Below are 57,671 nucleotides of genomic sequence, written 5' to 3'. Positions count from 1 at the left end.
GTCTTAGATGCTGTGAGTGTAGCTTCTGCTTATCGTAGTCAAGGTATTGGTAAAACGATGATTCGCACTGCCTTAAAATTGAGTGCAGAAGCCGGATGCTACAAAGTAACGCTTTCTTCTAATCTCAGTCGAGATCGCGCCCATACGTTCTATAAATCCCTCGGTTTTGAACAGCATGGTTGGAGTTTTAGCTTAAAAGTTGTACCCGAAATTTAGCTTTTAAGGTAATCTAGATTAAGACAATCACTGTTTCTCATCACCTCACATCCTATTAATCTCAATTTACAATGAAAATTCTGAGTAATCTAATCGCAAAAGCCACTTCTCCTCAACCTCCCCGGATTAAAAAGAAGCGTCGAGGAATTCATATTAAGTCGCCTCAAGAAATTGAAATTATGCGACAATCTAGCAAAATTGTAGCAACAATTCTCAAAGAAATTGCGGCGATGGTGCAACCCGGAATGACTACCGCAGATTTAGATGCTTATGCCGAAAAACGAATTCGAGAAATGGGTGCAACCCCCAGTTTTAAAGGGTATTATGGCTTTCCAGGTTCGATATGTTCCTCGATTAATAATGAAGTCGTTCATGGAATTCCCAATCGTCGTAAAGTGATTCGGGCTGGAGATGTTTTAAAAGTTGATACTGGGGCTTATTATCAAGGATTTCATGGAGATTCTTGCATTACAATTCCCGTGGATGAAGTTACCCCTGAAGCAGCTAAATTAATTCGAGTCGCCGAAGAAACGCTTTATAAAGGCATCGAACAAGTGAAAGCAGGTGCTTCTTTACTCGATATTGCCGGGGCTATTCAAGATCACGCAGAAGCCAATGGGTTTCGTATTGTTGAAGAATTTACAGGTCATGGCGTTGGAGAAAACTTACACGAAGAACCTTCTGTTTTTAATACTCGCACTTATGATTTACCGAATGTGAAATTAAAAGCCGGGATGACGTTAGCCATTGAACCGATTTTAAATGCAGGTTCTCGGTTTACTCGCATTTTGTCTGATAAATGGACGGCTGTTACCGTTGATAATGCGCTTTCCGCTCAGTTTGAACATACTGTATTAGTGACAGAAACGGGTTATGAAATTCTGACAGATCGCTCAAAAGTTTAAAGTTTAATACTCTAAAATATTTCTCTCCCTTCTGATAATATTGGGGAGAGATATCTAGATTAAGAGGAGAAACAATGAGCGATTTAGAGATTATAATTGTTGATTATACGAAAGCAATAACTGAAATTAGAACCATCCGACATCAAGTTTTTAGCGTTGAACAAGGTGTTGAATCAACACTTGAATTTGATGGCAAAGATGACACCGCCCAACATTTACTGGCTTACTTCAATTCTCAACCTGTAGGCACGGCGAGAATTCGGTATTTATCTCCTCAAACGGCTAAAATTGAACGGTTAGCCGTACTTTCGACAGCCCGAGGACGAGGAATTGGTCGGAAACTTATGGAGGTAGCATTAGAGACAATTGCATCAAAACAAGTTGAAGAAACGATAATTCATGCTCAAGAATATATCAAAAATTTATATCTAAATCTGGGATTTGAGCAAGTTGGAGAAAAGTTTGACGAAGCGGGAATTTCTCATGTTAAAATGATTAAAAAAATGTCTGTTTAGAAAAAAGACTTGCAGATGAACCACCGCCTATCTTTCGCAACTCGACGCCGATTTATTCAAGCTGCTGCCACTTTAGTTGGTGTCAGTCTCGCTAAAACGACCTACTCCTCAACAGCGACAGAAAAACAAATCTATTATATTTCTCCCTCGGGAAACGATGCCAATCCCGGGACTCTTGAACAACCTTGGGCGACGATTCAAAAAGCCGCAGACACCTTAACAGCAGGAGATACAGTTTATCTCCGTGAGGGAACTTATCTCATTTCTCAACAAATTAATCCGCGAAATTCAGGAACAGAAAATCAGTGGATTATTTACGCCGGATATCCCCGTGAAACCGCGATTATTGATGCGGATAATATCTATGTTGGCCCGCCTGTGGGTCAAGCCCCTTTTCCTCACGATCAAGGTGCATTTCAGATTGAAGGAAAACATCATATTCTGATCAAAAACTTAACCCTAAAAAATTCCCATAACGGTGGATTTGTGGTTCGAGATAGTCATCATATCGACTTCTATAATAACACAACGATCAACACATTTTCATCAGGAATTTTTATCGGTAGAGGATGCTATCAGCACAAAGTTTTGGGGAATACGGTAATTAATGCCAATACCAATGAGATGAGAATTGAACATCCCGGCTATCCCTACCAGAAAAGTGTCGGCCCCCACGAAGGGATTACTATCGGAAGTGTTGAAGATTTTGAAGTCGCTTACAATCAAGTTTGTTACTGTGCAAAAGAAGGAATAGACTGCAAAGGAACGCCCAAGAGAGGAAAAATTCATCATAATTATACCCATCACTGTCGGCGTCAGGGTCTTTATGCGGACTCTTGGCGGGATGTATTGGAAGATCTAGAATTCTATGAAAATGTCGTCCACGACTGCGAAACGGGAATCGCAATTTCTGCCGAAGACGGCCCGAAAATTAATAATATTAAAATTCATCATAACTTGGTTTTTAATAATCGGGCAACCGGAATTTTTATTTCTCGTTGGGGGAAAGATAGACTGAAAACTAATATTCAAATTTATAACAATACCATTCATCATAATGGCTATGGTTTGAAAAATACGCCTGACCCTTATTGGTTAACAGGTGGACTCTATTTTTATAGCACAAACCTAGAAAATGTGGTTGTCAGAGATAACATTTTCAGCGATAACGCCTGGTTTCAAATTGGTTACAGCAGTGACTTTGAACCCGATGCTTTTCGGACGAAAAATATTAAAATTGAATCGAATTTATTTTTTGATAACAATACGGTGACTTATCCTGTTAATCTCGATGAATGGGCAAATGATCGAGTTTATGCAACCAAAGGAGAGGATTTTATCGAAGCTGATCCTTTATTTGAAAATACAATGAATGTTAACTTTTATTTACAAGCTTCTTCTCCCGCAGCCCAGAAAAATTTTGGGGCTTTTCCGCCGAATGCGACTCAAAACTTTTGGTGGAGTGTTAACTTTCCACCTCAGTTTGTTCATCCCTCAGAAGAAAGTTTCAGTTGAAGGCATTCTTTCGACGGTTTAATCAAAGAACGTAAGAGGTGAAAATTACTGGGCATTCGTTGTAGTATATGCCGACTCAGCCAGATTACTAAAATTGAAAGGAAAAGAATCTGTTGTCGATTTTAACTCTTGCGAACCAAAAGTTTTAAGAACGTTGTTTTCAATACTAGAACTGTACTCTTCACATTCCCACCCTCTGTTGAGGCTACAGTTGTAACCGATGACAAAGTTGGCAAAAGAATATAAGTTTGGTCGCTCTCCCGAATGTTGAGTTTCGGGATCGAACTTTTGGAGAAAGGCATCAGAACGATTATTTTTGTAAACATAACTAATCCCACCCAAAATCACCCAATCAGCCTGGTTTTCGCGATTTTGATTTAAACAAGCAACGGTTAAATTATAAAAAGTAGAGTGCATATTCGAGCCAGTAACCAAAAATTCTACTCCTTTGCCATTACAGTTCATGGGTTCCCCGCTTTCCCATTCAATTCTAGTCATTGCTCGCTGTTCCCATCCCACACCTGCTAATACTATTTTGGTGGTTGTGGTTAAATTAAGAATCAACCCAATAATTAAGGTTAAAGAAAAACTCAATGTTTTAATTGATAATTGGAAGTTTTTAGTAATCTGCATTTTAGCCTCCTTTGAGTAAAAAATTTTTATTTTCTTGATTTAACTCAACTTTAAGTAAATCTATTGTACTCCATTAATATCAAAAATCAAAGTCGTAGCTTTTCTGATATAATCTCTAACGCTATTGCCAACTTTTCATCTTCTAATGGTTGATTGATTAAGGTTTTCAGTCGTTGATTCGCTAAAGGTTTATTATCCGTTTTGATCGCCTGATACACTTCATCCCAAACCGATTTAATCTCGGGTTGAATGGGTAGAATATTGGTCTGAATATAAGCCGCCAATTCCACTAAACTCATGGCTTCAAAGCGGGATTCATCCAAGTTTAACAGCCAGTTATCTGTCCGAAACGGAAACGCTGGAAGTTCGGCTGAGTTGTAAAGATTTCCAATCGGATTATTTGCCCAACCATAACGAACCGCTACGGGCTGTTTAACGGCTTCACTGGTTAAAATTACCCGATTTCCTTCTATCTTTCCATCCGCCCAAAAAAAGCGATGATTACTTCCCGCCACAGCAAATCCTTTTAACTGATCTCCCTTAATTTTTAATCCTTTTCCCGCAGAATCAAAGGTTACAATCGCTTGATTTTCTTTAAATTCAACCGACTGATAAACAGGCCCACTCCAAACTAAATCTTTCTGACCATAAACTGTTGCCATTGCTGCTAAAAATAGCCGCTTTCCGGCTAACTGTTTGTTGGGGGGATGAATATTATTAAAATTATTATTTTCATCTAAAATATCAATAGTAGAAATCATCGCCGTATTGGGCAACTTTAACGCCTCTTTTTGGGCTGATCGCAATCTCGGCCAGGGATCATCTTCGGAGGGATAGGTTTGTTTTTCCAGAAAATTAGCAAGTTCAACAAATAAAAAAGGAGCGTTATCATTTCCCCACAAACTTCGCCATTCTTGAATTAAACTCGGAAATAAAGTTCTATACTGCATCGCCTCTTTTGCATTAGATTCTCCTTGCCACCAAATAAACCCTCTGGGTGTATAGGGAATCGCCGGATAAACCATACCGTTAAATAACTGGGCGGGTCTGGTTTTAGAGTCTTTTTGTAGCCGCCAAAAGGCTAGAGTTTCGGGAAAATTTGCCGCGAGTAACGGTTGAGATAAAAAGGTTTCAATTTCTCGGTTGGGAACCGCCAGATGTACAATTCCTATCGGAACGTTTAACTTTTGATGCAGTTCTTTGGCAAAAAAATAAGCCGTTGCGGGGAAATTTTTAACGGTTTTTGGCGTTGTTAATTCCCACTTTGCCGGAATGGTTTTTTGAGGTGTATTTGCAGGCCACCCATTTTCTTGAGGTGAAGTATTCGCATCCCAAACCCGAATATGTGGAAAGTTAGCCTGAGAAATTTCTTGTTGAGAATTATCACTGCGACTGACAAACCACCACATATTACTTTGCCCACCCGCAACCCAAACTTCCCCAACTAACACATCTTTTAAGGTAATCAGTTGTGAACCTTGAATCGTTAAATTAAACGGCCCTCCTGCCTTACCACTGGGGATTTTAACCTGCCATTTCCCATCCACTTCAACGGTCGTTTTGACTTCGTGATCTCTAAATTGAACTGTTACAGTATTACCCGGTTTATCCCATCCCCAAATCGCCACATTTGTTTGTTGCTGAAGTATCATGTGATCGGCGATAATCGAAGGGAGGTGTAAGCTTTCGGTTGAGCTTGAGTTTACCTCAATATTTAAGCTCAATAAAAACAACACCATTAGCCCGAAACAGGCAAAAATAATACTCTCTCTTTTCATGGTTAATTGGGGGGTGATTATCCGTTCATTCACCCTGGAGATGAAAACCTTTAATTCTCTTACCTGGTTATCTTGTGCATTTTGTCAAGAGGGTGATTTTGGATGCTTGGGGATCTTTCAAAAACTCGTGCATTACCCCTTGCCAAACTTTGTCAGGAAATGCTGAACGTTAACGCAATCATCAGGGTTTTAGCCTCTATTTTGACCTCAAGATACTAGAAGCCCTTGGGGGATGTTTTCATAAGCATACCAGAACCCTCATTCTGTCGTCAATAGTTGGGAAGATTTTGAGTCAAAAAATATGAGAATTTGGGATTAAGTTTTGATTATTCAAACAGTTGTGACAAAACCTATTTTGAATACTTATCAGTTTGGGACTTTTTTGGGGTGGGGGGGGTTGACAACTTTGGCGAAAATCGGGTATTATTCTCTCATAATGGAAATCTGTACCAAAATTTTATTTTTGCAAACACCCCATTATATAACTTACCTATAATCCTATCAAAAAGCCTCGGATAAATCAACCCCCTTCCCAATACTGAAATAAAACCTCACCCGCTTCTTGTAAACTCTCCCCAAAAGTTAATACACCCTCTTCATGTCCAGCCATCGCCAGTATTTTTAGATCACCTAAATCCTCCTGTTCAAATAAACGAAACATTTCCTCTACCATCTGGGGTGTACCATAAGGAACCTCTGGGCGAGTCGTCGGAATATGAAATAATAAATTTTGCCAAAATTCGGCATGATGAATATGAATAATGGCTTTAATATTAGATTGAAAACTATAAATAGCGGCATGAGTTAGAGACTCAGAAGAAGCTTTAATCGGCCCTCGACAAGTGAGGGAATTTTCGGTGAGATTAAACTCAGTGACTCGGGTATAATATTCAGGTTTGAGATGAGGGAAATGTCCGGTTTGAGTCCCAGAAACAACAAATTCTAAAGAATCTTGTAACCGAATGCTAATATTCCCAAATCCAATCCCATTGTCATAAACGCCAATTAAACCTAACGAATAAAGATGATCACGCCACTGCATCAACTCTTGAATCACTTTAGTCTCAACAGGTTCATCCTTTAACCAGTGACAGTGATATTTAATAACGCCTTCATCCATTTTAAATCCTCAAACTCAACACCAAAAAAGGCGAACCGTAATCAAAGTCCGCCTGATGATTCTAGATCAAACATCCATTAAAGCTTAGTCCCACATTCTGGACAAAAATGATTGCTCGCGACATTCTTAGTCCCACAATTGCTGCAATACATTAATTCTGCCGCTTGTTCCAACTTTTTGCGTTCGGGTAGCCCCAACATTTGAGCATTACTCTTACCCGGTGCCACCATCGGATAACAGTTCTCATCTCGACGTACCCGCACATCCATCAATACTGCGCCATCATAAGCCAGCATTTCGGTGAGCGCCTCATGCAATTCATCGGGATGTTTAACCAACATTCCCTTAACCCCATAAGCCTCAGCCAACTTGACAAAATCGGGCATTCCCAATTCCATATTCGACGAAGAATAGCGCTCTCCAAAGAAAGTTTGCTGCCACTGGCGCACCATTCCCTGCCAACCATTATTAATAATCACAGTTTTGGCATAAATACCATACTGCGCTAAGGTTCCCAACTCCTGAATATTCATCTGTATACTGGCATCCCCGGCAATACAAATCACTTGATGATCGGGGAGGGCAACTTTTGCGCCCATCGCTGCCGGGAGTCCAAAGCCCATCGTCCCTAAACCCGCGCTGGAAATCCACTGACGCGGCCCATTTTTGAGATATTGAGCAGCCCACATCTGATGTTGACCCACATCAGTCGTATAGTAAGCATCCGGCGCCATTTTTGCTAGTTCAGAAATCACCTTTTGAGGAGAAAGACTATCGGGATATTCAGGAACTTCTAGGGGATAATCTTCACGCCAACGGTTAATCCGGTTTAACCAAGCTTCAGTTTGAGTTTGGGGTGCAGGTTCTTCTGTTTCCCGACATCGACGCAACAAATCAATCAACACCTGGCGGACATCTCCGACAATCGGAACTTGAGGGGTGCGATTTTTCCCAACTTCTGCCGGATCAATGTCAATATGAATCACTTCTGCGCGCGAGGCAAATTCTTCGAGTTTACCTGTCACCCGATCATCAAATCTTGCCCCAACTGCGATCAACAAATCACATTCACTGACGGCAAAATTGGCATAAGCGGTGCCGTGCATTCCCAACATTCCCACCGCTAGGGGGTGATTTTCATTAAATGCACCTTTCCCCATTAACGTCGTGGTGACGGGAATTTGGAACAATTCGGCGAGTTCGTGAATTTCACCGTGAGCGTTAGCAGAAATCGCGCCTCCGCCAATATACAACAAAGGACGTTCAGCTTTACGAATCAAAGTGATCGCTTGGTTAATTTGGCGCATATTGCCTTTAACCGTGGGTCGATATCCGGTGAGAGAGACTTCTCCAGGGTTAACGGGAATATAATCAAATTCTTCTAAGCCGACATCTTTGGGAACATCAATTAATACAGGTCCCGGTCTTCCGGTACTGGCGACATGAAAGGCTTCGGCTACAATGGTTGCCATATCTTTAGGGTCACGCACCAAATAAGAATGCTTGACAATCGGTAGGGTAATCCCAAAGATATCTGTTTCTTGAAACGCATCCGTTCCAATCGCTTTACGAGCAACCTGTCCGGTGACCACCACTAACGGAATTGAATCCATGTGAGCAGTCGCAATCCCTGTGACCAAATTCGTCGCTCCCGGGCCAGAGGTACCAAAACATACCCCGACTCGACCTGTTGCCCGAGCATAAGCATCCGCCGCATGAGCCGCACCTTGCTCGTGTCTGACTAAAATATGCTTGAGAGCGCCTGTGGCCTCAACCCGATAGAGTTCATCATATATCGGCAGAATAGCTCCACCCGGATAACCAAATATATGCTCGACTCCGTGACGGGTTAAGCTGTCCATCAGAGCAAAGGCACCCGTTGCACGTTTTGCTGCTACTTGAGTTCTTAGTTGCACAGAATTTCCTCTATGTAAGTTTTAATTTCGAGATAAAGTTACTATTTTAATACTAATAAGGTTTCTCTTTTTTTAAGTGTGCTTTTTTTAACAACATTTTACACAGACTTTCGGTATTTTTGATTAAGACAAAGTTCCCCTCAATCTCCTATTAATTTTAGAAGATGTTTGATCAATTGCTCAGTTTGTTCAATCTATTTTTAGATCCTTTGCCGAAGTTCGGCCTCAATCTGAGTGATTCTGTTGAGAGTGTGTCACTATTCATTTGTCCATTTTCTTGACGATTGAGATGAGTATCCTCAAAATCTCTCAGGTGTCGTACTATGGATACTAGATTACAGCATATAGTGTATCATATGTTACTAATTTTTTTGATGACGCGGTGATATCAAGCTTATGTCACGCGAAATCAGCCAGAAAACATTAGGAGTGAAGAACCTTGAAAAAGATAGAAGCGATTATTCGGCCATTTAAGCTCGATGAAGTCAAAATTGCCCTCGTCAATGCGGGGATCGTCGGGATGACGGTCTCTGAAGTTAGAGGGTTTGGACGACAAAAAGGCCAGACCGAACGTTATCGGGGTTCGGAGTATACCGTTGAGTTCCTGCAAAAACTCAAAGTCGAGATCGTGGTCGAAAACGATCAAGTTGATATGGTTGTTGATAAAATCATCGCCGCTTCCCGCACAGGTGAAATTGGGGATGGTAAAATCTTCATCTCTCCTGTTGAACAAATTGTTCGGATTCGGACTGGAGAAAAGAACCAAGAAGCGATTTAACAAGAAGTGGAAAGATAGGGAATGGGGAGATATTGCATGAATGCCTGCTCCCTGTTCACTATCAAGCTTGTTTTATAAGTTGTTGCAGTTGGGGAAGCAAGACCTTAAATGCTTGGCCTCGATGGGAAATGACTTGCTTCTGTTCCGCTGACATCTGAGCAAAAGTCTTTTGTTCGGCAGGAACATAAAAAATTGGATCGTATCCAAAGCCACCATTACCCTGGGGAGTTGTCAGAATTTCTCCGGGACAGACCGCTTCTAGCTTTAAGGCGATCAAACCATCGGGACGGGCGATCGCAACGGCACAAACAAAGGCGGCTTTGCGGTTTGTAGAGTCGCCGAGTTCACGCAAAACTCGATCTATGCGATCGCGATCAGTCGTTCCATAGCGGGCAGAATAGACTCCAGGCGCACCATTGAGGGCATCAACGGTTAAACCGGAGTCATCTGCGATCGCCCATTTTCCGGTGGCTTTGGCAACTTCTGATGCTTTTAAGCAAGCATTTTCGATAAAGGTTTCTCCAGTTTCCTCAACTTCTATTTCCTCGGGTTTGAGTTGTAATTCTAGATTCAATGCCAACAGATAAGCTTTCATTTCTTCCAATTTACCTGGATTACCTGTTGCTACGACTAAAGTTTTTATCATCGGTTTGATCTTACTATTGTTTAAATTTTTATTCTAAGATCGAGAGTCAACTCTATTTTAAATTTTAATGGTTCTCTCTGCTCAACAAATTTCTCTTAATTGACGAGTTTCTAAGTTAAGGTAAACTAGATTTTGACAAAGACTCGGTAATTGTGCTGCGTGAATGACTTGATAACCTCCTTGTTTAAAATCAAAACCGACAATCGCTTGAAGTTCTGAGATCCAAACACAGCCATAAATTGAGGCTTGAATGCTTCTAGTTCCTCCAATGATGATTTGAGGTTTTTGATTAAACTTTCCGCCTAAAGCATCTTCTAAGCTGGCTGCTGAAAAGGCTAACAGTTGACCTCGTTCTCGATAATTTTTACCCTGTTCTACACTTTGTTGATAATCTCGTTCATCCCAAGTTGAAACTAATAATATTATTTCGTCTGTATTTTGATCTCGATAAAGTTGAGGAAGTTCTAATTCTTCATATCCAGTCATTAAACTCGGATGAACTAACTCCCAATTTTTTAAGTTATTGTTATCGGCTTTGAGTAAAGCAATACAAGCATTTTTATGTTGAGGATGATTTTGATCAATAATATGTTTAGCCGCCACTAACATATAATAACTCTTTTCTACCTTAAATATATAAGGATCACGCCAAGCATGAGCGGTTCTATCTCCCGGGTTTTGTGTTCTCGTAAAAAATTTAAAATCTGGATCAATGAACTGAGGAGAAAGACTAAACTGATCATCTATAGTCCATTGTTTTAAATGATTAGATTGAGCGAATTTAATCGTTTGAGCGGCGAAATAATCCCCTTTTGTTTGACGTTCAGTATAGAACATCCAGTAATTATTTGGATTAATATTAATCGTGCAACCTGTCCAAATCGATTGATTTTTACGACAGTTAATAATATTTTGATGTTGTATTTTAAAGCTTTTAAAATCCGAAGTTATTGCGTAGGTTAACTGAGAATAAAGATGATGAGTTTCTGTGTATTTATATTGCCAATCAGCCGCCAGTAAATAAACATGATAGAGTTGTTTATCGGGTTCGTAGAGATACCAAAAATCCCAGGTAAATTGGTCTTTGATCATAGAGGATTTATATACATTTGGCTGTAAAACCCAATTGATTCAGTCGGGGGCGCATGGCTGTGCGCCCTGATTTGTTAGCAATGCACCCTAATTTTTAGGTAAATATTCGAGATCATAATCAGGTTATAAAATGCGCTCAAGCACACCAACTAAAACCAAATTTACTGATAGTTACTTGCCCAATCTTTCGCCCAAGCAAGCGTTTGATTCACCTGTTTTTGATCAGCACCTTCACAATAAAGCCGTAAAACAGGTTCCGTTCCACTAAAGCGAATTAATAGCCAACGATCATCAGCCAACCGGAATTTATAACCATCCACCGTTAAACAATCTTTAACCGCTTGTCCAGCAATTTCTTTAGGCGGATTATGATCTAATTGTTCCACCAAACGCGATCGTACATCCATACTCGCCAAAGGTAAATCAATCCGATCATACACCGAAGAAAACCCAACTTTTTCTTGAAGGCGGCGATAAGTTTGGCTGAGATCTTCTCCCGACTGAACAATTGCTTCTAACAAGAACAAAGCTGATAGTAAAGCATCCCGTTCAGGAATATGAACCCCATAACCAACCCCACCAGATTCTTCACCCCCAACTAACACTTGAGCCGACAACATCCGATCCGCGATATACTTATAACCAATCGGTGTTTCATACAAAGATAAATCGTACAATTTGGCAATTCGAGGAATCAAATCCGATCCGCTTACCGTTTTAACAATTTCACCACCAAAACCCCGACGAGTTCCTAGATGTTCAATTAAAATTGGAATCAAAATTTGAGAACTGAGGAAATTGCCTTCTCCATCAACCGCAGCAATTCGATCGCTATCTCCATCAAACACAAACCCCACCGCTAAACTATCTTCAGAACGTTTATGGGTTTTAATTTGACGGAACAATTCAGGGATATATTTCGGCAAAGGTTCCGGCGCACCCCCATCAAATAAAGGATCACGATTGCTGTTAATTTCTCTGACAGAGTCGCCTAAAATCCGAGCCAAACCGCCTGTCGCCGAACCGTGCATCACATCAACAAAAACAGTCAATTTCCCCTGATTAATTGCCGTTTTAATCGCCTCAATATCAACCTTTGATTGTAGCGTTTCGCAGTAAGCAGGCCAAGGATCAAAAGACTCTAATGTTCCAGGCGTTTCTGCTTTGAGTTGAGGTAGATTGAGTCGAGCTTCTATTTAGTTCTGTAACGTCCGGGCCAACCGACCCTCCAAAAGCACCCTTAACTTTTAGACCTAAATACTTACCCGGATTATGACTTGCCGTCATCACCACGGCCCCTAAAGCCTGTTGTTGGTGAGCGACCAAACTGTAAGCAGGAGTCGGCGCGTAGGTTTGACTGAGTTTAACATCATATCCGGCCGCTTGAATGGCGATCGCTGCCACTTGAGCAAATTCTTCAGCCAAAAAGCGTCGATCATATCCTACAAATATCGTGCGGGCTTCAGCGTTATGACCATAGATTTCTTCTAACACTTGAGCAGCTAGAGGAGCCACTAAAGCGACACGTTCAAAGGTAAAATCATCAGCAATGACACCTCGCCAGCCATCCGTGCCAAACTTAATCGGTTTAGACATATCTTAGGATTGAAATTTTTTTCAGGGTACAATGGAATGTGTTTCAGCGATCGCGGAATGTTAATAGATAACAACCCCGCCCCCCCTCAGATTAAACTCACGCCCCTAATATTTTGGGAAGGGGAAATCGAATTTCGATCTGCTTTTGCCAGCCAATTCTAATAATCATGACTCTTTTTTCGATTATCTCACATCTCTACCCCAGAGCAAGGAAACCTGTTGCTGACTATTTCCTTTCTAATTGATATAAAACAAGAGACGCGCATTGCACGTCCCGATAATGGAATTAAAATTGATTGCCGGTATTTCCTTTCCCAGTGCTAGAACCTTAGAAACTGGGTTGGTGACGAATTAAGTTGAGAAATTCTTCACGGGTTTTCTGCTCTTCCTGGAAAACGCCAAGCATAGCACTGGTCACCGTCCAAGACCCTGGTTTCTGCACCCCTCGCATGACCATACACATATGGCTGGCTTCGATCACCACCGCGACCCCTTGAGGATCGAGAACCCCTTGTACTGCTTCGGCAATTTGGCGAGTGAGGCGTTCTTGAACTTGTAAGCGACGGGCATACATTTCGACAATTCGAGCCAACTTACTGAGTCCGATCACTTTTTGGTTGGGAATATAAGCAACATGAGCTTTCCCCATAAACGGCAGCATATGGTGTTCGCACATACTAAAAACCGTGATGTCACGAACTAACACCATTTCTTCGTGACCTTCATCAAAAATCGCCTCATTTACGAGGTCTTCTAAAGATTGATTGTAGCCACTGGTGAGGAAGCGCATGGCTTCAGCAACCCGTTTAGGCGTTTTTAGCAAGCCTTCCCGTTCGGGATCTTCTCCAACACCCAGCAGCATTGTCCGCACCGCTTCCATCATTTGATCATCTGAGACTTCAGTGAGGGGTTGCTTTTGAATAGGATGATCATTCAAAGCAGAAGTTGTGCGATCGGGTCGGCTGAGAATGGGACTCGAACCATTTGCGGGTTTAGAACCGTTTCCATTGGAAGCAATAGTCATAGCAAGTCCGTAAACGATAGAAAAAAGAGTGAACAATTGAGCATTGAGACATTGATGCTAGAGAGCAACAAGCGGTATCAATCACCCTAGTGGTGAGAGTTTGGAGTTGATTACTCGATCAAAATGCTCCCCCATGCGGCATGAGTGTTAGTTCTTCAATGACCGCTTGTTGAGGCAACATGACGACGTGTAAAATCGACTCAGCGACAATTTCTGGTGTCAACATCGTGGCGCGATCAAAGTCAGCTTGAACGGTTTCTGTATCCCAAAGCGGAGTATTCACCGCACCCGGACAAATCGCTGTTACCCGGATACCATAAGCGCGTTCTTCAGCAGCTAAAGCTTTTGATAACGCCATCAAGCCAAACTTACTGACACAGTAAGCTCCCCAATTGGGAAAAACTTGCTGTCCGGCAATGGAGACAACATTGACAATTGTTCCACTGGCTCTCTCGCGCATTCCCGGCAAAACCCCTTGCACACACTGAAATACACTGGTGAGGTTCAGGTCTAATACCTGTTGCCACTCCGTTAGGGGTGTACTGACTAAAGGACTGGTGTAGCCCATTCCTGCATTGTTGACGAGAATATCGATAGGACCGAAAGCAGCAGCAATCGTGTCGATTTGCTCATGCACTTGCTCAACTTTAGCGAGGTCTAAAGCATAGGCATTCGCTTCTACCCCAGAAGCCCGAGCTTGTTGGGCAATGGTTTCCAGGGTGTCGTGAGATCGACTCACTAAGGCGACATGAATTCCAGCTTTAGCAAAGGCAAGAGCTGTTGCTTTACCTATCCCACTACTTGCCCCTGTAATTAAGGCACGTCGTTCGATGGGAGAAGTCATTGACGGTTTGAGTAGTCTCCGATTGGACTCAATGAATTTGACATCTCTCCGGTTGGAAAACACGGAGATTTTGAGAGTGGACGTTAATCAATGTATGATTGATACATTTTTTGCACGTCTGGCTCATGGGTTAAATGGATGTGGCTCGGTCATTATGCTTTAAAGACCAAGGCTCAAGTTTGAGCAACGGTTACACACGAGGCTCCGTTGTCTCTCGGGGCAGGTTCCCCAATAGTCACGGGACGACCAAACCTTTTAAGGGTTCTCACCGCTAAAAGGCAAAATAATCTGTGACCTGAGCTGTATCTTTAACTTTTGTGACACGCGCTCATCTCTAAAACAGTTGTAGTTGGGTTGTTAGCCTGATGAATAGAAACTCACTGCTGCAACTTCCGTTCGTTACAGGCAAGCTTTTCCCAATCCATCACCTTTGATCCTCTGCTGAAAAACAGGGGGTCTGACGGTGGAAATGCTGTAGCAAATCTATCCTGGACAAATCTGATCAATCTGTAAAGATTTGTTACTTAGCTATTATACCATCTTCTAGGTTTATCCAAAATCTCGATGAGATTGATCGCACAACAGAGATTAAATCAAGGATGAAGCAGAAGGGATCAGCAAGATCTGTATAACTTTTGCGGATACAGACGCTGAAAAAACGCACTGAGTATGATCACTTCGACCTTCGCTCAACCTGAAAAACAGTTAAAATTCTCAACAATGGCGTTAAGCGAGTTCTTCAGCAAAAATCCCCATCTGTCGGAATTTTTGATAACGCATTTCTCGCCGTTGCTGGTTGCTCAGACTCATCAATTCCTCTAAACATTCCAACAAGGCTTGTTTGAGTTGTTCAGCTGCTTTAATCGGGTTAGCGTGAGCGCCGCCCTCCGGTTCGGGAACGATACGATCAATAATTCCTAATTCTTTTAAGTCTGTCGCCGTAATTTTTAGGGCTTGTGCGGCTTGAGCCGCTTTGGAGGCATCTTTCCACAAAATTGCAGCACAGGCTTCAGGAGAAGCCACTGTATACACCGAATGCTCCAACATTAACAACCGTTCACCAACCCCAATTCCTAACGCTCCTCCAGAACCCCCTTCTCCAATGACGGTACAAATAATCGGTACATCCAGGCGAAACATTTCTCGCAAGTTGTAGGCGATCGCTTCTCCTTGACCGAGTTTTTCTGCATCTACACCTGCCCAAGCTCCTGGTGTATCAATAAAGGTGATGATCGGCATTCCAAAATGGTTGGCGTGTTCCATCAACCGCATGGCTTTACGGTAGCCTCCGGGTGCTGCCATACCGAAGTTTCGCGCGACATTATCTTTGGTATCGCGGCCTTTTTGATGACCCAAAATCACGACGGGTTGTCCGGCTAACCGTCCAATTCCACCAACTAACGCCGGATCATCGGAACCCGAGCGATCGCCATGCAGTTCGATCCATTCCTCGCTCATGGCTTGAATGTAATCTAAGGTACTTGGACGACGAGGATGACGAGCGAGTTGCAGTCGTTGGGAGGGAGAGAGGGTGCTGAAAATCTCTTGTCGCAGTTGAGTCGCACGGGCTTCTAACTGATGAATTTGATCGGAGACATCAACGCTATTTTCCTCTGCTAACTGGCGAATCTGGTCAATGCGAGATTCCAGTTCGGCTAGAGGCTTTTCAAAGTCAAGTAGGATGGTTTTGCGGTTTGGACTTGCCACACTCAGAGTTTTGATCGCATGGGGTACATAACTTCTATTGTATCGAAAAACGGGACATTTTTAGTCACTTGGGTTCTTCGGATTTCCTCCCGGCTGTGAATGTTAATATTTTCATCGGTCTGAATCTCTTTCTGATTTTATCGCTTTTCTCTGAAGTTGAATCTTGAATTTTTATCAGGACATGGACTCCCCAAGGTAAAAAGTAACTGTTCGACACGGTTGCTTTTGCAATTCTATGCTAGTATGGTCAGCGTAAATTAATCGCGATAGATCTAAACTTGATAGTCTTCGAGTTCAAAGCAAAAGGTAAAAATAGTCAGTATCAAGCAATTGATGAGGCAATCCGAACCTATCAGTTCATCCGCAATAAATGCTTGAGGCATTGGATGGATAATATTAGGGTGGGGAAGTATGACCTCAACAAGCAATTGCTTGATATTGGCGAAACAATATACCTTTGCAAACAAGCTCAACTCTCAAGCGAGACAGTCTGCGGCAGAATGTGCGTGGAGTGCGATTAGTCGATTTTACGACAACTGCAAGAAAAAAACCCCCGGAAAGAAGCGGTGCGACCTCGCGGCTTCGCAAGCCGCTAGAGGAAGCGCACCAAGAAAAGGGTTTCCCAGGTTCAAAAAAAACGCTCGTTCTGTTGAGTACAAGTCTTCCGGCTGGAAGCTTTCGGAAAACAGAAAAGCAATTACCTTTACCGATAAAAACGGAATCGGTAAGCTGAAGCTAAAGGGAACTTATGACCTTAATTTTTACCAACTCAAAGATATTAAGCGAGTTCGGTTGGTCAGGAGAGCAGACGGGTACTACGTGCAGTTTGCCATTTCAGTTGATGTGCGAATTGAAACTGAACCAACGGGAAAAGCGATAGGATTAGATGTTGGGATTAAATATTTTTTGGCTGATAGCTTCGGAAATACTGTTGAAAATCCCCAATTCTATCGTTCATCTGAAAAACAATTAAATCGTGCTAATCGCAAAAAATCCAAAAAGTACGTTCGAGGAGTCAAACCGCAGTCTAAAAATTACCACAAGGCAAGATGTCGGTATGCCCGAAAACATTTAAGAGTAAGCAGGCAGCGTAAAGAGTATTGCAAGCGAGTTGCATACTGCGTAATCCAATCTAACGATTTGGTTGCCTAGGTCGCCTTAAATGTTAAAGGTATGGTCAAAAATCGACATTTAGCCAAATCAATTTCAGATGTGGGTTGGTCTATTTTTCGTCATTGGTTAGAATATTTTGCAATAAAATATGGGAAGCTAACAATACCAGTATCTCCCCATAATACCTCTCAAAACTGCTCTAACTGTGGCAAGAAAGTCGTCAAATCTCTGTCAACAATAACACATATTTGTCCTCACTGCGGATATACAGAAGACAGGGATGTTAATGCGGCTAAAAACATTCTGAAAAAGGCTCTAAGTACGGTCGGGCAGACCGGATCTTTAAAGCTTGGGGAGTTTCCGCCTCTTTTTATGTTGGAGCAATCCTGCATTGGAAAGCGTGAACTGTGAACCAAGAATCTCCGTCATTTATGGCGGGGAGTGTCAAGATTGAGTTAAATTAAGTTCATGTTTTGATTAACTTGACTCAGAATTTAATTTTTGAGCAACTTATTCCAAAGACACAAAGAAAAACACCAATATTTGAGAAACTGATCAATTCAGAGGAAATAGAGCATTTATTTGGGGGAGATCAATTTTTGGTAAAAAGTTAGTAACTGTTGGGCTAAGGCTTTATTGGTATAACTTCTCAAAGCCCGTTCATAACCTTGCTGGGCTAAATCTTCAGTTCGTTGGGGATTTTCGATTAACTGACGTAGACTTTCGCCCAATGCTTCGGCTTTTCCTTCAGGAAAAATTAACCCGGCTTCCCCAATCACATGAGGAATTTCACCGGAGTCTGAACCAATAACCGGAACTTTACAAGCCATTGCTTCAATTAAAACATGACCAAATTGTTCTTTCCAGCCAACTGCTGTGAGGGTTTTAAATTTGTAAGTGGTTTCGGAAGGTAAAACCAACACGTTCATGGCATTAATATAACGTTGTACCTCGTCGTGAGGAACACTTTCTACAAAAATCAATCTATCTTTAATGCCAAATTCTGCGGCTTTTTCGAGAATTTGTTGTTTTAATTCTCCCCGACCCAATAATAACGCTTTCCAAGATAATTCTTGTACTTTTGTCAAGGCTTCAACCAAAGTTAAAAGTCCTTTTTCTTCCACAAATCGTCCGACAAACCCCACAACAAATTCATCAGAATGAATTCCCAATTCTGCTTTTAATTCGGGTTGAGGATCGGGTTTAAATAGACTTTCATCGACACCTAGTTGAGGCATAACTTCCATCGCCCCCGTGTAACCCCGTTGTCGTAAAATATCTGAACCGTCTTGATTTCCCACTACAATTCCATCGGTATTTTTGAGGTTATAGGCTTCGATGAGGGAAATGGGAAATTTTAACGTGTAGGGAAGATTCCACCAAGTAAAAAAGACATTTTTAGCTTTCAGTCCTAAGAGTTTATTGCAGGTAATAAACTGAGAATAGGTAATGGCTTTGGCACCTTGTTCAACTTGGATAATATTTGGTTTAAAGTTTTGGAGAAGGGGAATTAAATCTAATCCAAAGGTAAGTAAGCCTTGATTGTTTTGACTGAAGTTAGAAACGGGAACGACTTTAAAAGATCCTTCATCTAAATATTCAGAATCAATAATTTTATTTTGAACGCCTCCCGGTTTCCAACGACGGGGAACAACAAGCGTTACTTCGATTTCCGGAGAGAGATGGGCTAAAGCCCGCCATTTTTCCCGGTTGAGATCTACGATATAAGTATGGCTAGCAACTAAAATTTTCATTGTTTAGCCTAAATTGAAGAATAAGGAGTAAAGTACAAGATAATTTTCAACCCTCAAAACCCTTTAAGTTTGGGCTAATTCATCTTGCTGAGTGTAAACTTGACCTTGATTCCAAAGGGATTTAATCTGAGTTCCAATGGCTTTAAAAAGTCCTAATGTGTAAAAGACAAATCGGGTTAAGACTTTCAGGGGAGAACCACTTTTATTACAGGGAGGATGTCCGAGAACATGACAATCAAATAGTTTGGCAAAAAAGCGCAAACATTGACCCAAGGTGAGGTTTTTTAACCCCATCAAAAAGTGATTGTGGTAGAAGGTAATTTGATATTGCATTGAACGGGTACTAATATCGTGACACCCTCCGACTTCTTCGCCTAAATGAACTAAATTCGCTTCAGGATCGTACCAAATAATATAGCCTGTTTTTCGCACTCGTAAACAAAAATCTGATTCTTCCCGAACAGCACTACCTTTAAACCGTTCATCAAAATGTAAACCATGTTGATCAAAAATTTCTCGCCGAAAAGACATATTACACCCTCGGGCGGAAATCACTTGTTGGGGTTTAACAGTGTGAACTAAATCAATATGATACCAAGCAATTCCCGGATCAGAAGCTTGGGGAGGTAATTCTTCGATCACTAAATCTCCTCCAGAATCTCCTAATTTCATGCGATCAAAAACTCGTCCAGCGACGGCACCAATATTTTTAGGGGTAGAGGTTCCGGCTGCGATATAATTACTGGCATGGGCTGTCAGAAAGCTTTCAGTCAGTTGAACGTCATCATCAATAAATAGGATAATGTCCCCGGTTGAACGTCGAACTGCGTAGTTACGGGCGCCGGGTAAACTTGCCCATTCTAGACGATACCATGTAATTTTACCGGTCTTAGCAAGTTCTTCTAAATAGGTTTGAGTTTCGCTTTGATGAGAATGAGTTTGATCGACGACTAAGACTTCAAACTGGGGATAGTCTTGTTTGAGAACATCAACTAAGGTTTCCCGCAAAGCTTCCTCGCGGTTATAGGTGGGAATAATGACAGAAATTTTAGGCCAGTCCATAGGTGATTTTCGCTAAAATCTAAACGAGTAATGAGGGGAAAAGGGGACTTAATTTAAACGGGGAGTTTGTTTATCAATATTGTACCCCCTCAATCTTCGATGCCCAAGTGAATTTCAGTTAAGTTACGTTACAGGTGATGGGATCTCAAAAGAAGTTGGGAGTTGGGAATCAGGGAAGATTGATCATTGATAATTTATCATTGTTGACGGGTTATGAATTAACCCCCTTGTTCTTCTTCCTCTTTGAGTCGTTTTAGTTCTTGTTTGTCGATGTCGGGAAGTCGATAAATCACCCCAACAAAATACCAATAATAAACGGCAACGGGATCGACATCTAGGGGATAATAGTAAGTGTTATAACTAATAATTAATACAAACACCCAAAACGAAGCCCCAAAGCTGCGAATATTTTTTTCTTTGAGGGAACGATAGGTTTTAAAGGTGGTAAAGGTGAGAGTTGTGACTAATCCTAAAAAGCCAATGGTTCCGACCGGACCGAGTTCATAAATGAGTTTAGGATAATAGGTTTCGATCAGTTTTGTTTCCCCAAAAATTCGGGTGGAATTGGTGGCCCGTCCGAGTCCGTTTCCAAAAATTCCTTCTTGTCGTCCTGTACTATGTTCAAACTGTTCAGCGATAAAGGCGGTTGGGGGGGAAGCTTCCCAACGAGAGACAAAACTATCAATCCGTTCTTGAATAATTTGGGGGTTAGCAATGACGGCAATTCCTAAGACTAAACCCAGTCCGGCAGCAATGGGAAGAAACCGTTTTAAGTTGGTAACTTGACCCGTTAAAACTAGAAGAATTACTGTTACTAAAGGAACTAAAGCGAGGGCAATTCGTTGACCTGAAATTGCTGAATTGACAAACACTAACGCCATCCCTCCTAAGCCCACCATTCGCCAGATTGGGGAAGGATCACTAAAGGCGGTTGCAAAGGTAAAAAAGGCATTAGCAATGAGGAACCAAGCCCATTGCCAAGGGGCGACAAAAGTACCGGGTAAACGGATCATGCTTTGTGAGGGACTAAAGACTAATGAACCGCCAACTAAGCATTTTGCATCGAGGGTTGCTTTAAATAAATCATCTCCGCTTAAATGGTCTGTTCCTTGACAACGCCCGGAAACCAGAAATTGATACTGCATCACTCCTAAAACACAACAAATAATTGCTAAAACTACGGTCATCCGGGTTAGAAAAAGTAAGGATTTTTGATCTTTGATTTGATAATAAGCGCAGGTCATTAATGGAACATACCCAAGAAAAACTTTGAGTCCAAGAATTCCCATTAAAATAGGTTTGTCATTGGGATAGGGTGGATCAAGTTGTTGTAAACCGTTAACTAAGATGAGTGTCAGTAGACAAAAACCCAGCAGAATAAAAAGTGGAGTTTTAACGGCTTTGTGAACAAGAAAGGGTTTATGTTGACGTTTTAATTCTTGAACAAGGGCAATGAGGGCAGGAAAATAAAAGCCATCTTTGGCCAGTTGAAAGAGTGCATTTCCCCCACCAATCCAGTAGGTTATCGTTCCTGAAAAAGGTAGATAGATCAGGAATGCCCACAGTCCTTGCATGGGGTATTTGTAGGACAATGTAGCAACTAGAATACCGCCACCACCTGCGATCGCCAGTTTCTCATCTTTGACAAAAAATAAAGCCACGCCAACCAGTACCGCTAAAACCCCAACCGAAGACACTAAGGACATTAGTTTTTTGATTTCTTTGGCGGTTTTTTGTTTGCGAATTTTGAGTTCTTTTTTACTGATTTTGGGTTGAGAACTTGCTTTTTTTTTCTTTGATTTATTGCGCTTAGATTTTTGTTTGACAACCATCTTTTGCTTACCCTAGCTGAGAAATAAATTCTATTTTATTACTTTTTAAAAAATTATCTGATGTTTATTTTTATTATTTTGATGCAGCAATCCCTGATCTCAAAATCAAGCTTTTGTTAATCAAAGCTAAGATAATTTTTCACTAATTAGCCATTATAACAATCTAATTCAAAATGTCCGGTATGTCAGACGGTCATGGCAAATAGCAATCGGATCGCCAGGAATTGAACATCTAATGATGCGATCGCTTCCGACGACCCGATTTAAAAATTTGAAATTTTAAAGTGAGTTTATTAGACGGCGAGATGGTGCTGAACGACGGAAACCAAGCGGTCGGCCCACAGATTAGCGAGTTCGTTGCGAATGGCTTCAACCATCACCCGAATTACAGGTTCAGTCCCCGATGCCCGTACTAAAATCCGGCCTTGATCGCCCATTTCGGTTTCTGCTTCTTGAATTGCATTGATCAGGGGTTCACACTGTTTCCAGTTGCGACGACGGTTAACGTCTTCTACTCGAACATTTCGCAATAATTGGGGATAGGTTTGGAAACTTTCGTCTACTAATGTTGCCAGAGTCACACCTGAACGCTTGACTAATGCAGCAATATGCAGGGCGGTTAATAAACCATCTCCTGTCATCGCATAATGATGGCAAAGAATATGACCCGATTGTTCGCCCCCTAACATCGCCCCGGTGCGTTTCATTTCAGCGTGAACGTGTTGGTCGCCAACGGCAGTCCGAGTCAACTGACCTCCCTTTTGTTGCCAAGCCCGTTCAAAGCCTAAGTTTGCCATCACGGTAGAAATAATCAAATTTTCGGGAAGTTGTCCGGCTTGGCTGAGGGTTTGACCCCAGAAGTAGAGAATGTAGTCGCCATCGACTGCCCGACCTTGACTATCAACGGCTAAAACTCTGTCTGCATCGCCATCAAAGGCAAAGCCCATATCTGCTTTTGTTTCTAAAACGGCTTGTTGTAGGCGTCCGAGATGGGTGGAACCGCAATTGACGTTAATCTGATGACCGTCGGGTTGGTCATGGAGACAAATGACTTCAGCGCCCATTTGCCGGAAGACTTTCGGCGCCAGATGAACCGCAGCACCCCAAGCTAAATCTAAAACAATTCGCATCCCTTCGAGGTTTAAAGTCGGAAGCAGGGGACGATGTAGAGATTGGGCGTAGTCCTCTACCAGTTCACAGCGATGGTGGTGTTGTCCACAGTTCCCGAAACTGACTGGAAAGTTTGCTTGTCCTCGCAGAGCGGCTTCTATTTGCTGCTGTACGTCTGAAGGGAGTTTTGTACCCTCTGAACCAAAAAATTTAATTCCGTTGTCTTCTGGAGGGTTGTGGCTGGCGGAAATCATCACGCCCCCGATGGCTTCACTGGTACTGGTGAGATAAGCAACGCCTGGAGTCGGACAGAGGCCTAAATACCAGACTTCAAGTCCTGCGGCTGTTAGACCTGCTGACAATGCCATTGCTAACATATTGCCAGAGTTTCTGCTATCCTGACCGAGAAGTACCGGGCCCCGATTATGGGTTTGTTGGCGAAGAACTTGTCCAGCCCAAAAGCCAACTTGTAGGGCTAGGGGAGCGCTCAAGAGTTCTCCGACTCGTCCTCGGATACCATCGGTGCCAAATAAGGGTGTAGCCGGGAGTTCGGTGATACTGCCAAAAAAGTTAATTGGAGATTGTCTCATAAATTGTGTTGGTTTAGCGGGCTGATGCAGTCCTCCATCTTGAGTTGGGGCGGATGCTACGACCATAATCAGTTCACTCCTCAAGGTACTCACACATTCATTGTGGAGGATACCATGTCCGGAACTGAAGATGAATACTGAATGGATTTTTACCAGGCTTCAGTGAGGGTATTCTCTAAAGATGCAAGTTGAATTTTACTTCAGAAGGTAGTGGATTTGTAAAGCTTGCCTTTATTGTATTCAGAACTGAGAAATTTAATTCAATTTTTTATTCATCGAGATAGAATACAAATTTGTAGTTTATGGGTGGCATCGGGAAGGATTGGCTACAACTAAAGTTTAGCTGTATTCCGGCTTGAGTATCCATTGATCAAGAGTCTAGATGACTCCTAATTATACAGAGTCTAACCCCCGATTATTGGTGTTTTATTTTAATTTTTAATCCAGGTGAAAATAATGAGTTCTCAATCTGATTTAAAGTCGTCGATGTCAGTATCTAAACAATCGTTCAAGCAGTTTCCCCACTGGATTTATTCTCTATTGATTGTGAGTTTGATCGTTAGTTGTGGCGTTTTTGCCTATTCTTCTGTTTTTAATGATTTTTTTCTGTCTGATGATTTTGTGCTAATTGCTTTATTTTCTGAGTTAGGGCCTTGGGGATTGTGGGTAAATCAGCAACATGGTCAATCGTTATTTTTTCGACCGGTTTTAAGTTTAATTAGTTTTATAGATTATCAAGTTTGGGGACTTAATCCTTTTGGGTATCATTTGACTAATTTTTTGCTACATTTGATGAATAGTTTATGGGTGGGACTGATTGCTTTTTTCTTGGGGAAATATCTAAAATTTCAGTCAAGGGATCAGCGATTGATTCCCTATTTAGCAGCGTTGATTTTTCTATTACTTCCTTGTCATACCGAGGTTGTTTCTTGGATTTCCGCTCGAACGGATGGAGTTGCGACATTTTTTGGTTTACTTTCTTTTGTATTTTATCTCAGCTATAAATATTATTTTCCCCCTCGATTATTGATTTTTTCAGCTTTGTCATTCTTTGCGGCTTTACTCTCCAAAGAATCAGTTGTTACTTATCCCGGTTTAATTATACTCTTTGAACTCTATGAATATTTTATTCTACAAAATAATCGTAATACTTTAGCCGGACGGTTTTCAATCTGTTCACTTTATATTTGGGTTTTAATTATTTACTTTTGTAGCCGTTTTTTAAAATTGGGTGAATTGGTTGGCGGATATGGAGAAGAAGTTCACTTAAGTTTTGATCTGGATAGAATCTTACAAAATTTGGTCATTTACCCGACTCGAACTTTTGTCACTCCTAGACTTGAATCAGATTTTACATTTTGGTTCATTGCATTTTTAGGGTTAGTTGTATTATTTCTGTTTAGTTTAATCGTTTGTTGGAAACGTCGTCCTCAGTTCTCTGAAGTTCCCCCGATTTTAGTTTTTTTGATTGGGTCTTTTTTCACTCTAGTTTTACCTGCAATTACGGTTTCTGTCTCTATGATTGATACTCAAGGAGAACGATATTTATATTTTGCTTCAGGATTTGCAGCGATTTTCTTGGCAATTATCTTGATTGTAATTTTACAAAATTTGGCGTTAATTTTAATTGTTTCGAGTGCAATATTACTGTATTTTGGCACGTCAGTCTATGATCTCAATCAAAACTGGAATACAGCAGCAAAAATCTCTGAAGATCTTTTAGTGAGTTTGCAGGAAATCCCTAAGAGTCAAGTAATTATTAATAGTTTACCGGATAACTATCATGGTGCTTATATCTATCGAACTGGACTAATTCAAGGTCTTTATTTATTTGATCCGAGTAATCAATTTGAGATTGAGTTTCACCGCAAAAAATTTAATCCCGCTTTTGAAAATGTCAAGTTCACCACCAATAATATTCAAATTGTGATGAATCATAGTTTAGTTGAAGCGAATGATAGTATCTTGGTGAATAATCCTGAAGTGGGGGTTTATCAATTTCAACTTTATAATCCTTTAGCCTCATTCTATGCCTGGAATAAAAATGATTTAGAGACAGAAAGCTACCAAGTCACAAATTTAGAATATCATCAATATGAACTGCGGTTTATCGATTTAACCAGAGTCGAAGATTTGGTGTTTTATTCGTCAGGTAAATTAGTTGACCAACTTTAAACCCCGCTAAACTGTTGTCACGCATTGAAATTTTTAATTAAGCGTAATAGAGAAGTGGAGAGATAGAAAGATCAATTGAAAGCTTTTCCACAATGGAGTCGATCTAAAATCTAGATGCACATTCGCTTAATAATGACCTTAATGATCTGATCAAACCCTATTTCTTCCAGAATAAATGAGATTACTGAATTTAATCTCAATATCTCAGGTTTCGCCACAATTCGGAATGAATGAGGTATCATTATTACAATTTGGCAAATTTTAAGTTTGGTGTGATGGAGCCGATTTACATTTTAGGTGGTGGGCCTGCGGGACTCGCAGCAGCATATAATTTGACCCAGCAAGGTCAACGAGTTGTCGTTGTTGAACGAGATACTCAAGTTGGTGGACTGGCGAAAAGCTTTGAATATAAAGGATTTATTCTTGACTACGGGCCGCATCGATTTTATACCAAACTGGCTCCGGTTTTGAAGCTGTGGAATCAGGTTTTAAAAGAGGAACAAGTCACTGTTAATCGCCTCACTCGCATTTATTATGGAGGGAAATATTTTAGTTATCCCCTCAAAGCTAAACAGGTTTTATTCGCTCTGGGTTGGTTGGAAAACTTACGAATTATTAGTTCTTATTTTGCGGCTCGTTTGTTTCCCAAGAAGAATCCAAATAACTTTGCAGAATGGGTAATTGATAAGTTTGGGCGGCGACTATTTGAGATTTTCTTTCAAGGATATACTGAAAAACTTTGGGGAATTCCTTGTAATCAGATTAGTGCAGATTGGGCGGCTCAAAGAATTAAAGGTTTATCTTTTATTAAAGCAGCTCGGAATGCAATTTTCGGCAATGATGGCAAAGTTAAAACACTAATTTATCAATTTCAATTTCCCCGTTTAGGTTCCGGTCAACTTTATGAAAAAATCGTCGATTATCTCCAGGAAAACAATCAAACTGTTTTATTAAATACTGAAGTGGTTCGAGTTCATCACGATAATTTTAAAGTGACTCACGTTACTCTCAAAAATCGTCAAACTCAAGAACAGAAAACCGTTCCTTGTGGTAATGTTATTTCTTCAATTCCGATTACTCACTTAATGCAGCAAATCGAATCTTCTCCTCCGGTAGAAGTCATTCAAGCTGCAAACTCTCTCAAATTTCGCAATACAATCTTAGTGTATGTGATTGTAGAATCCGGTAATTTATTTCCTGATAATTGGCTGTATATTAATGATCCTAGAGTTCAGTTAGGGCGAGTCACAAACTTTGCCAATTGGTCGCCCGAGATGCTTCCCAACTCTCAGCAAACCCCCCTTTGTTGTGAATATTGGTGTAACTTTGAGGATGATTTATGGCAATGTCCAGAAGATGAACTGCGGATTAAAGCAGAAGCAGAACTCCGAAAAATAGGGTTATTAAAACAAGAAAAAGTTGTTGATGGTTTTGTCGTCCGTTTACCTCGAACTTATCCAATTTATGCAGGAAACTACAAAGAAGCGTTGGGCGAAATTAAAGCTTATCTACAATCTTTTAAAAACCTACAATTAATTGGTCGCTATGGTGCATTTAAGTATAACAATCAAGACCATAGTTTATTAATGGGAATTCTCGCGGCTGAGAATGTTCTAACACCGAATAAACATGATCTTTGGGCGGTGAATAGTGATAGCGAATACGTCGAAGAAGCCAACGCAGAAGCCGCCACAACAGTTGCTAAAAAAACTGGGGTTTATCGGCGTCGAAAATTGGTTCAAATTCTACAACAATTTGGCGGTTATCTGTTTACAGGAGGAACTGCAACTCTAGTTGATGTTCTTGTGTTTTCGCTCTTAACTCAAGCAGGCTTATGGTATGTTTATGCTTTAGGGATTAGTTGGTTTTTTGGATTGAGTACCAACTTTTGGCTGAGTCGTCGCTTCGTTTTTGGAATTTATTGGAATAATTGGTGGATTCAATATGCAGTTTTTACTTCCGTTGCATTGAATAGTTTGTTAGCAAATTTAGGACTATTACAACTGTTAATTAATGAAGCGGATTGGAATCCAACTCTCGCTCGTTTAGTCAGCTCTGCTTGTGTAGCGATGATTAGTTTTACAGGTCATAAACTGTATTCTTTTTCTCAACCACAATCGGCTTCTAAGCTTTCAGAAATTGAGACTTAAACTCTAACTTAACTGCTAATGTTTAATCGTGAAAATAGTTCTAAGCCGCGTTTAGATTGGGTTATTTGTCTCACCCTACTGAGTTGGGTTGTTTTAGTTCCAATTGTGAATCAAATTCAGATTCCACTGGGAAATAAAACCGATGTCATTTCACTGGCTTACTTGGAAAATATTAGCCCTTATACAGACTATTTGAAATATTTGATTCTTTTGTTAGTTCCACCTCTTGTAGCGGTTATAAGTTTAAAGATTAAGGGGAAAACACTTGAATCTATTTTTCAGACTATTTTATCTTTTGTTAAAGATCAACGAGTGTGGGTTGTCACAGCAGGAATATTATTAACAGCTTGGGTAATTAATATTCCCTTCGATCAATTTAAGATTAAAGAGACTTTAATTGATTCTTTTCACGAAGGAGAGTATCTAGGATTTTTACCCAATTTTCTTCAGTTAGAAAAACCTTTTATTAATACTGTTTTAATTCATGGTTGGGGAATGGATGTTCTACCGACTTGGTTAGCAACTTTGTTCACTTTTAATGATAATGGTATTGCTCTAACTCGTTTATTTGTTAACATTGAAAATGTAATTACAAGTTTAGGATATTTCTGGATTTTCTGGGAACTAACCGGAGCTACAAAACTTAAAAAATCCCGTTTACCCATTTTTTTAGCATCCTGTTTATTATTTTGTATTTTAGATGGAATTTTGTTTAAATTTGATGGACGACGAGGAACTTTTTTCATGCTTCAGTTGGCTCTTACTCTGAGATGTTTTAGAGTCATTGATATTAAACCGAAACAAGCACAACTGTTAGGAATTATCTTAGGTGCATCAGTTTCGGCGAGTTTTTTATATGTTTATGACCGCGCAATTTACTTTTTAGCGGTTTATGTTTTTAGTCTGGTTTTGAGCTTGTTTTTAGATAAAAAAACGGCTAAAACTTGGATTTTTAGTTCTTTAACAGGTGTGATTCTTTCTCTAATTTTAATCACAGCACTTTTAGGAATTGAACAGGTTTTAGCGATTGGTTCGCACGTTCTCTACTGGGGAAAATACGGTCGATATATCTCTTTTATTCCTTTACCTCCTCTAGAGATGACTTTCATCTCACAGAACTTTTGGTTAGCGATGCTAATTCAAACTTTTGTGTTGGTTTATTTATTGTTGGATTTTATGACAGAAAATTCAAAATTTCGTCCTTTTGTTCAGAGAAATTATTTACTTATATTACTGCTTTCTGCGTCGGTTGTTTATATGCGAATTACCCTTGATCGTAGTGATTTAGGTCATGCTTATCATGGTACAATTGCAACTGTTTTTTTACTGGCTTATTTGAGTTATATTGGCTTTCGTCAATATTTACAACCGCAGTTAGAACACCTTAAACTTAATTCTATTCATCAAATTCTAATTGTTATTTTAGTTTTCAGCTTAATTCGTTCTGAACCTGGATTTAATTTACAAACAGCTATCAATAAAATTGTCAAATTACCTAGTCGATTATCTTTTACTGATGCTCAAATTCTGAAACAGGATTACTTAGAAGCTTTAACGGTAATGAAACCAGAAGTCGATCAACAATCTTGCTTTTTCAACCTCACTTCTGAAGGATTATGGTATTATTTATTTAACAAACCCTCTTGCTCAAAATATGGCTATGTTCTCTACTCTAAGCCTGTCGAAGCTCAAAAAGTAGTCGTTCAAGAGTTAGAAAAAACTCAACCAAATATTATCTTACTCACCAATGAAATGTGGTTTGAAAATCCTTGGGATGGCGTGTTAAAATCTGACTCTGCGGCTTTGATTTATCAGAATGTTTTACACCAGTATCGACCTTATAAGTTAGTTCAGTCTCATTGGTTTTGGAAACGTAGTAATCGCCTTTTGAGTTTTATTGAAACTAATCCTCAAACCAACTTTCAAAATGGATTTGTAGAAGTTATACCCCCTGAAGTCATTTACAGAAATGATGTTATAGAAATGAGTGGATGGGCGGTTTTACCAGAAAAGCAAAAACCCGCAGATGCAGTTTATCTCAGCTATGGCGATCAAAATCAGCTTATTACAGTGGGAAAAGTGAATCAAAATCGTTCAGATGTAGCTGAAGTTTTATCGGTATTTGAGTATAGTCAATCGGGTTGGTTTATTCGAGTTCCCACGACAGTTTTACCTCTAGGAAATACGGTATTAAAAGTTTGGGCGTATGATGCAGAAACCGAAACATTAACCCAAATTGGATCGGAAATTCCTGTAGAAGTAACTCAAGCCATGCGACTGTAAAATAAAATTAAACTCTATAAATCTTAGAGATAATACTCAATAATCTGAGTGGTTCTTTTTCCGGTTTTTTCCCATTGAAACTCTTTCGCTCTCGCTAATCCTAAATGGCGAAGATCTGATCGCATTTTAGTATCATTTGCTAAAGTTTTCATTGCTTCTGTAATTTCATTTACCTCTAAAGGATTGATATATAACGCCGCATTTCCAGCAACTTCCGGTAAAGAAGCAAGGTTAGAAGTAATCACAGGAGTTCCACAAGCCATCGCTTCAAGAACTGGAAAACCAAACCCCTCCCAAAGACTTGGAAAAACCAGTGCTATAGCTTGATTAATGACTTTTGTAAACTCTTTTGGTGAGACATAATCTAAGAATTTTACCTGTTGATTTAATCCTAATTCTGCGACTTGTACTTTTAGATTTGGAGTATAGGTTTTATCAGTTGGTCCCGCGAACCACAACTCATAATTAGAACGATCAGGTAATTGAGAAAATGCAGTAATTAATCGGTGCAAATTCTTATAAGCATCATGGCGACCAATATAGAGAAAATAATTGCTTATGGGTAAATCAAGAAATTGAAATTTTTCAGGATTATATCCTAAAGCAATAGGTGTTATTTTAGTTTCAGGAATTTTAAAAAACTGCACTAAATCTTGAGCCGTCGATTGAGAATTACAAACAATATGTTCAGCTTGAGATAATACCATTGGAATGTAGTATTTAAAGTAAGCAGTTAGGCGAGAACCCCGTCTTGGAAACCTGAGAGGAATTAAGTCATGGGCCATGACAATCGAACGACAGGAAGAATATAATGGAGCTTCTGGGAGTGGTGAAAAGACGAGATTTCCTTTGAGTTTACGGTAAATAGAAGGAAGTTTAAATTGAGTCCAAAGTAAACGGCGAAAATGTCCTTTTGTTCCCTGAGCAGGTGTCATATTACTGGGAACGGGATAACAGGAGTAACCCGGTTTAGATTCTGCTACTAATAGAGTTGGATTGAGTCGTTTGAGTTGGGGTAAAATCTGACTCGCATAGATAGAAATACCTGTGGCTTCAGGAATAAGAACAGAAAGGTTGATTAGCAGTGAATTAGACATTAATACTCAGTACGATGAGGATAATCTTATCAATCAATTTTTAGTTTTTAAATAAGATTTAAAGTTTATTTCTTACACAAAAAACACCGAATAAATAGGGGCATAAAAGATAGCCCCTAACTCGATCAATTTGACTGATCAACAGAGAAAACTATAAGAGTCAGCTACATGATTTTGACAATGTAAAATATTTACAGTCTGTTTTGTGAGCCTATTTTTACCGATGAACTATGCCTCTGTTTTTCCGCCATAACCTCCTTCTTCTGGAAAACGAGTAATATCATCTTCTCCCAAATATTCCCCATTTTGTACTTCAATCATTACTAAGGGAATTACTCCCGGATTTTCAAGTCTATGGGGAGTATTCATCGGAACATAGGTGGATTGTTTAGGAATCAGAGTTGTGTGTTCACCCCCACAAATCACCTTAGCAGTACCCGCAACAACAATCCAATGTTCACTGCGATGATAGTGCATTTGGGTACTAATATGATATCCCGGATTCACAATAATCCGATTAATCCGATAGCGATCGCCCTCTTCCAAAACTGTCACCTGACCCCAAGGGGGTGTACGAGTTTGAGAAGTGTCAGTTTTCGTCGGTGTCTCCGTTTTTACGGATGTGTCAGTATTATCTTTTGTCATAATCCTTGTCGAGAATTAGAAATCTTACAGCTATTATAGGTTCTAGCACTAACAAACATAAGGTGTAAATATTCTGATGAAAAAATGGATAGTTTGTCTGTTAGCAACTAGCTCCTATTTTAGTTTATCCGTTCCTGTGTTCGCTTGGCCAACAGTGGAGGAAATAATTCACAGCCAAATTCTCAAAGCCTGTCAAACTCTCTCTCACGAGGAAGCTTTAAATCAAGTTTTGGGTGAATATGGGCCAGAAGCTCAAAAAAATTATCCAATGTGGCGAGAAATGACCGCAGAAGATTGTGCAAACGCCACGGTTCCTCCTGATCCTTCTGGTATTAAAGGTCAATGTTCGAGTGAATTTGCTTCCATTGGAGAAGAACTTGATACTTCACATTTAACTTGGAGAGAATGTTGGTTAGAAGTCACTTCTAATAAAGTTCTTTTTAAAACAACTTTTGATACAACTGCAATGATCGGAAATCAGATGTCTGAATCTCAGTTTTTAGTAAGCGAACAGCAATATAATTTTCCCGAAGCAATGCGAGATTATTGGGATGAATATGAAGCGCAAGGCTACTGTCAAATTAATCAGGAAGAAACCCTCTGTAGTTTACAACTCAATCATGGTCAATGGTTAAAAATTTTTAAACCGGATTTGAATTCCTATTCTGAGACTCCTCAACTAAATGACAAGCCACAAAATGTCCTGGATTAACCTCTCTAAATTCCGGTTCTTCTAGACGACAACGATCAACAACAAGCGGACAACGAGTGTTAAATCGACAACCTTTCGGGGGATTTATGGGGCTAGGAATATCATCTTTGAGAAGAATTCGTTCACGTTTAGCCTCAAGTTCAGGATCGGGAATGGGCACCGCAGAAAGTAAAGCTTGAGTATAGGGATGTAAGGGATTTTCATAAATATCAACTCGCTCTGCGAGTTCAACAATTTTACCCAAATACATCACAGCAATCCGCTTAGAAATATGTCGAACTACACTTAAATCATGGGCTATAAATAGATAAGTTAGTCCTAATGTTTTCTGCAAAGATTGCATTAAATTAATCACTTGAGCTTGAATCGAAACATCCAATGAAGCAATCGGTTCATCACAAACAATAAAATCAGGATTAACGGCTAAAGCCCTAGCAATACCAATTCGCTGTCGTTGACCTCCTGAAAATTCATGGGGATAACGGTTAATAAATTGAGGATTTAATCCTACTAATTCTAATAATTCTTCAACATGAGCGCGTATTTTTTTTGTAGCTAAGTTATGAACAATCAATGGTTCTGCAATGATTTTCCCTACCGTCATTCGAGGATTTAAGGAAGCATAGGGGTCTTGAAAAATAATTTGCATTCGCCGACGAATTTTCCGTATTTCTTCCGGTTCTAATGTAGTTAAATCTGTATCTTCAAAGTAAACTTTTCCGACCGTTGGACGAATCAGTTGTAAAATTGCCCGTCCGGTTGTACTTTTTCCGCAACCAGATTCTCCGACTAAACTTAAGGTTTCACCCCGTTTAATCTCAAAAGTTAACCCATCAACGGCTTTAATTGCACCGACTATTTTTTGAATAATAAGTCCTTGAAAAACAGGAAAATGTACCTGTAAATTTTGAATCGTGATTAATGTATCTTGTTTTGGATTTGTTTGAGGTGTATTAATATCAGTTTCAATCATTTTATTTTTTTTATTAATAAGATTATACTTCAGGCTTTACCCAACACGCCACTTCATGTCCATTTTCTATCATTTCTAATGGGGGATCTTCTTGAAAACAATGTTCGACAGCAAAACGACATCTCGGTGCAAATGGACAACCTTTTGGATAATGAGTTAAATCGGGAGGAACTCCTTCAATTGCAGGTAACTTTTCGGGAATCTTTCCTGTTAAACGCGGTAAACTTTCTAGTAATCCTATTGTATAAGGATGGCGAGGATTTTTATAGAGTTGATTAATAGAAGCTTGTTCAACAATTTGACCCGCATATAATACTAAAATTCTATCCGCTAATCCCGCCAATAATGCCAAATCATGGGTAATCCAAATCACCGCCATTTCTAGTTCTTTTTTTAACTGTTTAACTAACTCCACAACCTGGGCTTGAACCGTGACATCTAAAGCCGTTGTGGGTTCATCTGCAATTAATAATTTTGGATGACAAGCTAACCCCATCGCAATCATTACTCGTTGGCGCATTCCCCCTGAAAATTGATAGGGATAGTTTTTGATTCTGCCTTCAGCGTCGGGAATTCCGACTTTTTTTAACAATTCAATTGCTCTTAATTTTGACTCGTTTTTATTCAGTCCTAAATGAAGCTGAATTGACTCTGTAATTTGTTTTTCAATCCGGAGAACTGGATTAAGAGAAGTCATTGGATCTTGAAAAATAATCGAAATTTTATTGCCCCGAATTTTTCGTAAATTCTCTGAAGAAAGCGTTAGTATATTTTTGCCTTCAAACAATACTTTTCCGCCTGTTATTTTACCAGGAGGAGAAGGAATTAACCGTAAAATTGACAATACACTAATACTTTTACCCGAACCAGACTCGCCAACAATTCCCACCGTTTCCCCAGAATTGACTACATAAGAAATATTATTGACTGCACAGACAATTCCATCGGGAGTAAAAAAGCGAGTTTCTAAGTTCTGAACTTCTAATAGAGGCGACATTAAACTTTCAAATAAACGAACAAAAACAATTCACGTTTAACCTATATTTATTTCTTGTAGTATCTCTAAGCACTTCCCTATCCGAATAACCTGCTTTACACTCCGTAATATTCTTTTAAACTATATAGAGAGTAGTTTATACCATATTGCCACGATGTTGCTACAAGCTCAAGACCGCAAAAAACTTGATGAGACCGATGATTCCCAGTTTTACTCCTATCCTCGCTTTGTCACTCATGTCGATGAGGGGTTTATTGATCGCTTAACAAATCTTTACCGCGAACGTCTCAAACCGAATACTCGTATTCTGGATATGATGAGTAGTTGGGTGTCTCATCTTCCGGAGATGAAATTTGCTCACGTTGAGGGACATGGGATGAATGAAGAAGAATTGAAAAAAAATCCCCAACTCGATCATTATTTTGTACAGGATTTGAATGAAAACCCAAAGTTACCCTTAGATGATTGTGATTTTGATGCAGTTTTAAATTGCGTTTCGATCCAATATTTGCAGTATCCTGAAGCGATTTTTTATGAGATGTATCGCATTTTAAAACCCGGTGGGATTGCCATTGTTACCTTTTCTAACCGGATGTTTTATCAAAAAGCAATTACGGCTTGGCGAGACGGAACAGAAAAGAGTCGAGTTGAATTAGTCAAGGGATATTTTAACTCGGTCAAAGGGCAAAGTCTACCCGGATTTAGTATTCCTGAAGTGATTGCTGAACAGTCTTCAGTTCCGTCTGTTTTACAGATGTTGGGTTTAGGAGGTGGAGATCCGTTTTATGCAGTCATTGCTTATCGTCAAAACTAAATAATTTGAACCAGGGGAAAAGGAAATTAACCTCTAATTCCCCTTTTTTAGTTTAATTTAAAATGAGTCAATCCTATAACAATAAAAACATGATCAAACCTTATCAAAAAATACTCATTCAAGATTGTGGTGAACCGTTAGTTCCGATTTCTCTAGAACAGTTTGCGGTTGAATCTCCTCATGCTTATCAAAAATTAGGCGCACCTTATCATCTTTCAGGGGTTGATTCTCCCTATTATGTGCGTCAAGAGGTTCTCGAACGTTTAATTAATGCTCAAACTCAATTACAATCAAACTATCCGGGTTGGAATATCTTAATTTTTGATGCTTACCGCCCCGTTGAAGTTCAACAGTTTATGGTGGATTATACCTTGGCTGAAATCTTAAAAGCCAGAGAATTAAAGCCAGATTTAATCTCCTTAGAACAACACCAAGCAATCTTAGAAGAAGTGTATCAATTTTGGGCAGTTCCCAGTCTTGAACCTGCAACACCTCCTCCTCATAGTACAGGTGCAGCGATAGATGTTACGTTAGTCAATAATACCGGAAAAATAGTTGATATGGGTTCACCAATTGATGAAATTTCCCCCCGTTCTTATCCCAATCATTTTGCTACAAGTTCTCATTCCGAGGAACAAAAATATCATCAAAATCGCCAGATTTTAGCAGAAGTCATGATTTTAGCAGGATTTCAACAACATCAAAATGAATGGTGGCATTTTTCCTATGGCGATCAAATGTGGGCAGGGTTGACAAATCAGCAAGAAAATGGTAATAAATCTATAGCAAAATATGGACGATATTCCTTTATTAAGTCCGGGAGTTAAATCTAATGAAACGCTATCTGTTTCTGGGTGTAAGTTTTTCGTATATTTATCTCTTTTTGGCTGTTAGTATAGTTTTCGCTGAATCTTTAACTGTTCAAAAAAATTCTATTCAACTGGTTCAAACTTCAAGAAGTCTTGTAAGTTCAGGAACGTTCGTGAGTGGTGAACATGAAACAAAAGGAACTGCAAGCATTATTCGTGAAAATGATAAAAATTATCTCCAACTCGGTGAAGATTTCACGACTTTTGATATGGGGCCAGATTTAGTTGTAATTCTACATCGTTCAGAAGATGTAATTGGTTCAACTGAACCGCCAGCTTATGCTTTAAATGAAAAAGATTATGTCATTCTCGCCGATTTAAAAGAATTTAGCGGTACTCAACGCTACGAAATTCCAGATAATATTAACCTGGAAGATTATCCTTCAGCAGCAATTTGGTGTCGCCAGTTTAACGCCACATTTGGGGCTGCACGTTTATCTCGGTCTTAGATTGATTGTCACTAGATTTAGTCTAGCGCAAATTATGAATTTCCTCTTAGTATAAATCTTTTAAGGCTTGAATATAACGGGAAAAATAAGGATCAATAATCTCTATATGAGCAAAATATTTATGAAATATATATAGATAGAATTCAAGAGTAAATAAAACTCATACAAATTAATCTTGTCGATCCTAAACTGTAGGTGAATCGTATCAAGGAAATAGGAGGGGTTGAAGAAGACTCCGACTCCGTGACCTGAACCCACCTCAGCAAAGGGCCATCGGGGTTGGGCTGAGGGGACAGAACTTTAACCTTTTTGGATCAACAAGACTTAAAATTTTCTTCATAAAGTCTATCCAAGACTATTGTAGAAGCGAAGCCCTAGAATTTTGATCATCACTCGGACTCAATAAATTGATCAAATTTATCATTTTTCCCTGAATCCTTAAGATGGGTGTCGAAATAACCCACAGGGTTGCGAGATGAGAAACTTGTAGAAATCGACAACCCAGCGGACAATTTAGAACTTAACAAACACGGTAGAAATTATGGCAAATTTTAGTGATATCAAAGAACATTGGGCAAAAGACTGTATTGAAAAATTAGCGGATGATGAGATTATTAGCGGTTATGAAGACGGAACATTCAAACCTGATAATTCTGTAACTCGCGCAGAATTTGCCGCAATGTTAAACAAAGCATTTCCCGATCAACCCGACATTCGAGAAGGAATTGAGTTTGAAGATGTCGCTGATGATTACTGGGCTTATGAAGTCATTCAAAAAGCTTATCGTACAGGTTTTTTAAGCGGTTATCAGGATAAAACCTTTAAACCCACACAGAAAATTCCTCGGGTTCAAGCTTTAGTTGCACTCTCTAGCGGATTGAAACTCGATCTGATTCAACCCGTTGATTTTACCTTAGAAAAAACCTATCTTGATGACGATCAAATTCCGGATTATGCTAAACGGATGATCGCGGCGGCAACTGAAAACGGTTTAGTTGTTAATTATCCTGATGTCAACTTCCTTAAGCCCGAAGAATTTGCAACTCGCGGAGAAATTACAACCTTTTTATCGCAAGCCTTACTGACAGCAGAGGAAGAATCTTCTGTTCCCGAAGACTACTTGGTAAAAGCCGTAGAAATTGATGACCCTGCGGGAGAAATTAGAGGGGTTTGGCTGACAAATATTGACAGTGATGTTTTATTTTCTCCCACCTCGGTTGTAGAAGCGATTGACTCCTTATCCGAGTTGAACTTTAATACCCTTTATCCGGTTGTTTGGAATCGCGGTTATACCCAATTTCCCAGCCAAGTAATGAAGCGTGTTATTGACGTCGAACTCGACCCAGAACCGGGACTTGCCGAACGAGATGTACTTCAAGAAATTATCACTCAAGCGAAAGCAAAAAACATGAGTGTTATGCCTTGGTTTGAGTTTGGATTTATGGTTCCTCAAGATTCCCAAATCTTACAAAGTCGCCCCAATTGGATTACGAGCAATCAAGAGGGAATTCCCTTTGTAAAAGAAGACGATAAATTTCGCGTTTGGCTGAATCCCTTTAACCCCCAAGTTCAACAGTTTATCCTGGATTTAGTTATCGAAGTGGTCACCAAATATGACATTAATGGCATTCAATTTGACGATCACTTTGGCTTGCCTGTTGAGTTGGGTTATGATGAATTTACCACCCAACTTTATCAGCGAGAAAACGACGGTAAATTACCCCCAACTGACCCTAACGATCCCGACTGGGTGAAGTGGCGGGCTGATAAAATCACCGACTTTATGATGCGCCTTTTCTGGGTAGTAAAAGATTACAAACCTAACTGTATTATTTCCCTTTCACCCAATCCCAAATCCTACGCCTACGACAAGTATTTACAAGATTGGCCGAGTTGGGAACGCTACGGATTTGTAGAAGAATTAGTGCTGCAAGTTTATCGGGACGATCCCAAAGCCTTTAAAGCGGATTTAGAAGCATCAGAAGTTCTGGATGCTAAGGTTAATATTCCTGTCGCTGTGGGTATTTTAACCGGACTGAAAAATAAACCCGTTCAGCTTTCAGCGATTAAAGATCAAGTCGCTGAAAGTCGTCGCCGGAAATTCGCCGGAGTCTCTTTCTTCTTCTATGAAACTTTGAAATCTTTGGCGGCAACGGAAGACGGTGAAACCACTTTCTCTGCTCTATTTCCTGAGACGATTGAACGGCCTGAAATTATTGCCGCTTCTCTTCCCTCTGTGACCATTCCTGAGTTAAAATTAGAATAGGGTTTTTGAGTTCCCTAAATGATCAAAATTCGTCCCTATTTTGAAATAGATTGGGAAGCCGTTTGTCAAGTTCACGATCGAGCGCAACCTGGCGAATTTGCAGGGGTATGTGTTCCTCGTGGCTTGACTCCTTTGGCTGAGAATCCTTATCTCAACAAAATCTTTTATCCTTGTCGAAAGTTTGTCGCTTGTGATGGTGAGAAAGTTGTCGGTTTTGTGGCAGTTTATAAAAACCATATTAGCCTACTTTACATTGATCCAGATTACCAAAATCAAGGGGTTGGAAAGCGTTTGTTGAGGTTGGCTTTGAATATTATTGGATGTCCGGCCTGGACTGTTGTCATTGCAGCCAATCATCGAGCGCGTCGCTTTTATGCCAAAGCTGGATTTCAAGAAAACGGTTCATTTGACAGTTTAGTTTCCGGTTCGACTTGTCAGTTTATCCGCTTAGTTCGCTCAAATCTATAATAGATATTTGCAAGTTTTTACTGTTTTAAAATACAGCTTGCATCCAGAATAAACCATTCTTCTGCGGTGTAAATTGAACATTTACTAATGGTGTTTGCTAAAGCGGGAAATTCACCTGTTGTTTTCAAAAACTGATAAGCTTGTTTTCCTTCTTCAAATTCATTCATCCAATCGTTGAAAAAGAAATATTCAGGAACAAAAGCATACAGTTCAATCAAGAATAAATCAATCTCGTACTTCTGAATAAAGGCTTTGAGTTCTTCCAAATCCGGACTATAATGAGCCTGAATTAAATCAGTGGTTCGCTCATTCATTTGTCTATAATATCCCGTATGATAAGAAATCGTATATTCTCGACCTGCTAAAATTGAACGTTGAGCAAAAGTCGGCAGTTGATTCACTTCTCCAGATACCGATGCCACTAAAACATCTTTGGGTTGCTGCTGAAAGAATTCATAAAGTTCAGGTCGATCTGCTTGTTCATATTTTACCAGCGGAAAGAACGGGACAAAACTCGGATAAAACAGTAGAGAAATTGTCATCACTCCAATTAATCCCCCGGCAACAATCTTCTGAATTTTTCGGGGAAAAACTTCTTTTTTTTCTGATTTTGGCTGACGTTGAATCTCTATCCAATTCAACAAAGCATCGAGAATGATCGTAAACGCGACAATCGTAAGAACAGCAATTACAATTCTAAAACTAATTCCCGTATATCGACTGGGAAGATGCAGTTTAAACAGCAAAGCATGAGCCAACAGAAACATCACAACTGAGGAAACGAGCAACTGAAACATTACCCAAATTCCAGGCTTAATTCTATCGACTAAAGGAAAAGCGGAACGAAATAGGAATAAAACGGGAAATAACAACGCTAAACACTGAGTTGCAGGAGTAAATAACGACTTTGGAAACATCCCGCTGCGTCTACTATTAAACCAAAAATCAAACAGATTCTCCTCAAAAAAGGGATTGCGCCCATTCTCAAAAAACTCTAAAGATTGTAGGGCTTCTGCTCGATTCATAGCTGGCCCAAATTCGAGAGTTTGTAAGGCATAAATCAAGATCACAACAAACGCTACAGCCAAGCTAATTGCAAATATTTTTAAGTTTTTTGGGTTAGAAGAAAAACGTAATTTTCCTTCTTTCCAGGCAAATAAACGCAGAATTAAAATCCCCAATCCCACAAACACATATTGCGGATAAAATAACCCCGTTAAACCAATCGAAATCGCTACACCCCAAATATTACTTCTGATAACATAGTAGATAAACGCTAGAAAAATCGGATAAATAAACGCTCTTGGTGTTCCGGAAGCAACATCATCTTTCAACCAAATAATCTGATTCATCAACAACGCACCCACAAAACCCGCCAGAGGAACAGGCAAAATTTCTAGACTCATTCCAAAGGCAAAAGGTGTGCTAATAATCCCTAAAAATGAAGGGATAATTCGACAAAAAACGAGCGGATGAATGCCTAAAAACGTCGCAACAAAATAAACAAGTTTATACCCGCCAGGGGCAACAGATTGAAAATAATCAGCAATTAAGTCATTCGGAAATAACTCCGGATCAACATATCTTTGCATCCAGAAAATATGCTGACGCGCATCATCTTGAATGACACCTGAACCCTCAAAAGCACGATGTAACGCCATCCCGGCATAGATAACAGCAAATACCATGCTCAGACTAAACCAAAAAATCACTCTCGAACGAGGTGTTTTATCCAGCGGAGACGTTAAAAAAGCGTGTAGACGAGTCATTGACATAGACTTAGATTTGATGATAGTTTAATTGCCTGAACTTAAGACTTGAGAATACAGTTAGCATCGAGAATAATATATTCTTGAACCTGGAGAACAGTACACCGATCTGTTACACTCGAAAGGATGGGTTTTTGTCCCGTTTTGAGATTTTCTTCAATCTCGGCGCTCACGGTTGGACTTATTTTTTTAAGAGATTCCTCTTGTTGAACAAACTCTAAGGTTAGTGCATCTTCTTCGAGCATCCAAAAATCAACTTCATACTCTTGAATAAACTGTTTAACCTCCTCTATATTTGAACTATACTGTGCTTTGATTAACCCTTCTGCTCGTTGTTTCATCGGCTGATAATAGTTTTGGTGATAGGGCAAAAGGTATTCAGAACCCACTAAAATTGAACGCTGAGAAAAGGCGGGAATATTATTGGCTTCATCTGATAAAGACGCAATTCGCGTATCTTTGGGTTGAATGGCAAAGAATTCATACAGCAATGGAATTTTTCCCACAATATTATTGGTAATCGGGAAGCGACTCGTTAAGCTAGGATAGCATAAACCCAAAAATACTAACACTACTAAACCCAGTTTGAGGAAAATCTTATTCTGTTGTTCGTTAATTTTGCGGAGAATGACATCTAAAAGTAGTGTAATTGCAATTCCCCCCGCAATTGCCATAATTATTCTCAAGCTATGTTGGCTATATCGACTGGGATGATGTAACCGAAAAGCCAACAAATGAGCGAGTAAAAATAATCCCGTTGAGACGAATAATAATTCTGGTAAAATTAAAATAGAACGGGAAATTTTCTGAGTTAAGGAAAATTTTGACGAATATCTTAATAAAATCGGTAACAATATTCCGGCAAAAACTTGAGGGGGAATTGGAGATTTTCTAAACCATTCTTGGGGTAATAAACCCGAACGATCTCCTGTTAACCAAAAGTCTAACGGTTTATCTGTAAAAAAGGAAGCCCGCCCTCCCGGATAAAATTCTGGTAATGTTTTGGCTTGAGTGAGGCTGATGACTTCTCCCCACTGAGAAGAATTAATCAGATAAGGAAGTAAAATTAATCCCCCAACTCCCAACCCAGTGAATAGAATTAAATAGCTTTTTTTATTTATAGACTCAACAATTTTTTCACTCCAAATCGTATGTAAAATTAACACACCCACCGCAATTAAAACCCCTTGCGGGTAAAATCCTCCTAACACTGCGATCGCAATTCCCACACCGATAATAGATCGCCGCAATAGCAAGTATAAAAAAGCCAAAAATAACGGATAAAAAAACGCTCTGGGTGTCGCGGTAATTAAATCATCTTTTAACCAAAGATTTTGATTGAGAAGTAATGTACTGAGAAAACCTGCTATCGGAATCGGGAAAATTTCCCAACACACTCCAAAACAAAATCCCGTCGTAATTACCCCTAAAATGGTCGGTAATATTTGATTTAATAAAAGCGGACTTACCCCAAATTGTGAGAAAAGTTTATAAAAATTAGCATATCCGGGCGGCGCAAGCGACTGAAAATAATCAATAATCAGATCATTCGGAAAAAGTTCAGGATCTAAAAACTTAAGCATCCAAACAACGTGTGATCGCGCATCATCTTGTATAATATATTCTTGACCCCAACCCTTAAAAAATGCCCAAATTCCACACGCAATCGCCACAATTAAACTTAGACTAAACCATAGCCTAACTTGACGACTCGAAGACTTTTCTAAAGATAAATTCAGCAAGGTTTACCCAGATGTTAATTCAATGGATTTTATTCTATCGGACAGTGTACCCTAGTTTGGCACAAAAGAAAACAGACCGGTTTCCGGTCTGATTAACTAACCCTTAATTTTCCTGCCTCTAATTCGGTTTGTAGTTAGCCGCGTGTTTTGCCATCATCGCCGCAATATCAGGATTATAAATTCGCAAATAATTCCAATAGTTGCCAAACACAGACTTCACATAACCATAGGTTTCAGGATAGGGAATCTTCTCTGCAAACGCATCTGCATCTTGAAAACCAAATCGATCTAACCAACCCGAAACTGCATTAGGGCCAGCATTATAACTCGCCACGGCTAGTAACGAATTATTATTGTATTCCCGATGAGTAAAATCGAGATAATAGGTTCCTAAATTCACATTATCCTCGATATTTTCCAGGGAATAGTTTGTGAGTTGAATCTGTTGAGCAACTTCAGCACCCGTTTCCGGCATAACCTGCATTAAACCCGTTGCGCCAACCACTGATTTAATCCCCGGCATAAACCGAGACTCTTGACGAATTAAAGCTGTTACCAACACCGGATTTAATTGACGTTCCTCCGACCAATTTACAATCGTGTTTAAGTAAGGAAAAGGATACAAAGCTTGCCAATATTCCGGCGTTTTCTTTAACTCCAAATACTTCTGACGTTCCTCGGGTTCGTCGCGCATACTCAAACTAGACAACATCCAAAGTGCGTCTAAATTATCCCCCACACCCAAGCGCACTAAACCATCGGTATACTGTTCATAAACAGACGGTTGCATTCGGTTTTTAAACTCAGTTTGCCACAGTTTCCAAGCCTCTTGATGCTTACCGAGTTGATAAAGTTCTTGTAACGTCTCAGAACCCGCAGTCGGAAGCGGATGTGTCTCTGGATATTGAACATGAGGATTGAGCGGACGAACCGTGGTAAAATCCCCTACAGGCCAACCCAATTGTACAGCCGAGCGCCAAGCATAATAAGAATCGGGATAACGAGCTAACAAATATTCAAATGCTTTTTTAGCCTCTGCGGAATTGCCCGTTTGTTGCGCCCATTTTCCGATCCAAAAATTGGCTTCTGGGGCTAACTCACTATCAGGATTTTTAGTAGAAAGTTCCTTCGCCCATTTAGAAGCCTCTTTAATTTTTCCGGCTTTAGCAAAATCCTGAGCAAGTTTCCACCGCAATTGCGCCGCAGGTTCCGACTCACTATGCTGACTTAACAACATTTGTCGGGCTTGAGACGCCGACTGTTTTGATTGTAATTGATCGAGTAATTCCGCCTTATCATAAAGCGCCTCGGCACGATGAAACGGAAAACGAGCGATCGCTTGATCGAGATATTTTACCGCATCTTTGCGATCGCTTAACCGAGATAAACGAATTAACCCAAAACCCGCATCTTCTCCGCCTGGATCTGTTTGCTCGGGAAAGGTTTGAATCAGTTTTTCATAAGCTTTGCGAGACTCCGGGATTTTCCCATCTAGCCACAACCCTCGGGCGTGACGATAGAAATTGCGAGGCGTGGGAGAAGCCTTCGCATAAGCCAAAGCCCCCGTACCATAATCTTGTTTTTCCCAATATCCAAAGGCGAGTGCTTCCCAGTCTTCAGGGGTTAATTGACTGGCGTAGTTGAGGCGCAGCTTTTCTAAATAAGTCCCATAGTCTTTTAAGTAAATGCCATGTCGAGCGATAATTAATAAAAGGGGAAGTTGATTGGGATTTTCTTTTAAGCGAGTTTCGGCAATTTCCACAGTCCGAGGATGAGCCGGAAAATCGGCGATCGCTTGATCCCAATATTCGGGATTTTCTTTCCCCAATACATACAACGCCTCAGCGACAACGGGATCTTCAGGATAACCTTTGAGTAAAGCTTCCCAAGTTTGTTTCGCATTAGCCGTATCGCCCATCTGTTCATAAGCCTGCGCCCGTTTCAGAAGGATATGACTGGCTAAAAGTGGATAATCTTTTTCTAGTCCGTCTAAAAGCCCAATGGCTTGGGAGGGTTGGTTTTGTTGCAGAAAATCACTAGCGAGTAAATAACGCGCCCGACTGCGATCGGTAGAGGGTTTAGAAGTTTCAGCAATGTCTTTGAGTTCGTCTTGACGTTCGTCTGGGGACATCGACGCCAACAAAATCACCATCTCTGTCTCATCAGACTCCTGAATAGACACCTCGCGAGACGGCAAAAATCGTTGTAACTGCGTGATCGGGAAAAAGATACCAATTGCTAGGGCGACAGACGCAGCACCAAGCAAGAGGGCGAATTGAGTGATCCGTTGCTTAACCATGATGGAATTTGCTCTGTGGTCAATGTTCAGGGGTTAATCGTGATTTTATTAGAAGTTTGTTGTCAAAACGTTTGATTTGTTTTCTCAACAGAAGATTAACAAGAATTTTAATCCGTTTACCATTTACAATTTATTGAACGGGATTAATTTACTTGACATAATATCCATCGTAAAGACATTGGTGGGTTGGGAATGGGAAACACATCGCGACCCAAAGCCCAATGTTCAAACCAAGGCGTAGGCGGCCATGCTTTGGCGCTTAAATGAGTCCGTTCATATTCATACACCGACTCATCCGACAAAACCTGTAGGGGCAAACCCTGCATTGCTCCCTTTAACTCGGGGCGAGTCAGTAGATAAGACCATTGCACCTGAGACATTTCTCGCACCTTCTCATCGGGTTCATAGCCATCGGTAGCGACAAATGTGCTAAACAGCAGTAAGCCTCCCGGTTGAATGGCATCACACATCACTTTCAATAAAGTTCGCACTTGCTCAAGGGTACGAAAATGGGAAACCACTTCAGCAACAACTGCTAATTTATAATATTTTTGCGGGAGTTTCAGAGACGGGTTCAGAATATTGCTTTGAACCACCCGCACAGGTAGATTTTCGGCTTTTACCGTATTCGCGATAATTTGAGCAAATTCGGGGGTGAGTTCTACCGCATCCACCGGATGTCCTCGTTGAGCTAGAGGAACCGTATTGCGCCCCACTCCTGCACCCACGTCTAAAATTGGAGTCTGAGCCGCAGATCCCAGTTGAGAAGCGATCGCCATCAGTTTAGCATCTGGATGAGAACCAAACAATGGCCCTTCGCGAGTTGAAAGCCAACGTTGATATTTGTTTTCAATGGTGAGGACTTCTGTTGTTACTGTTAATCTTAGCCCCTGAGTCAGTCCATGTGTTGGATCGGGTGGCTCGTATTTGAAGACTAAACGAGCATGAGGTGAAGCGTTGTATCCTTCTGTCAGTTTCTTGTGAACAAGCTGACGCAAAGCCTGCATTTCGTTGGGTGTGAAATTTTGTCCCAACGCCACCAGTAAGCCGTGAAACTGTTCTACATATTGGTCTAAAAGTGCGGGTACACAAGGTAAAACAAGCTGTCCTCTCGCTGATGTGAGTCGCTTTACCTTCAGCAGAAGTGCGTCTTCTAAAACGGCTGGATCGCTCATCGTTATCGGCTGATTCGCTACCACGAGTTCTATATCCTCAATCTCATCAGGGTTCCCATGATGCTAATGTACCTCATTGACCCGCCATTCGGTGAACTCGTTCCACAACTGGGGTAAATATAGCGCTACTTGAATCGGGAACAGGGAACACCGGATCTGGGAACAGTAGACTGTGAAGGAGTTTTAGGATTTAGAAATGTCAAACAGGTATTCGCGTAGTGCTATATATAGCAGTGTGAAATGATTTGCAAAAATTTAATCTGTTCAAAGCCCCCAGTATTGGGGGTTTGGGGGCGATATCCTTTTTAAATGGTTTCTGATTGCTATAGCTAAGATATTGCGATCGCATTGCCAACTTAATTTAACACCTAGAGGGCGCAAGCATTACGCCCCTATATTTTTTACACTCGTTTATATCAAGTCATATAAACATCAATATACAGTTATTTATAAATAAAAATACTCAATATTTTTCTCAAAAAAAATCTCAAAGTTTTTCCGAAATTATCCCGACGATTTCTGTAGCTTGCTTATAGAAAAATAAAAACAAAACTCTACCCCAACAGGTTACACAATGGCTGCCTTACAAAATCAGGTTGACGCTCTGCTAAACTTAATCTCTAATGCTGGTATTGTTGTAGATACAGCAGCAGTTCAACGTTCTCTACACAAAGCCACTTCTCCCCGATTTGAAATCGTTTTTGCCGGAACCTTTAGTGCGGGTAAATCTACCTTAATTAATACGCTGTTAGAGCGTAAATTGCTTTTTGCTTCCGAAGGAGTTGCAACCGGAACTGTATGTTACGTTGAATATGCTCAAAAGCAAGATGACGAAGAAGCAGTTCTTTACTTCTTTAGCAAAACCGAAATTCAAAAACAAATTTCCGAACTTTGTGAGAAGCTAAACTTAGCAGACAGCGTAAACTTGGATGAACCTGATAGCATTCAAAACCTGCGAGAACAAGCCGAACAAAAACAGAATCGATCAACGCTAGACGGAAACTTAGCACAAGCAAAACAAGCCGAATTACTTCAACAGTTGCTTACGGGTTTTGAAAAGAACAAAGAAAATATTCAAAATGATCGGAAAAAAGCTATCAATTTAGAGGACGCAGAAAACTATGTTCGTTGGGAAAATGCAGCCGTTTTCAAGCAAATCAAATATTACTGTCACAATTCCTTACTAGAAAATGGAATTGTTATCGTAGACACTCCGGGGATAGATGCGCCTCTATTAATTCATGCTGAAATTGCCAAGAATAAAATCACTGATTCTGATACTTCCGCAGTGGTTTATGTTTTGCAAACAGCTTCAAAAGGAGCGCTAACAGAAGCGGAAATTGATCTCATTGAACACATTCGTAAGGCTCCCGGAGTAGGCGATCGCATTTTCTATGTATTCAATCGTATTGATGCGACATGGTACAACCGAAAACTTCATCAACTACTAGAAGATGTAATTCGTTCCGAGTTTCACCAAGAACAGCAAAAAGGACGAGTTTATAAAACCAGTGCAATGTTAGGGTTTTATGGTTCTTTGCGTCGAAAAAATTCTGAATTTGAAGTACCAGATGAATTTAAGAGCGAGTTTAATCGCTACTTTGGCACTCCCGAGAAAGTAGATCCTGATGTATTTCCTGCTACTCCTGAAATTAATGCTGCAAAAAATACAAAAGAAAAATTTCAAGCAATTATCAATGCTCATGGTAACAAATTACTGGATCAGTTAATTCAAGAAAGTGGAGTTGAAGGGTTTAAAGAAAAGCTGAACTATTATCTCATGCACAAACGTAAACCCGAACTCTTTCAAGCATTAGCAGAGGATCTTCAACCCATCTGTAATGAATTGATAAAACATTACTTTAACTTGAGAGATGAGTTGGAAAGTAAACCCGTTGATGTTGAGGAAATTAAACATGGAGAATTGAAAAAACTAGCCTTAGACTTACATCTAATTGGTAAAGATTTTTCCGAACATATTAAGGAACAACTCAATGAAGCTTTTGCGACGAACAATAACAATCGTTTAGAAAAAGATTATCGTAAACTTCAGAAAAATATGCTCAATGAGCTTGACCGTTTGATCGCTAACTTTTCCGTTGAAGAAACGCATCAATTAGCGTTAAGAAGCCATGAAGAAAATGTCGTTGTTCCGGTGATGGCGATTTTGTCAGAAGCGTTTTACTATCTCACCAATGGACTGAAAAAAGTTTTAACTGCATCTTCTCAACAATTGGTGAATAATTTCTTCAATCAATTAACTCACAATGTCTCCAGTGCTGAATATTACCAACGGCTAGAAAAATTGTTGGGGAATGATGCGGGAATTCATCAAAATCTCGATCAAGATTTGCGTCAAGAGGTAATTCATGCAATTACAAACGAAGCTCGAACCGAATGTGAACCCTATATCCGAGAAACCGCTTTATTTTACCAAGAAGGAACCGTTCCTCATTTTCAACTGCGACAAACGCTATATCAAGCTTGTCAAAGCACAGATTTTCAAGGAATGTTAACTGCTGAACCTGCTGTTCGACAACTTTTGGAAATTGATTTTAGCAAAAAAGTTAAGCACACCATTATGCACCGATTTCGGACTACGATTAATGAAACCATTAACTCTCATCTTTTACCCGGTGCAGATCATCTAGTAGGAGTCATTATTGCTCACCATGAACCTGCTCGTACTCAGCTAGAACAGAAAATAGAAAAGGATGCTGAACGTAAAATTAAAGAAATTCAACAGGAGAAAGACAAAGTAAAAGCCAATATTGGCACTTTTAATCAAGCTGTTGATAGCATTAATCAAGATTTACAGGATAACGGTTTTACAGAGTTTACTCTCCCTAACATTTAACCCCTGGTAGGGTGCATCAGATTATTAATTTCACGGTTTCACCATAAACCTTTTTGTCTGATGCACTTTATTTTCTTTTGGGCGCCAACCTCAGCGCCCCGACGAATTTATTAATCGCTTTCAACAACACAAACAATCTTACCAACCGCTCGCCCCGTTTCGCTGTAATTGTGGGCTTCAATAATATCAGAAAGGGGAAAAACCCGATCAATTACCGATTGAATTTTACCTGCTTCTATCCAATCCCGCAACGCATCTAAATCGCGACGATTGGGCTGTGCCAAAACTAATTTAGCAGATTTACCGGGAAACAACCAAGTTTGAGCAGAGGCGAGAATATTTTCAGGAGTGGGAAGGGTAGAAATATAAATTCCATCGGGTTTTAAAACCTTCTCACAGTTAGAAAAAATTTGTTTTCCCACTGCATCTAAAATAATGTCGTATTGAGTCCCTTGTTGGGTAAAATCAACTTGAGTGTAGTCAATGACAATATCGGCGCCTAACTGTTTTACCCGTTCTAAATTGGCGGTGCTACAAACTCCCGTAACTTCAGTTTCCATCGCTTTAGCAATTTGTACCGCGTAGGTTCCGACACCACCCGAAGCGCCATTAATTAATACTTTTTGTCCCGGTCGAATTTGACCCAAATCAAACAAAGATTGTAACGCAGTTAGGCCCGCAAGGGGAACCGCCGCTGCTTCTTCGTAAGTCATGGTTGAGGGTTTAAGGGCGGTAGAAATAGCTTTAACCGCAGCGTATTGGGCGCAAGCCCCGCCAGAAACCGGGTTAAGACTGGTGTAGACTTCATCCCCCGGTTGAAAGCCTGTAACTCGTTCCCCCACTTCTACGACAACCCCTGACAAGTCAGCGCCAATTTGTTTGGGGAAGTTGTAACCGGAGATTAATTGTAAATGTCCCTGTCGGATTTTCCAGTCAACGGGGTTTATACTGGTTGCGGAGATTTTAACTAATAATTCATCCGGTTTAATTTTGGGGGTGTCTATCTCTCGATATTCCAACACGTTGGCTGAACCATATTGATTAAAAATAACCGCTTTCATCTACCAATCCTCAGCTTGTTTTTGATTTTGAATCCTTGTTAGCTTAATGTATCGTGTATTTCTCTAGATGTCATCATTGTCCCACTCCTTTGAATACACAGAATGTCTGAAATGTCTTCTGGGTAAACGTCCCTTAAATGTGTGACTGGCTATTTTTAGGATTAGAAGTTAGATTCAATAGATATCGTGTAATGTAGGTTTTTCCCGGTTCTGAACAATTGCTGTGATTACCTGTTTGAGTTTAAGATCAAATTTTACGGAAGGTTTCGTTAAAGAGTTGAAAGATTAGATTATGTTAAGTAAAGGTTGAAAATGACTAAGATTGTTTTTGATACCTCCTACACTGTACAAGCTGGAGATACACTAAAAAGTATCGCTGAAAAAGAGTTTAGAAATCGCGATTGCTGGCGAGAAATTCGTCAACAAAACGGAACTCGTTTTATCTCCCCAGACTCTTTTGAACTGCAAGCAGGTCAAAGGGTTTATCTCCCGATTAAAATAGGTGAACGGTTGCATCCCACTTCTGGATATGGGCAAGGAGATGATTTTTTATCACCGGATGAGTTGAGTCCTTTATCGCCTCTTTTGAGCAAAGTTTATCAAGCTTTTATTCGCTATTCTCCCTCAAATTTAATTGTCGATCAAAAAATCCTTAAACCTCTGATTGAACATTTTTTGCAGGGGAAAGGTGGTATTTATCAACATGAAGTTGATTCACCTTTATCTCGGTTAGTTGAAGATTCACAACCTTTTAAACAAGTTTGGTATCAAATTATTCCTCAAGTTCAACAACAACTACAACTCCAAGCAAATGTTCACAACATTGATGTTCAGGCGCTGAAAGTTTCTATTCCTCATTTTGCGTTTAAACCGGGCAAAGCTGATTTAACGTTGTTTGCAACCATTGGAGGCATTCAAGGTGCAGATTTACTGCTCAAACGATTTACCCTGAATACAGATCATGATTACACTCTTGAGGTTTTCTGGGTGATTTATGATGATTTTGGAGTCGGGAAAGATGACCGCTATACACCCAGTTTATATGCCGCTTGGAATCTACAGCATCGAGGTGAAGCTCAAGCATTTGTTAATGAAATTATCCTCCATAAAACAATTACAGGGACTTTGAGTTTTTCCCCTGAAAAAGCTAGAGTTTATCAGAGTTTACAACATTAGTTTTAGACAAAAGTTAATTTAATGATGAAATAGGAAGAACTAAAGAAGGTGAAAACTTTTGATAATTCTACAATTAACGTCTAATTAATTACTCATTATTGATCGTTCAGAATCTTGTTTAGTCTGTTGATTGAATAGAAATGAACCCCTCCACTTGAATCACTTTAGACAGTTGTGTTATTCTGTTTAAAATCCGTCACTCCAGATTGATAATGCTTAATTTAGACATCGATCCAGCTTTGACTGTGTTTTTACTTTTTTTTCATTGTTTAATTGGGGGAATTGCTGCTTTAATTGCTAAACAAAAAGGGCGTCGCTTTAATCGATGGTTAATCTTGGGATTAATTGGCGGTACACCGATATTTTTGACCGCCCTCTGGATTAAACCTTTACCCCATAAAATTTAAGCAAAGCTGCAATTAAATCAGGCCATAGAGAGTTTTGTTTTTAAACCTCATCTATTTCTAAAAGGAGAAAACATTGATGAGTAAGACTGCAATTGTGAGAACGCAAGGAGATACTTTAAATGTTCGTTATCGTCCAAATGGTGAGATAGTTGATACTCTAGAAAACGGTACAAAAGTTACAGTCATAGGTTCTCCCGTTCCCGTCGGAAATTGGACTTGGGTAGCGATTGGCCAAAATCGTTGGGTGGCGATGGAGTTTCTCACCTTTGTTCCCCTTTCCGAACAGCCCTCCTCAACCGACTTTGGACTCAGTGGTGCAAAAGTCGTGACCACTCAAACATCCGAAATCATTGCCGGAGGGTTAAAAGTGTATCAAACTGAATTAATCGATACCACAGGTCAGGTGATTGATCGGATACGCTGTGTTTCAGGTCGGGTCGGTTTACAAGATCCCTCCGAAGTACCGGGATCTCAAACTCCGATTCCGTTTGGGGTATATACCTTTGATTATCCAGGTCATGTAGAATATGCTCCGGGCGAGTTTGGGGGGGTGTGGTCGCCTGTTACTCCGACCTTTGAGACAAACCGAGGCGGATTTGGGCTACACTATGATCCTTCTACCTTTGACAACAACTCCCAAACCGGAACAGCAGGCTGTTTGGCAACACCAACCCCCGCAGAACGAGATATAATGAGCAATTTTATTGTGCGCTACAAACCGATCTATCTGATTGTACAGAAAGGCCATTAACTCTCGCGAGAAAAGAATTGATCGGAGGATAAAGTTCTGTATTCTGTATAGGGAAAAGGGGGAGTTATTATGTTATTCTTAGCCAATGTGCTAGAACAGACAGAAAATGTCTCAAGCGCTTTCTTGTAGCCCCTCCAAACTAACAAACAGCTAAATCATTGAAAACATTTGTCCGACTCAAGGTCGTCGGAGAGGCGAGAATTGCTGTTTCTCCTGAGTCAGACAAATACAGACAAGTTCACTCCGTTCTGCGATGTTCTGTATTAAAGGTCTTATGAGTATTGAGAAAATTGTTGAGCAAGCTTTACAAGATGGTTACTTAACGCCTTCTATGGAGGCTGAAGTCGGACGCATTTGCAATACAGCATCCGAACTCTCCATCGAGGAGTACATGGCACTTGATCGCCTCATGGGAGCCTTGTTAACAGGTGAAGTGGTTGTTCTACCCCGTAAACAGTTTATCAACGTTATGGAGGAGTTGGTTCTCAGTGAAGCGATCGCTAGAATTGCCGATATTGAGGATAACAATGAACCATCGCTTGATGTCGGAGACATCGCTGCCTATGCACTCAACCGACTTCCTCCTCTCTATGCGACAACCGAAGAAGGCGCCCAATATCAGCGTTCAAGAGCCAGAGAAGACCTCTACGAGATGATTTCGGGTCAGGTCAAAGAGGCCATTAATCTAAATCTAGACCGAGTTGCACAAAACAAAACTGTATTCGGACAATCTTCCGGTAAAGGTGTCCTCGATAACATCAGTGACTTGCTCAAGACTTATGCTGAAAATTACGAACCATAATGCTTAAGATCCCCCGCCTTTTAAACTGGGGGATATAAGCTTCTGGCTCAATTGGTGAGACCGTTGATGTGCTTAGATTCTAGAAGCGGTAAAGCGCACACCGAAAAAGCAAGCGGGAATAATCGCAACTCTGACAGCTTAAACCCCCGCAGAAATTCTCAGCAAGCAGAAATTGAATCGTTCCATACAAGTCTATACGCGAGCGAGGACTTGTTAGAGCCAGGTGAGCATAGACATTTTCAGGAGTCAGAAGAAACCTCTTCCGGTGCCGACTCAGGAGTAGGACTAACGGCGGGTTTAGCAGCCCGTTGTTCTCGCCGTTTACGTTCGGCTTGAGTCATTTCGTCCATAACAATACGAGCTTGCTTCAATTTCTCTAAATTGCTGCGATAGAGTTCTAGATCCTTTTGTAATTTGTCCAGGGGTAAGTTTAATCCCGAAGCAAGTTGAGTCAGAGTTTGCTGGGTTGCTTCCTTGTCTTCCATTGCTTGAGGATCGGCTTGTTCAATCAGGGTGAATAAACCAATAGCCAAGATGCGACTATATTTGTACTTGGGAGTGGTGGCAATCTTTTGAAAAGAACCCTGCAAGTCGTTTTGAACTTCAGAGTTAGCCGCATCATCAACCCAAGAGACAATATCCTCAACAGAGAGAGTTTGAGCAAATTCCTGCAATCGCTGGGCTTCGGCTCGATAGCGTTGGGGATCATCCTGTAGAGCATTGATCAAAGCATTGAAAATAGACTCCTTATCAGATTCGGGTAGATATCCTTGCATAAAACGGTCGAAAGCAGTTACGACACCCAAAGCATAAATGGGATCATACTGGAAATCCACATTGACCGACAGTAGGTGCATCTCAACCATCAACTCCTCGATCACCCGACGGTAAACTGAATTGATCGGACGAGTGTGAATGCTATAGAAAGCGCGTTTGGTATCAGAAACGGTACGGATGTTGTTCACAAGCCATTCTTAAGAGGGACTTAAGATTATATTGTCTCTCTTGAAGACTCGTTTGCCAAGCGAGATCCCTCTAGCCAATCTGACCACATCAGGTTAGTCTGTATTATGGACTGCAAAATTTAAACTGCGGTAACAAAAAGTTAATCCCCCCTCTGAGGTCGGGGATGTGCGCTCTAATGCTGTGACGATTCCTTTTGTTACAGCTGAACGTTGAAAAAATAATAATTTCGAGGCAAAATTGCATGACTGCAACAACCGAACGTACTAAGTACGACATCAAAGATCCCTCTTTGGCAACTCAAGGAAAACAGCGCATTGACTGGGCTGGACGGGAAATGCCCGTTCTGCGGTTAATTCAAGAACGCTTTGCTAAAGAAAAGCCACTTGCGGGTATCCGCTTGGTTGCTTGCTGCCATGTCACTACAGAAACGGCTCATCTGGCGATCGCTCTCAAAGCAGCGGGTGCAGATGGGATTCTAATTGCGAGTAACCCCCTTTCCACTCAGGATGATGTTGCGGCTAGCTTAGTCGTCGATCACGGTATTCCTGTTTTTGCAATCAAGGGAGAAGATACAGAAACCTATTTGCGGCACGTTGAAACCGCTCTGGATCATCGCCCCAATATTATCATCGATGATGGAAGCGACGTTGTTGCCACTTTGGTGAAAAACCGTCAACATCAACTTTCTGATTTGATTGGTACTACCGAAGAAACCACCACAGGTATTGTTCGCTTAAGGGCGATGCTGAACGATGGGGTGTTGACTTTCCCGGCGATGAACGTTAATGACGCCGATACTAAGCATTTCTTTGATAACCGTTATGGTACGGGTCAATCTACCCTCGATGGTATTATTCGAGCCACCAATATTCTGCTCGCCGGAAAGAATATTGTTGTTGCGGGCTATGGCTGGTGTGGTAAAGGTTGCGCCCTCCGCGCTCGTGGCATGGGTGCTAACGTGATTGTCACCGAAGTTGACCCGGTACGCGCGATTGAAGCGGTAATGGATGGTTTCCGGGTGATGCCGATGGAACAAGCCGCAGCAATTGGTGATTTGTTTATCACGGTGACTGGAAACAAACACGTGATCCGTTCTGAACATTTTGATGTGATGAAGGATGGGGCGATGGTTTGTAATTCGGGTCACTTTGATATTGAAATTGACCTGAAGTCCTTGAAGGAAAAATCGACAGAAGTTAAAGAAGTTCGGAACTTCACTCAACAGTACAAGTTGCAAAGTGGTAAGTCTGTAATTGTACTCGGAGAAGGCCGACTGATTAACTTGGCGGCGGCTGAAGGTCATCCCAGTGCGGTGATGGATATGAGTTTTGCTAACCAAGCCCTCGCTTGCGAGTATTTGGTTAAGAATAAAGGCAAACTCGAACCCGGTATGTACTCGATTCCGGCTGATGTTGATCAGGAAATTGCCCGACTCAAACTGAAGGCAATGGGAATCAATCTTGATACCCTGACTCCTGAACAAATTGAGTACACCAACTCTTGGGCGTCTGGTACCTAATTGAATTTAGTGACCAGTCATCGGTGACAGGTGACAGGTGACAGGCGACGGGTTATAGAAAAAACTGTTTCCCGTTTCCTTGTCCCTGTTTCCTCGAAAATTGCCATCTGGGTTGCGTATTTTCTCTGAATTTTTACCTTCCCTTTCCCACTACCCGTGTCTAAACTCTCTGTTGAACTCCAGCGTTACTTCTTTAATGAAGAACGTAATCCCCAAGTGACCCTTGCTGATATTCTCGATATTGGCGGCGAACGGGTCTTTGGGTTTTTGTTTGTCTTGTTGGCTTTACCTTCGGCTTTACCTGTTCCTGCGCCAGGTTATTCGGTACCGTTTGGGATTTTGCTCTTAGTCTTAGCGGTTCAGTTGATTGTTGGGGCGAAGCAACCTTGGTTTCCTCAAGGATGGCTCAATCGTCCCATCGATCTCAAAACCGTGCAGGGTTTTTTGAAAGGGGGAATTCCCTGGTTACAAAAAATTGAATTGGTTTCTCGTCCCCGCTTAAGCTTTATTTGCACTAGCTTTCCGGGTCGGATTCTGATCGGATTAGCGATCGCGTTGATGTCTATCTCCATGATGATTCCGATTCCTGGAACCAATACTCTACCTGCGATTGGGATTTTTATTACCGGGTTTGGTCTACTCGATGATGATGGGGCGATTAGTTTAGGGGGATTGGTGGTTTGTGCGATCGGACTTACCCTTTCTACACTGATCCTGGTTTATGGTTATGAAGCGGTCAAAACCGGGATTAACTATCTTCGTCAGTCTTTTTAATTTGATTGGGGAGGGCGGCAAGTATACCGCCCTAATTGACCTCAGAATCTATACCCCACTTCAGCACTTAACACATGATAAATTGAGCATTGATGACGCTTTGTTCCAATGCTCCGTTCCGCCTACAAGTCAAAGCCTGAGAGAATTTCCAACTGATTCTAGGAGATAATATGAGAGGCAATTTTCCGGACTGAACCGATTAACGCCACTCCTGACTCAAGGTGGTCCAAGTTTGATCATCTACAACTCCATTGACTTCTAAACCTTTAGTCTCTTGATAGGCGATTACAGCCGCTTGGGTGCGACTTCCAAATACACCATCAACGGGGCCTGGATCGAAACCTTTGATCTCTAAACGGGTTTGCAGGGTTCTGACTAAAGATCCCTTAGTTCCTTTTGTTAATACTTCTTGTGCGACCGCTACGGGCTGAGGAGCAGTTGCTACGGGCTGAGGATCAGTTTCTAATAACTTCCAGGTTCCCCGATCTACAATCCCGTTAACTTCTAGTCCTCGGGCTTGTTGGAAGGCTCTGACGGCCTGTTCTGTACGGGAACCGAAGACACTATCAGCACGACCGGGATCAAAACCATGAACTTGTAGACGCTGTTGTAAGCCTGTTACCTGTGTGCCTCGTGTTCCCGGCTCAAGGGTATAACGTCGGATCGGTTGAGGCGAACCTTCATAAAAAGGCTCAGAAAACAGTCGGTCTTGACGGGGTTCTGCGGGAA

Annotated in this window: 45 protein-coding genes and 2 pseudogenes (2 of these 47 running past the window's edge); 22 read left to right on the top strand and 25 right to left on the bottom strand. The window is 40.6% G+C overall.

All coding sequences use genetic code 11. The features are described 5' to 3' along the window. The 4 genes from M595_RS03365 to M595_RS03350 all read left to right on the top strand — a co-directional run. A protein-coding gene (locus M595_RS03365; protein WP_023064542.1) for a GNAT family N-acetyltransferase crosses the window boundary here: on the top strand, nucleotides 1–216 show its final stretch. Its footprint begins 261 nt before the window's first position; 216 of the gene's 477 nt are visible here — the last part of the coding sequence; the start codon falls outside the window, past its left edge; the stop codon is at nucleotides 214–216. A 71-nt stretch (nucleotides 217–287) separates the two neighbouring features. Then, nucleotides 288–1,121: a type I methionyl aminopeptidase gene (map, locus tag M595_RS03360; protein WP_023064451.1), complete on the top strand. Its 834-nt coding sequence runs from the start codon at nucleotides 288–290 to the stop codon at nucleotides 1,119–1,121. Between the two features lie 74 nt (nucleotides 1,122–1,195). Continuing rightward, nucleotides 1,196–1,636 (top strand): GNAT family N-acetyltransferase, encoded by a 441-nt coding sequence (locus tag M595_RS03355; protein WP_023064570.1) that lies wholly within the window; start codon nucleotides 1,196–1,198, stop codon nucleotides 1,634–1,636. Between the two features lie 15 nt (nucleotides 1,637–1,651). Beyond that, a complete protein-coding gene (locus M595_RS03350; RefSeq protein WP_040483497.1) occupies nucleotides 1,652–3,151 on the top strand; it encodes a right-handed parallel beta-helix repeat-containing protein in 1,500 nt (499 codons plus the stop codon). A 45-nt stretch (nucleotides 3,152–3,196) separates the two neighbouring features. Here the strand turns inward: M595_RS03350 and M595_RS03345 are convergent, their stop codons facing one another. From M595_RS03345 to ilvB, 4 genes are all read right to left on the bottom strand, one after another. After that, on the bottom strand, nucleotides 3,197–3,784 hold the full coding sequence (locus M595_RS03345; protein WP_023064587.1) for a hypothetical protein: 588 nt from the start codon (nucleotides 3,782–3,784) through the stop codon (nucleotides 3,197–3,199). An 86-nt stretch (nucleotides 3,785–3,870) separates the two neighbouring features. After that, the gene (locus tag M595_RS03340) at nucleotides 3,871–5,562 is read right to left on the bottom strand and encodes a sialate O-acetylesterase (protein ID WP_083492767.1); all 1,692 of its coding nucleotides are present in this window, start codon (nucleotides 5,560–5,562) and stop codon (nucleotides 3,871–3,873) included. Between the two features lie 520 nt (nucleotides 5,563–6,082). Beyond that, entirely contained in the window at nucleotides 6,083–6,682 is a 600-nt protein-coding gene (locus M595_RS03330) for a class II aldolase/adducin family protein (RefSeq protein ID WP_023064454.1), read from the bottom strand. A gap of 77 nt (nucleotides 6,683–6,759) precedes the next feature. After that, nucleotides 6,760–8,598 carry a biosynthetic-type acetolactate synthase large subunit gene (gene ilvB / locus M595_RS03325; RefSeq protein WP_023064505.1) on the bottom strand — a complete coding sequence of 613 codons (1,839 nt, stop codon included), beginning with the start codon at nucleotides 8,596–8,598 and terminating at the stop codon, nucleotides 6,760–6,762. A 439-nt stretch (nucleotides 8,599–9,037) separates the two neighbouring features. On the opposite strand from ilvB, the gene M595_RS03320 reads away from it, so the two are divergent. Then, the gene (locus M595_RS03320) at nucleotides 9,038–9,376 is read left to right on the top strand and encodes a P-II family nitrogen regulator (protein WP_009785019.1); all 339 of its coding nucleotides are present in this window, start codon (nucleotides 9,038–9,040) and stop codon (nucleotides 9,374–9,376) included. A gap of 61 nt (nucleotides 9,377–9,437) precedes the next feature. On the opposite strand, the gene rdgB is transcribed toward M595_RS03320, so the two are convergent. The 6 genes and pseudogenes from rdgB to accA all read right to left on the bottom strand — a co-directional run bounded on the left by rdgB (nucleotide 9,438) and on the right by accA (nucleotide 16,285). Further along, nucleotides 9,438–10,022, bottom strand: coding sequence for an RdgB/HAM1 family non-canonical purine NTP pyrophosphatase (gene rdgB, locus M595_RS03315; RefSeq protein WP_023064504.1), 585 nt, complete (start codon nucleotides 10,020–10,022; stop codon nucleotides 9,438–9,440). A gap of 81 nt (nucleotides 10,023–10,103) precedes the next feature. Further along, nucleotides 10,104–11,114, bottom strand: coding sequence for a glycoside hydrolase family protein (locus M595_RS03310; RefSeq protein WP_023064489.1), 1,011 nt, complete (start codon nucleotides 11,112–11,114; stop codon nucleotides 10,104–10,106). Between the two features lie 161 nt (nucleotides 11,115–11,275). After that, nucleotides 11,276–12,710: pseudogene (locus tag M595_RS03305) on the bottom strand (phosphohexomutase domain-containing protein). 328 nt (nucleotides 12,711–13,038) lie between these two features. Beyond that, a complete protein-coding gene (gene folE / locus M595_RS03300) occupies nucleotides 13,039–13,734 on the bottom strand; it encodes a GTP cyclohydrolase I FolE (RefSeq protein WP_023064462.1) in 696 nt (231 codons plus the stop codon). A 118-nt stretch (nucleotides 13,735–13,852) separates the two neighbouring features. Next, nucleotides 13,853–14,578 (bottom strand): SDR family oxidoreductase, encoded by a 726-nt coding sequence (locus M595_RS03295; RefSeq protein ID WP_023064555.1) that lies wholly within the window; start codon nucleotides 14,576–14,578, stop codon nucleotides 13,853–13,855. A gap of 726 nt (nucleotides 14,579–15,304) precedes the next feature. Next, nucleotides 15,305–16,285, bottom strand: a complete 981-nt coding sequence (gene accA, locus M595_RS03290; RefSeq protein WP_023064596.1) for an acetyl-CoA carboxylase carboxyl transferase subunit alpha — start codon at nucleotides 16,283–16,285, stop codon at nucleotides 15,305–15,307. A 278-nt stretch (nucleotides 16,286–16,563) separates the two neighbouring features. Between accA and M595_RS03285 the strand changes: the two are divergent. Next, nucleotides 16,564–17,809 (top strand): annotated as a pseudogene (locus tag M595_RS03285) (RNA-guided endonuclease InsQ/TnpB family protein). A gap of 167 nt (nucleotides 17,810–17,976) precedes the next feature. Here M595_RS03285 and hpsO read toward each other — a convergent pair. The 4 genes from hpsO to glmM all read right to left on the bottom strand — a co-directional run bounded on the left by hpsO (nucleotide 17,977) and on the right by glmM (nucleotide 23,746). Further along, on the bottom strand, nucleotides 17,977–19,152 hold the full coding sequence (gene hpsO / locus M595_RS03280) for a hormogonium polysaccharide biosynthesis glycosyltransferase HpsO (protein ID WP_023064595.1): 1,176 nt from the start codon (nucleotides 19,150–19,152) through the stop codon (nucleotides 17,977–17,979). Nucleotides 19,153–19,215: 63 nt separating this feature from the next. Beyond that, on the bottom strand, nucleotides 19,216–20,214 hold the full coding sequence (hpsN, locus tag M595_RS03275) for a hormogonium polysaccharide biosynthesis glycosyltransferase HpsN (RefSeq protein WP_023064562.1): 999 nt from the start codon (nucleotides 20,212–20,214) through the stop codon (nucleotides 19,216–19,218). A 218-nt stretch (nucleotides 20,215–20,432) separates the two neighbouring features. After that, nucleotides 20,433–22,046 carry a hormogonium polysaccharide biosynthesis protein HpsL gene (gene hpsL, locus M595_RS03270; protein ID WP_023064469.1) on the bottom strand — a complete coding sequence of 538 codons (1,614 nt, stop codon included), beginning with the start codon at nucleotides 22,044–22,046 and terminating at the stop codon, nucleotides 20,433–20,435. 293 nt (nucleotides 22,047–22,339) lie between these two features. After that, nucleotides 22,340–23,746 carry a phosphoglucosamine mutase gene (glmM, locus tag M595_RS03265; RefSeq protein WP_375339230.1) on the bottom strand — a complete coding sequence of 469 codons (1,407 nt, stop codon included), beginning with the start codon at nucleotides 23,744–23,746 and terminating at the stop codon, nucleotides 22,340–22,342. Nucleotides 23,747–24,202: 456 nt separating this feature from the next. On the opposite strand from glmM, the gene M595_RS03260 reads away from it, so the two are divergent. The 3 genes from M595_RS03260 (at nucleotide 24,203) to M595_RS03250 (ending at nucleotide 30,354) form a co-directional block, all read left to right on the top strand. Beyond that, nucleotides 24,203–25,921, top strand: coding sequence for a glycosyltransferase family protein (locus tag M595_RS03260; protein ID WP_023064582.1), 1,719 nt, complete (start codon nucleotides 24,203–24,205; stop codon nucleotides 25,919–25,921). Between the two features lie 275 nt (nucleotides 25,922–26,196). Then, complete coding sequence (locus M595_RS03255) at nucleotides 26,197–28,071, top strand: GtrA family protein (RefSeq protein ID WP_023064528.1); 1,875 nt, start codon at nucleotides 26,197–26,199, stop codon at nucleotides 28,069–28,071. Nucleotides 28,072–28,089: 18 nt separating this feature from the next. Further along, nucleotides 28,090–30,354, top strand: a complete 2,265-nt coding sequence (locus tag M595_RS03250; RefSeq protein ID WP_023064576.1) for a hypothetical protein — start codon at nucleotides 28,090–28,092, stop codon at nucleotides 30,352–30,354. A 23-nt stretch (nucleotides 30,355–30,377) separates the two neighbouring features. Here the strand turns inward: M595_RS03250 and M595_RS03245 are convergent, their stop codons facing one another. Together M595_RS03245 and M595_RS03240 are read right to left on the bottom strand one after the other, a co-directional pair. Further along, nucleotides 30,378–31,451, bottom strand: coding sequence for a glycosyltransferase family 4 protein (locus M595_RS03245; protein ID WP_023064474.1), 1,074 nt, complete (start codon nucleotides 31,449–31,451; stop codon nucleotides 30,378–30,380). Between the two features lie 228 nt (nucleotides 31,452–31,679). Next, the gene (locus M595_RS03240) at nucleotides 31,680–32,096 is read right to left on the bottom strand and encodes a phosphomannose isomerase type II C-terminal cupin domain (RefSeq protein WP_023064549.1); all 417 of its coding nucleotides are present in this window, start codon (nucleotides 32,094–32,096) and stop codon (nucleotides 31,680–31,682) included. Nucleotides 32,097–32,172: 76 nt separating this feature from the next. On the opposite strand from M595_RS03240, the gene M595_RS03235 reads away from it, so the two are divergent. Continuing rightward, entirely contained in the window at nucleotides 32,173–32,808 is a 636-nt protein-coding gene (locus tag M595_RS03235; RefSeq protein WP_040483495.1) for a hypothetical protein, read from the top strand. Here M595_RS03235 and M595_RS03230 read toward each other — a convergent pair. Next, nucleotides 32,738–33,781: an ABC transporter ATP-binding protein gene (locus M595_RS03230; protein WP_023064556.1), complete on the bottom strand. Its 1,044-nt coding sequence runs from the start codon at nucleotides 33,779–33,781 to the stop codon at nucleotides 32,738–32,740. The genes M595_RS03235 and M595_RS03230 overlap by 71 nt on opposite strands. Nucleotides 33,782–33,803: 22 nt before the next feature. Further along, the gene (locus M595_RS03225; RefSeq protein WP_023064604.1) at nucleotides 33,804–34,778 is read right to left on the bottom strand and encodes an ABC transporter ATP-binding protein; all 975 of its coding nucleotides are present in this window, start codon (nucleotides 34,776–34,778) and stop codon (nucleotides 33,804–33,806) included. A gap of 154 nt (nucleotides 34,779–34,932) precedes the next feature. Between M595_RS03225 and M595_RS03220 the strand changes: the two genes are divergently transcribed. The 5 genes from M595_RS03220 to M595_RS03200 all read left to right on the top strand — a co-directional run bounded on the left by M595_RS03220 (nucleotide 34,933) and on the right by M595_RS03200 (nucleotide 39,644). Continuing rightward, a complete protein-coding gene (locus M595_RS03220) occupies nucleotides 34,933–35,592 on the top strand; it encodes a class I SAM-dependent methyltransferase (protein ID WP_023064534.1) in 660 nt (219 codons plus the stop codon). Between the two features lie 62 nt (nucleotides 35,593–35,654). Continuing rightward, complete coding sequence (locus M595_RS03215) at nucleotides 35,655–36,419, top strand: M15 family metallopeptidase (RefSeq protein WP_238987016.1); 765 nt, start codon at nucleotides 35,655–35,657, stop codon at nucleotides 36,417–36,419. Between the two features lie 5 nt (nucleotides 36,420–36,424). Next, a complete protein-coding gene (locus tag M595_RS03210; RefSeq protein WP_023064605.1) occupies nucleotides 36,425–36,910 on the top strand; it encodes a DM13 domain-containing protein in 486 nt (161 codons plus the stop codon). A 541-nt stretch (nucleotides 36,911–37,451) separates the two neighbouring features. Further along, nucleotides 37,452–39,176 carry a glycoside hydrolase family 10-like protein gene (locus tag M595_RS03205; protein WP_023064517.1) on the top strand — a complete coding sequence of 575 codons (1,725 nt, stop codon included), beginning with the start codon at nucleotides 37,452–37,454 and terminating at the stop codon, nucleotides 39,174–39,176. An 18-nt stretch (nucleotides 39,177–39,194) separates the two neighbouring features. After that, nucleotides 39,195–39,644 carry a GNAT family N-acetyltransferase gene (locus tag M595_RS03200; protein WP_023064503.1) on the top strand — a complete coding sequence of 150 codons (450 nt, stop codon included), beginning with the start codon at nucleotides 39,195–39,197 and terminating at the stop codon, nucleotides 39,642–39,644. Between the two features lie 17 nt (nucleotides 39,645–39,661). Here M595_RS03200 and M595_RS03195 read toward each other — a convergent pair whose 3' ends face one another. From M595_RS03195 to M595_RS03180, 4 genes are all read right to left on the bottom strand, one after another. Next, a complete protein-coding gene (locus tag M595_RS03195; protein WP_023064493.1) occupies nucleotides 39,662–41,419 on the bottom strand; it encodes a hypothetical protein in 1,758 nt (585 codons plus the stop codon). 35 nt (nucleotides 41,420–41,454) lie between these two features. After that, nucleotides 41,455–43,155, bottom strand: a complete 1,701-nt coding sequence (locus M595_RS03190) for a hypothetical protein (protein WP_023064446.1) — start codon at nucleotides 43,153–43,155, stop codon at nucleotides 41,455–41,457. A 118-nt stretch (nucleotides 43,156–43,273) separates the two neighbouring features. Next, entirely contained in the window at nucleotides 43,274–45,454 is a 2,181-nt protein-coding gene (locus M595_RS03185) for a lytic transglycosylase domain-containing protein (RefSeq protein ID WP_023064580.1), read from the bottom strand. A 143-nt stretch (nucleotides 45,455–45,597) separates the two neighbouring features. Continuing rightward, entirely contained in the window at nucleotides 45,598–46,653 is a 1,056-nt protein-coding gene (locus M595_RS03180; protein ID WP_023064495.1) for a class I SAM-dependent methyltransferase, read from the bottom strand. Nucleotides 46,654–47,203: 550 nt separating this feature from the next. Here M595_RS03180 and M595_RS03175 point away from each other — a divergent pair. Beyond that, nucleotides 47,204–49,486, top strand: a complete 2,283-nt coding sequence (locus M595_RS03175) for a dynamin family protein (protein ID WP_023064457.1) — start codon at nucleotides 47,204–47,206, stop codon at nucleotides 49,484–49,486. Between the two features lie 110 nt (nucleotides 49,487–49,596). Here the strand turns inward: M595_RS03175 and M595_RS03170 are convergent, their stop codons facing one another. Then, complete coding sequence (locus M595_RS03170; protein ID WP_023064568.1) at nucleotides 49,597–50,547, bottom strand: NAD(P)-dependent alcohol dehydrogenase; 951 nt, start codon at nucleotides 50,545–50,547, stop codon at nucleotides 49,597–49,599. 312 nt (nucleotides 50,548–50,859) lie between these two features. Between M595_RS03170 and M595_RS03165 the strand changes: the two genes are divergently transcribed. The 4 genes from M595_RS03165 (at nucleotide 50,860) to M595_RS03150 (ending at nucleotide 53,683) form a co-directional block, all read left to right on the top strand. Then, nucleotides 50,860–51,723, top strand: coding sequence for a LysM peptidoglycan-binding domain-containing protein (locus tag M595_RS03165; RefSeq protein ID WP_023064594.1), 864 nt, complete (start codon nucleotides 50,860–50,862; stop codon nucleotides 51,721–51,723). Nucleotides 51,724–51,935: 212 nt separating this feature from the next. Then, nucleotides 51,936–52,130 (top strand): hypothetical protein, encoded by a 195-nt coding sequence (locus M595_RS03160; RefSeq protein WP_023064500.1) that lies wholly within the window; start codon nucleotides 51,936–51,938, stop codon nucleotides 52,128–52,130. 76 nt (nucleotides 52,131–52,206) lie between these two features. Further along, nucleotides 52,207–52,881 carry an SH3 domain-containing protein gene (locus M595_RS03155; RefSeq protein ID WP_023064564.1) on the top strand — a complete coding sequence of 225 codons (675 nt, stop codon included), beginning with the start codon at nucleotides 52,207–52,209 and terminating at the stop codon, nucleotides 52,879–52,881. A 274-nt stretch (nucleotides 52,882–53,155) separates the two neighbouring features. Then, nucleotides 53,156–53,683, top strand: coding sequence for a late competence development ComFB family protein (locus M595_RS03150; protein ID WP_023064541.1), 528 nt, complete (start codon nucleotides 53,156–53,158; stop codon nucleotides 53,681–53,683). Nucleotides 53,684–53,922: 239 nt separating this feature from the next. On the opposite strand, the gene psb29 is transcribed toward M595_RS03150, so the two are convergent. After that, nucleotides 53,923–54,648, bottom strand: coding sequence for a photosystem II biogenesis protein Psp29 (gene psb29, locus M595_RS03145; protein ID WP_023064575.1), 726 nt, complete (start codon nucleotides 54,646–54,648; stop codon nucleotides 53,923–53,925). Between the two features lie 242 nt (nucleotides 54,649–54,890). Here psb29 and ahcY point away from each other — a divergent pair, with 242 nt between their 5' ends. Both ahcY and M595_RS03135 read left to right on the top strand, forming a co-directional pair. Further along, on the top strand, nucleotides 54,891–56,168 hold the full coding sequence (gene ahcY / locus M595_RS03140) for an adenosylhomocysteinase (RefSeq protein ID WP_023064544.1): 1,278 nt from the start codon (nucleotides 54,891–54,893) through the stop codon (nucleotides 56,166–56,168). A gap of 156 nt (nucleotides 56,169–56,324) precedes the next feature. Further along, the gene (locus tag M595_RS03135) at nucleotides 56,325–56,942 is read left to right on the top strand and encodes an exopolysaccharide biosynthesis protein (protein ID WP_023064519.1); all 618 of its coding nucleotides are present in this window, start codon (nucleotides 56,325–56,327) and stop codon (nucleotides 56,940–56,942) included. A gap of 199 nt (nucleotides 56,943–57,141) precedes the next feature. Here M595_RS03135 and M595_RS03130 read toward each other — a convergent pair whose 3' ends face one another. Beyond that, nucleotides 57,142–57,671, bottom strand: the 3' portion of a protein-coding gene (locus M595_RS03130) for a peptidoglycan-binding domain-containing protein (RefSeq protein WP_023064475.1). Its footprint extends 163 nt past the window's final position; the window shows 530 of its 693 coding nt (coding positions 164–693); its start codon lies beyond the right edge, outside the window — the gene reads right to left on this strand; it ends in the stop codon at nucleotides 57,142–57,144.

It is taken from the genome of Lyngbya aestuarii BL J (assembly GCF_000478195.2).
Taxonomy (GTDB): Bacteria; Cyanobacteriota; Cyanobacteriia; order Cyanobacteriales; family Microcoleaceae; genus Capilliphycus; species Capilliphycus aestuarii.
The sequence above is the reverse complement of the archived record's forward strand: the minus strand, read 5'-3'. Positions and strand labels throughout refer to the sequence as shown.

Bases quoted from the DNA above. Each gene is read 5' to 3' on its own strand.
- rdgB (WP_023064504.1), bottom strand. From the start codon at position 10,022: ATGATAAAAACTTTAGTCGTAGCAACAGGTAATCCAGGTAAATTGGAA.
- M595_RS03345 (WP_023064587.1), bottom strand. From the start codon at position 3,784: ATGCAGATTACTAAAAACTTCCAATTATCAATTAAAACATTGAGTTTT.
- M595_RS03260 (WP_023064582.1), top strand. From the start codon at position 24,203: ATGAGTTCTCAATCTGATTTAAAGTCGTCGATGTCAGTATCTAAACAA.
- M595_RS03220 (WP_023064534.1), top strand. From the start codon at position 34,933: ATGTTGCTACAAGCTCAAGACCGCAAAAAACTTGATGAGACCGATGAT.
- M595_RS03210 (WP_023064605.1), top strand. From the start codon at position 36,425: ATGAAACGCTATCTGTTTCTGGGTGTAAGTTTTTCGTATATTTATCTC.
- ahcY (WP_023064544.1), top strand. From the start codon at position 54,891: ATGACTGCAACAACCGAACGTACTAAGTACGACATCAAAGATCCCTCT.
- M595_RS03215 (WP_238987016.1), top strand. From the start codon at position 35,655: ATGAGTCAATCCTATAACAATAAAAACATGATCAAACCTTATCAAAAA.
- M595_RS03200 (WP_023064503.1), top strand. From the start codon at position 39,195: ATGATCAAAATTCGTCCCTATTTTGAAATAGATTGGGAAGCCGTTTGT.
- M595_RS03195 (WP_023064493.1), bottom strand. From the start codon at position 41,419: ATGTCAATGACTCGTCTACACGCTTTTTTAACGTCTCCGCTGGATAAA.
- M595_RS03240 (WP_023064549.1), bottom strand. From the start codon at position 32,096: ATGACAAAAGATAATACTGACACATCCGTAAAAACGGAGACACCGACG.
- M595_RS03150 (WP_023064541.1), top strand. From the start codon at position 53,156: ATGAGTATTGAGAAAATTGTTGAGCAAGCTTTACAAGATGGTTACTTA.
- M595_RS03160 (WP_023064500.1), top strand. From the start codon at position 51,936: ATGCTTAATTTAGACATCGATCCAGCTTTGACTGTGTTTTTACTTTTT.
- M595_RS03230 (WP_023064556.1), bottom strand. From the start codon at position 33,781: ATGATTGAAACTGATATTAATACACCTCAAACAAATCCAAAACAAGAT.
- M595_RS03295 (WP_023064555.1), bottom strand. From the start codon at position 14,578: ATGACTTCTCCCATCGAACGACGTGCCTTAATTACAGGGGCAAGTAGT.
- M595_RS03205 (WP_023064517.1), top strand. From the start codon at position 37,452: ATGGCAAATTTTAGTGATATCAAAGAACATTGGGCAAAAGACTGTATT.
- M595_RS03170 (WP_023064568.1), bottom strand. From the start codon at position 50,547: ATGAAAGCGGTTATTTTTAATCAATATGGTTCAGCCAACGTGTTGGAA.
- M595_RS03245 (WP_023064474.1), bottom strand. From the start codon at position 31,451: ATGTCTAATTCACTGCTAATCAACCTTTCTGTTCTTATTCCTGAAGCC.
- map (WP_023064451.1), top strand. From the start codon at position 288: ATGAAAATTCTGAGTAATCTAATCGCAAAAGCCACTTCTCCTCAACCT.
- M595_RS03355 (WP_023064570.1), top strand. From the start codon at position 1,196: ATGAGCGATTTAGAGATTATAATTGTTGATTATACGAAAGCAATAACT.
- M595_RS03250 (WP_023064576.1), top strand. From the start codon at position 28,090: ATGTTTAATCGTGAAAATAGTTCTAAGCCGCGTTTAGATTGGGTTATT.
- M595_RS03310 (WP_023064489.1), bottom strand. From the start codon at position 11,114: ATGATCAAAGACCAATTTACCTGGGATTTTTGGTATCTCTACGAACCC.
- M595_RS03225 (WP_023064604.1), bottom strand. From the start codon at position 34,778: ATGTCGCCTCTATTAGAAGTTCAGAACTTAGAAACTCGCTTTTTTACT.
- M595_RS03155 (WP_023064564.1), top strand. From the start codon at position 52,207: ATGAGTAAGACTGCAATTGTGAGAACGCAAGGAGATACTTTAAATGTT.
- M595_RS03255 (WP_023064528.1), top strand. From the start codon at position 26,197: ATGGAGCCGATTTACATTTTAGGTGGTGGGCCTGCGGGACTCGCAGCA.
- M595_RS03165 (WP_023064594.1), top strand. From the start codon at position 50,860: ATGACTAAGATTGTTTTTGATACCTCCTACACTGTACAAGCTGGAGAT.
- M595_RS03350 (WP_040483497.1), top strand. From the start codon at position 1,652: ATGAACCACCGCCTATCTTTCGCAACTCGACGCCGATTTATTCAAGCT.
- folE (WP_023064462.1), bottom strand. From the start codon at position 13,734: ATGACTATTGCTTCCAATGGAAACGGTTCTAAACCCGCAAATGGTTCG.
- M595_RS03175 (WP_023064457.1), top strand. From the start codon at position 47,204: ATGGCTGCCTTACAAAATCAGGTTGACGCTCTGCTAAACTTAATCTCT.
- M595_RS03235 (WP_040483495.1), top strand. From the start codon at position 32,173: ATGAAAAAATGGATAGTTTGTCTGTTAGCAACTAGCTCCTATTTTAGT.
- glmM (WP_375339230.1), bottom strand. From the start codon at position 23,746: ATGAGACAATCTCCAATTAACTTTTTTGGCAGTATCACCGAACTCCCG.
- M595_RS03330 (WP_023064454.1), bottom strand. From the start codon at position 6,682: ATGGATGAAGGCGTTATTAAATATCACTGTCACTGGTTAAAGGATGAA.
- M595_RS03340 (WP_083492767.1), bottom strand. From the start codon at position 5,562: ATGAAAAGAGAGAGTATTATTTTTGCCTGTTTCGGGCTAATGGTGTTG.
- hpsO (WP_023064595.1), bottom strand. From the start codon at position 19,152: ATGAAAATTTTAGTTGCTAGCCATACTTATATCGTAGATCTCAACCGG.
- hpsN (WP_023064562.1), bottom strand. From the start codon at position 20,214: ATGGACTGGCCTAAAATTTCTGTCATTATTCCCACCTATAACCGCGAG.
- M595_RS03185 (WP_023064580.1), bottom strand. From the start codon at position 45,454: ATGGTTAAGCAACGGATCACTCAATTCGCCCTCTTGCTTGGTGCTGCG.
- hpsL (WP_023064469.1), bottom strand. From the start codon at position 22,046: ATGGTTGTCAAACAAAAATCTAAGCGCAATAAATCAAAGAAAAAAAAA.